The sequence below is a fragment of the Nonomuraea sp. NPDC048882 genome (genome assembly GCF_040649755.1).
GTDB lineage: Bacteria > Actinomycetota > Actinomycetes > Streptosporangiales > Streptosporangiaceae > Nonomuraea > Nonomuraea maheshkhaliensis.
The window spans coordinates 1-43,181 of the sequence record NZ_JBEZGB010000039.1 but is presented as its reverse complement, the minus strand read 5'-3'; the positions used below and the strand labels follow the sequence as shown (position 1 = coordinate 43,181).

Sequence of the window (43,181 nt, the reverse complement as noted above, 5' to 3'; positions counted from 1 at the left end):
TGGAATCAGTTGGGTGGGTTGTTCGCGGGTCATGAGTTGCATGTGGTGGATGGTGAGTCGTGGGTGGATGCGGGCCGGTTCGTGGAGTGGGTGGCAGACAGGGGTCTGGACTTTGTGGAGGTGACGCCCTCGTATCTGGAGGTGCTGGTAGGGGAAGGGCTGCTGGAGCGGGGCGGGCTCCAGTTGGTAGGCGTGGGCGGTGAAGCAGTACCGCAGGGGCTGTGGGACAGGCTGTCTGTTGCTCAAGTGCAGGGGTTCAACTTTTACGGTCCGAGTGAGTGCACCGTGGATACGGCGGTGGCCCGCGTGGGCGGGGCGAGTCCGGTGGTGGGTGGGCCGGTGGCGAACATGCGTGCGTTCGTGCTGGATGAGTTCTTGCGTCCGGTGCCGGTGGGTGTGGCGGGGGAGTTGTATGTGGCGGGTCGTGGGGTGGCGCGGGGGTATGTGGGCCGGGCGGGGTTGACGGGTGAGCGGTTTGTGGCGTGTCCGTTCGTGGTGGGTGAGCGGATGTATCGGACCGGGGATCGGGTGCGGTGGACGTCCGAGGGTGAGTTGGCGTTCCTGGGCCGGGTGGATGACCAGGTGAAGATCCGCGGCTTCCGGATCGAACCCGGCGAAGTACGCGCGGTGCTGGCGGACTGTCCTGGAGTGCGGCAGGTCGCGGTGATCGCGCGGGAGGACACGCCGGGAGACAAACGGCTGGTGGCCTATGTGGTGCCCGGCGACGAGCCGCCCGGTGCCGAGGCCGTGCGCGGGTACGCGGCGGAGCGGCTGCCCGAGTACATGGTCCCGTCGGCCGTGGTGCTGCTGGACGCGCTGCCGCGAACGGCCAACGGGAAACTCGACCGCGCCGCCCTGCCCGCCCCCGAGTACACGACCGGCATCGGCCGGGGACCGGCCGACGCCCGCGAGGAGATGGTGTGCGCGGCGTTCGCCGAGGTGCTGGGCGTCGAGAGCGTGGGCGTGGACGACGACTTCTTCGCCCTCGGCGGCCAGTCGCTGCTGGCCATCCGCGCGGTCGCGGCGCTGCGGGCACGTGGCGTGTCGGTGTCGGTGCGCTCGTTCTTCCAGACGCCGACCCCCGCCGGGGTGGCCCGGTCGGCCGGCGAGACAGGCGTGGCGGTGCCGGACAACGCGATCCCGGCCGGCGCCACCGCGATCACCCCGGAGATGTTGCCGCTGGTCGAACTGACAGCGGAGGAGATCGACCGGATCGCCGCCACGGTCGAGGGCGGCGCGGCCAACATCGCGGACGTCTATCCCCTCGCGCCGTTGCAGGAGGGGCTGCTGTTCCACCACCTGCTCGCCGAGGACGGCCAGGACGCCTACGTGCAGCTCACCGTGGTCGAGTTCGACTCGCGGGCCCGGCTGGACGCCTTCGCCGGCGCTCTCCAGCAGGTCGTGAACCGGCACGACATCTACCGCACCTCGATCGTCTGGCAGGGGCTGCGCGAACCCGTCCAGGCGGTGTGGCGGCGGGCGGTGCTCCCCGTGCGCGAGGTGACGCCCGGCCCAGGCACGGGCGACCTCGCCGAACGCCTGGTCGCGCACGTCGGCCGGACCATGGAACTCGGTCGAGCGCCGCTGATGGACATCCACGTCACGCCCGTCCCCGGCACCTCCCGATGGCTGGGGCTGGTGCGGGTGCATCACCTGGCGCAGGACCACACCGCGCTCGAAGTGGTGATCGACGAGGTGCGGGCCTTCCTCTCCGGACGCGGGGACGAACTGCCCGAGCCGCTGCCGTTCCGTACGTTCGTGGCCCAGGCTCGCGGCGCCGTCGAGCGGGCCGAGCACGAGCGCTACTTCGCCGATCTGCTCGGCGACGTCACCGAGCCGACCGCGCCGTACGGCGTGCTGGACGTGCGCGGCCACGGCACCGCCTCCGTACGCGAGATCGTGCCGTTCCCGCCGGAGCTGGAGCGGCGGGTGCGCGAGCTGTCCCGCCGGGCCGGCGCCAGCCCGGCGACGCTCCTGCACGTGGCCTGGGCCAGGCTGCTCTCCGTGCTGTCAGGTCGCGACGACGTGGTGTTCGGGTCGGTGCTGTTCGGCCGGATGAACGCGGGCACCGGCTCCGACCGGGTGCCGGGCCCGTACATGAACACCCTCCCGGTACGCGTCCGCACAGGCGGGACGGGCGTGCTCGAAGCGGTCGGCGCAATGCGCGGCCAGCTCGCCGCGCTCGTCCGGCACGAGCACGCACCGCTGGCCGTCGCGCAGCAGGCGAGCGGCGTCACCGGGGACACGCCGCTGTTCACCGCCCTGTTCAACTACCGTCACAACAGCGGCCCTTCGCGTGACTCGAACGACGCGATGACGGGCATCACGCTGCGTTACTCCGAGGACCGCGACAACTACCCGCTCACCGTCAACGCCGACGACAACGGCGACCGGCTCTCGCTGGCCGTGGACGCCGTCGCGCCGATCGACCCGCGCGCCGTCGGCACGCTGCTGCGCACCACCACCGGCAACCTGCTCTCCGCGCTCGAAGCGGCCCTGGACGGCGGCCATGACCTGCCGCTGAGCGCCGTGGACGTGCTGGACCAGGCCGAACGCGAGCGGGTGCTGGACGCCTGGAACGACACCGACGTCCCGGTCCGTCCCGCGACGGTGACGGAACTGTTCGAGGCACAGGTGGTACGCACACCGGACGCGGTCGCGGTGAGCTGCGGCGCGGACGCCGTCACCTACGCGGAGCTGAACGAACGGGCCAACCGGCTGGCCCGGCTGCTGGCGGGGCGAGGCGTGGGGCCGGAGTCGGTGGTCGCGCTGGTGCTGGAGCGCGGCGTGGAGCTGATGACCGCGGTGCTCGGCGTGCTGAAGGCCGGGGGCGCGTACCTGCCGGTGGATCCCGAGTATCCGGCGGGGCGGATCGCGTACATGATCGAGGACGCGGCGCCGGCCCTGGTGCTCGCCTCGACCACCACGGCCCGCACGCTGCCCGGCGCGGTCGTGGACTCAAGCGGGAGGGCACGCACGGCGCCCGGCCTGGTCGTCCTCGACTCGGACGCGACCGTCGCGGAGCTGCGTGGGCTGTCCGGTGGGGATCCGGGGACGCCGGTGCTGCCCCGGCACCCGGCGTACGTGATCTACACCTCCGGCTCGACCGGCCGCCCCAAGGGCGTGGTCCTCACCCACGAGGGGTTCGCCAACACGGCGCACGCGCTCGCCCGCCGCTACCCGACCGAGGTCGGCCCGGGGTCGCGGATGTTGCAGTTCGCGTCCGTCAGTTTCGACATGTTCTGCTCCGAATGGGCGCTGGCCCTGCCCGCCGGTGCCACCCTCGTCGTCGTGCCGCCGCACCGGCGGCTCGGCGCGGAGCTGGCGGCGTTCATCGCCGGCGAGGGCATCACGCACGCCGCCTTCCCGCCCGCCGTGCTCGCGGGCCTGGATGAGAGGGACGTCCCCGCCGGCGTCGTCATCGACGTGGGCGGTGAGGCGCTGGAGGCCGAGCTGGTCGAGCGGTGGGCGCCGGGCCGGGAGCTGTTCAACTCCTACGGCCCCACCGAGACCACCGTGGACGCCGCGGTGTGGCGGTGCCGGGCGGGCGCGAGCGACGTGCCGATCGGCACGCCCATCGCCAACACGCAGGTGTACGTCGTGGACGAGCGCTTGGCGCCGGTGCCGGTGGGTGTGGCGGGCGAGCTGTACGTGGCGGGGGCCGGGCTGGCACGCGGTTACCTGGGACGGCCGGGGCTGAGCGCGGAACGCTTCGTGGCCGATCCGTTCGGGCCCGCCGGGACGCGGATGTACCGGACCGGCGACCGGGTGCGCTGGAACGCCGAGGGCGAGCTGGTGTTCGCCGGGCGGGTGGACGACCAGGTGAAGATCCGCGGCTTCCGGATCGAGCCGGGCGAGGTACGGGCCGTGCTCGCCGCTCATCCGCTGGTCGAGCAGGCCGCGGTGGTGGCCCGCGAGGACACGCCCGGTGACGTACGCCTGGTCGCCTACGTCGTCCCCGCCCCCGCGCGCGGCGATACGGACGCACCCGCGAACCCCGATGCGTCAGACCCCGCGAACGCCGCCACGACCGACCCCGCAAGTCCCGGTGTGGGCGCGTCCCGGCAGGCCGGTGCGGGCGGGCTCGGCGCCGTGCTGCGGGAGTACGCGGCCGAGCGGCTGCCCGGGCACATGGTGCCGTCGGCGGTCGTGACCATGGACGAGCTGCCGCTGACCGTCAACGGCAAGCTCGACCGCCGCGCTCTGCCCGTCCCCGACCACGCGGCCGACCACGCGACCGGGCCCGCCACCCGGGCGGCCACCCCGCAGGAGGAGATCCTGTGCGGCCTGTTCGCCCAGGTGCTCGGCCTCGGCGGCGTCGGCGTGGACGACGACTTCTTCGCCCTCGGCGGTCACTCGCTGCTGGCGGTGCGGCTGATCAGCCGGGTCCGCACGATCATGGGCATGGAGGTGCCGCTGCGCGCGTTGTTCGAGGCGCCGACCGCGGCCCTGCTCGCCGCCCACCTCGACGCGGCCCGCCGGGCCGGCGCCGCCGCCGCGCAGACGGCGCTCACGCGCAGGGAGCGCCCTGACCGGGTGCCGCTGTCGTTCGCGCAACGCCGCGTGTGGTTCATCGGCCAGCTCGAAGGGTCGAGCGCCGCCTACAACGTGCCGGTCGCGCTGCGGCTGCGCGGCGAGCTCGACGTCGGCGCGCTCCGCCTGGCGTTGCGCGACGTCGTGGAGCGGCACGAGGTGCTGCGCACCCGGTTCCCCGCCGCCGACGGGGAGCCGTACCAGGAGATCGTTCCGACGGCGGAGGCGGCGCTTGAGCTGCCGGTCACCGACCTCGCGCGAGGGGAGCTGGACGAGGCGGTCGCCGCCGCCGCCCGGTACGTGTTCGACCTGGCCCGCGAGGTGCCCCTGCGGGCCTGGCTGTTCCGCCTCGCCCCCGACGAGCACGTCCTGGCCGTGACGATTCACCACATCGCCAGCGACGGCGCCTCCACCGGCCCGCTGGCCCGCGACCTGTCCGCCGCCTACGCCGCGCGCCGCGCCGGCCGGCCGCCGGCCTGGGCGCCGCTGCCGCTCCAGTACGCCGACTACACCCTGTGGCAGCGGGAGCTGCTCGGCGACGAACGGGACCCGGGCAGTGTCCTGTCCGGGCAGGTCGCCTACTGGCGGCAGGCGCTGGCCGGCGCGCCGGAGGAGCTGACGCTGCCCTTCGACCATCCGCGCCCGCTCGTGGCCACACACCGCGGCCACCCGGTGCCCATGGAGGTGCCGGCCGAGGTGCACGCCCGGCTGCGCGAGGTGGCGCGGGCGGAGGGCGTCACCATGTTCATGGTGCTCCAGGCCGCGCTCGCCATGCTGCTGTCGCGGCTCGGCGCGGGCACCGACGTCCCGATCGGGTCGCCGAACGCGGGACGCACCGACGAGGCGCTGGACGACCTGGTCGGCTCCTTCGTCAACACCCTCGTCCTGCGTACGGACCTGTCCGGCGACCCCGCCTTCACCGAGGTCCTGGCCCGGGTCCGGGAGACCAGCCTGTCGGTCTTCGCCAACCAGGACGTGCCCTTCGAGCGCCTGGTCGAGGAGCTGTCCCCGAGCCGCTCGATGGGCCGGCACGCCCTGTTCCAGGTCATGCTGACGCTGCAGAACACCCTCGACGAGGAGATCGACCTGCCCGGCCTGCGGGCCGAGACCGTGCACACCAGCGCCTCCGCCGCCAAGTTCGACCTCGACGTCATCATGGCCGAGGTGTTCGACGACGGCGGCGTCCCGGCCGGCGTGCGCGCGCTGATCACCGCCGCCGCCGACCTGTTCGAGCCCGGCACCGTCACCGCGCTGGCGGGGCGGCTGGCGCGGGTGCTGGAGACCGTCTCCGGCGATCCGCGGGTCCGGCTCAGCAGCCTGGACGTGCTCGGCGCCGGCGAGCGCCACGACGTCCTGACCCGCTGGAACGACACCGAGGCCCCCGAGGTGACGCCCGCGACCGTGGCGGAGCTGTTCGAGGCCCAGGTGGCGCGCACCCCTGACGCGGTCGCCCTCATGGCGGGTGACGCCGAGCTGACCTACGCCGAGCTGGACGCGCGCGCGGAACGGCTGGCCGGGCGGCTGGCCTGGCATGGCGTCGGCCCCGAGTCGGTCGTCGGCGTGTGCCTCGAACGCGGAGCCGACCTGATCGTCGCGCTGCTGGGCGTGCTCAAGGCCGGTGGCGCGTACCTGCCGATAGACCCCGAGTACCCGGCCGACCGGGTGGCGTTCATGGTGGCGGACGCCGCGCCCGCGATCGTCGTCACCTCCTCGGCCACGGCCGGCGTCCCGGCGGCGGGCGCGACGACCCTGCTGATCGACGCCGAGAGCCCGGCCGCGCCGGTGGACAGAGGCGGCAGGTCGGTGGCGCAGCCCGCGTACGTGATCTACACCTCCGGCTCGACCGGCCGCCCCAAGGGCGTGCTGGTCACCCACGCCGGCGTGGCCGCGCTGGTCGCGGGCCAGGTCCGCGCCCTCGGGGCCGGTCCTGGCAGCCGCGTGGGGCAGTTCGCGTCGGCGAGTTTCGACACGTTCGGCTGGGAGTGGATGATGGCGCTGCTGTCCGGGGCGGCGCTGGTGGTGATCCCGCCGGAGCGGCGGCTGGGCGAGGGCCTGCCGCGGTTCCTCACCGAGCGGGGCGTGACGCACGTGACGCTGCCGCCCGCGGTGCTGGCCACGCTGCCGGAGCAGGCGCTCGATCCCGGCGTCGCCGTGGTGGTCGCGGGGGAGGCGTGCCCGCCGGACGTCATGGCGCGGTGGGCGCGTGACCGGCGCATGTTCAACTCGTACGGGCCGACCGAGACCACCGTGGACGCCACGCTGTGGCGCTGCGACCCCGACGCCGGCCAGGTGCTGATCGGCTCGCCCGTGCTGAACACGCGGGTCTACGTGCTGGACGAGTACCTGACGCCCGTGCCGGTCGGGGCCGTCGGGGAGATCTACGTCGCCGGGGCCGGGTTGGCGCGCGGCTACCTCGGCCGTCCTGGGCTGAGCGCCGAGCGGTTCGTGGCCGACCCGTTCGCCGCCGACGGCGGCAGGCTCTACCGCACCGGCGACCTCGCCCGCTGGACGCCGCACGGCGAGCTGGCCTTCGCCGGCCGGAGCGACGACCAGGTGAAGATCCGCGGCTTCCGGATCGAGCCGGGCGAGATCGAGAACGTGCTCCGTACGCACCCGGCGGTCGCGCAGGCCGCGGTCGTCCCGCGCGAGGACGAGCCGGGCGACAGGCGCCTGGCCGCCTACGTCGTCCTGACCGGCGGCGCGGACGACGCCATCCCCTCGATCCTCGAACACGCCGCGGAACGCCTCCCCGGCTACATGGTCCCCGCGGCCGTGGTGGCGCTGGAGACGCTGCCGCTGACGGTCAACGGCAAGCTCGACCGCGAGGCGCTGCCCCGTCCCGGCCACGCGGGCCCGGCGGCCGGGCCGGGCGACCGCCGGCCGCAGGACGCCAGGGAGGAGATCCTGTGCGCCGTGTTCGCCCAGGTGCTCGGCCTCGACAGCGTCGGCGTGGACGACGACTTCTTCGCCCTCGGCGGCCACTCGCTGCTGGCGGTGCGGCTGGCCAGCCGGATCCGCGCGGTGCTCGGGGCCGACCTGGACATCCGGGTGCTCTTCGAGGCGCCGACCGTGGCCGGGCTGGCCGCCCGGCTGGCCTCAGACGGCACCGTCCAGACGCCGCTGACGCCGATGGAACGCCCGGAACGGGTGCCGCTGTCGTTCGCGCAGCAGCGGTTGTGGTTCATCAGCCAGCTTGAGGGGCCGAGCGGCACCTACAACGACCCGATCGTGCTGCGCCTGACCGGCGACGTCGACCGGGATGCCCTCTGCCGCGCCCTGCGCGACGTGATCGAGCGGCACGAGGTGCTGCGGACCGTCTTCCCCGTCGCCGACGGCGAGCCCTACCAGCGGGTCCTGACCCCGGACGAGCTGGCATGGGAGCCGGTCAGGGAGACGCCGGCCGATCTCGACGCCGCGGTGGCGGAGGCGGCGGGTTACGCCTTCGACCTGTCGTCGGAGGTGCCGATCCGGGCCTGGCTGTTCGCGGCCGGGCCGGGCGAGCTGGTGCTGGTGGTGGTGATCCATCACATCGCGGGCGACGGCTGGTCGATCGGGCCGCTGGCCCGGGACGTGTCGGTGGCGTACGCGGCGCGGCGCGGCGGCCGGGCTCCGGTGTGGGAGCCGCTGCCGGTGCAGTACGCCGACTACACCCTGTGGCAGCGTGAGCTTTTGGGCGACGAGAACGATCCGGACAGCCTGATCGCCACGCAGATGGCCTACTGGCGGGACACCCTTTCCGGTGCGCCGGAGGAGCTGGCGCTGCCGTTCGACCGGCCGCGCCCGGCGGTGGCCTCGCACCGGGGGCACAGTGTGCCGGTGCGCATCCCGGCCGAGGTGCACGCGCGGCTGGCCGAGGTGGCCAGGGCCGAGGGCGTCACCATGTTCATGGTGCTGCAGGCCGCGCTGGCGGTGCTGCTGTCGCGGCTGGGTGCCGGGACCGACATCCCGATCGGGTCGGCGAACGCCGGTCGTACGGACGTGGCGCTCGACGATCTGGTGGGCTGCTTCGTCAACACGCTGGTCGTACGGGCTGACCTGACCGGCGACCCGGCCTTCCGCGACCTGCTGGGCCGGGTACGGGAGCGCAGCCTGGCGGCGCTCGCACACCAGGACGTGCCCTTCGAGCGGCTGGTGGAGGAGCTGGCCCCGGCGCGGTCGATGGCCCGGCACCCGCTCTTCCAGGTCGTGTTCACCATGCAGAACAACGCCGCGGCCGTGCTCGACCTGCCCGGCGTCAGAGCCGAGGGCAGGTCGGCGGGGACGTCGGCGGCGAAGTTCGACCTCGACGTGCTCGTGGGCGAGACGTTCGACGCCGACGGGGCTCCGGCCGGGGTGCGCGGCTCCGTGACGGTCGCGGCGGACCTGTTCGACGAGGAGTGGGCCGGGCGGATCGCGGGCTACTGGGCGCGGGTGCTGGAGCAGCTGGCCGCCGATCCTCGGGGTCGGCTGAGCGAGGTCGACCTGCTCGGGGAGGACGAGCACCGGGCCCTTTCGGAGTGGAATCGCACGACGACCGGCGAACCGGCGACTCCGGTGGTGGAGCTGTTCGAGGCGCAGGTCGCCGGTCGGCCGGACGCGGTCGCGGTGGTGGCTCCCGACGGAGAGGAGGTCACCTTCGCCGATCTGGACGAGCGGGCCAACCGGCTGGCGAATGTCCTGGTCGGCGAGGGGGTGGGCGCCGAGTCCGTGGTCGGGGTGTGCCTGGATCGCGGTGTCGAGCTGGTGGTGGCGTTGTTGGCGGTGTGGAAGGCGGGTGCGGCGTATGTGCCGATCGACCCACGTCAACCGGTGGAGCGGATCGCCTACCTGCTCGCCGACAGCCGGGCCGTGCTGACCGTCACCAGCGAGGAGATCGCGGACGAGCTCCCGGCCGGGCGGGTGCGGATGCTGACGCTGGACGACACGCTCACGAAGCTGCGGCTGTCGATGGCTCCCGCTACCCGGCCCGAGCGGGTCGTGCACGGCGGCCAGACGGCCTACGTCATCTACACCTCCGGTTCGACCGGTCGGCCGAAGGGTGTGCTGGTCAGTCAGGGGGCTTTGGCGAACTATGTGGCTTCGGTGCCGGGGCGGCTCGGGATGGACGACGGCCGGTATGCCCTGGTTCAGGGGCAGGCGACCGACTTGGGTAACACGATTGTTTTCGCCGCGCTGACCCTGGGTGGTGAGTTGCACATCATGGCGGAGGAGGCCGCTACGGACCCGGATGCTTTCGGCAGTCTGCTGGCCGAGCGCGAGATCGATTTCGTGAAGATGGTGCCGTCCCATCTGGCGGCGATGGGTCCCGGTCTCCTGCCTGCTCGTGCGCTGGTCTTGGGTGGTGAGGCGGCTGCTCCTGATTGGCTGGCGCGGTTGCTGGAGGAGGCCGACGAGCGCGGTTGCGCGGTGTTCAACCACTACGGCCCGACGGAGACGACGATCGGTGTGGCCACCACCCGCCTGAGCAGCGGTGGCATGGCACCGGTCGGCACACCCGTGGCCAACACCGCCTTCCACGTCCTGGACGAGCATCTGTCGCCCGTCCCGCCGGGGGTTACAGGCGAGCTGTATGTCGCGGGCGCCCAGTTGGCCCGCGGCTACCTCGGCCGCCCGGGTCTGACGGCGGAGCGCTTCGTTGCGTGCCCGTCCGAGCCAGGCACCCGCATGTACCGCACCGGCGACCGCGCCCGCTGGACCACCGACGGCCAGTTGTTGTTCGCCGGCCGAGCGGACGACCAGGTCAAGATCCGCGGATTCCGCGTCGAACCAGGCGAGGTCACAGCAGTGTTGGCCGGCTGCCCCGGAGTGGAACAGGTGGCCGTGGTGCCGCACGAGACCGCGCCCGGTGAAGTCCGGCTGGTCGGCTACCTGACGGCCGGCGACGCGGAAGGCGCGGCCGCGCTGCCCGCCGTCGCCCGCAGGTTCGCGGCCGAGCGGCTGCCCGAGCACCTGGTGCCGTCCGCCTGGGTGGTGCTGGACGCGCTGCCGCTGACCGGGAACGGCAAGCTCGACCGCCGCGCCCTGCCCGCGCCTGACCTCACCCCCACGGCCGGTGCGGGACGCGGCCCGTCCGACGCGCGCGAGGAGGCGCTGTGCGCCGCGTTCGCCGAGGTCCTGGGGGTCGAGGGCGTCGGCGTGGACGACGACTTCTTCGACCTCGGCGGCCACTCGCTGCTCGCCGTGCGCCTGGTCAGCCGCATCCGCGCCCAGCTCGGGGCGGACATCCAGGTCCGCACCCTGTTCGACGCCCCGACGGTGGCGAGTCTCGCGCGGCAGCTCGGCGAGGAGCGGAGCACCCGTCCCGCCCTGCGCCCCATGCGCGAGCGCTGACGGCGACGTCGCGCGCGAGCGTTCGACTGCGGCCTCGGCGCAGTTGAACGCTCGCCCCGCCCTGCCCCGGGAAGGCCCCGCCCGGCGCCGAATTCGGGCAATTGTTCAGGCAGCGGCGGGTACGCCATAGTGGAGCCCGGCATAAAGGCGCGGCCCGCGCCGGTGATTCCCGCTTTCACCGCCGTTCTCTCTTCTTCGACGTGCTGAATTCTGTTTCAGTGGCTTTCCGTCCGCCCCCGAAAATGTCACCGGACGACGTGAGAAAAAAGGGGTCTTGATGATTCCGTTGTCATTCGCACACGGGTCGGCGACCAGGCCGGCCCGAATGCCCCTCGGGGTGGAGAACGCCTATCCCATGTCCGCGCTGCAACTCGGCATCGTCTACCACGCGCTGTCCGGCGGGGGCGAGACGCTCTACCTCAACGCCTGCAGTCTGCGCCTGCGCGGTGCCCGGCTCGACCTGGAGCTGTTCGACCGGGCCGTCCAGGACGTGGTGAACCGGCACGCCGTGCTGCGCACCTCGTTCGACCTGAGCAGCTTCGGCGAGGCGACGCAGCTCGTGCACGCGGTGGCGACGGTGCGGCGCGAGGTCCACGACCTGTGCGGCGTCCCCGAGGAGGAGCGGGAGCGGCATCTGCGGGCCGCGCTCGGCGTCGAGCGGCGCCGCCCGTTCGACCTCGCGCAGGCGCCCCTCCTGCGCAGCGTGCTGCACCGCTGGGCGGAGGACGATTTCCACTGGACCGTCGTCTACCACCAGGCGATCCTCGACAGGCAGAGCCTGACGCTCGTGCTCGGCGAGGTCCTGCGCCGATACGCGGACCTGCTCGCCGACCCGGCGGCCGTGCTCCCCGCCCCGCCCGCTGAGGCGTTCCCCGAGTTCGTCGCGGCGGAGCAGGCGGCCGTCGGCGCGGAGCACGGCGAGCGCTGGCGGGACCACCTTCTCGGCTACACGCTGACGCCCCTGCCGGCCGCGTCGGGGGCGGCGGTGGCGACCGGCGTCTGCGGCGCGACCGCGTACCGGTCGATCGAGTCGCCGGTGCCGGACGACCTCGCCGGCGCGCTGCGTGCGCTGAGCGGCGCGGCGGGCGTGCCGATCGAGGACGTGCTGCTCACGGCGCACCTGAAGGTGATCAGCCTGCTGACCGGCGCCGGCGACGTCGCCACCGGAGTGACCATGCGCCCGCCCGCGCCAAGCCCCTCGGCCGGTCTCTTCCTGAACGTGCTGCCGCTCCGGGTGGACGTGTCGGGCGGGCGGTGGCGGGACCTGGTGCGGCGCGTGTACGGCCGGGCCAAGGCGATGCTCCCGTACAGCCGTTATCCGCTGGCCAGGATCGCCGCTGACCTGGGCGGCGCCGAGATGTTCGACTCCATGTTCGAGTACAGCGACGTGGGGCTCCCCGACGCCTGGCCCGGCCAGGACGGCGTCTCGATCACCCACCGCGTCGAGCCGAACAACTTCACCCTTTCGACCCGGTTCATCCGCGACTCCCGCTCGGGCCGCCTGACGCTGGCCCTCGACTACCGTTCCGGCAAGCTGGACGACGCGCAGGCGCTGACGATCCGCGACTACTACCTCGCCACGCTGACCGCGATGGCCGGGCCGGACGGGCCGCACGACACGTTCTCCCCGCTGAGCGCCGCGGAGAGACGGCGCATGCTGGTGGACTGGAACGGGCCCGTGCGCGACTACCCGCGCGAGGAGTGCGTGCAGCAGCTCATCGAACGGCAGGCGGCCAAAACCCCCGACGCGCTCGCGGTGCTCAGCGACGCGGCCGAACTCACCTACGCCGAGCTCAACGCCAGGGCGAACCGGCTGGCCAGAGAGCTGCGCGAGCTCGGGGCAGGACCCGAGACCGTGGTCGGCGTGCACGCCGAGCGGGACGCGGACATGATCGTCACCCTGCTCGGCGTGCTCAAGTCCGGCGCCGCCTACCTGCCGCTGGACCCCGGCTACCCGGCGGAACGGCTCCGCTTCCTGCTCGACGACGCCCAGGCCCAGCTCGTCGTCACCAAGGCGCACCTCGCCTCCCGGCTCCCCGAGGGGAACTGGCAGGTCTTCTGCACCGACACGCGGGCCGCGGACATCCAGCGCCATCCCGCGCACGACCTCGGCCCGCTGGCCACTCCTGCCAACCTGGCCTACGTCATCTACACCTCCGGCTCGACCGGCCGGCCCAAAGGCGTCCAGGTGCCGCACTCCGGCCTGGCCAACTACCTGCACTGGTGCGTCGAGGGATACGCGAGCCGGGGCCGCGGCGGGGCGCCGGTGTTCTCCTCCTTCGCCTTCGACATGATCGTGCCCAACATCTACACCCCGCTGATCATGGGCGAACGGGTCTGCATGCTGCCGGAGAAGCTGCCGGTGCACGACCTCGGGGCCCGCCTGGAGCGGCTGGCGCCGTTCACCTTCATCAAGCTGACCCCCGGGCACCTGGACCTGCTCTCCGAGACCCTCGGCAGGACCGCGGCCAGGAACCTGGCCGGCACCCTCGTCGTCGGCGCGGACGCCTTCCCCAGCCGCAACCTCGCCCACTGGCGGCGGCTGGACCCCGGCACGGTCGTGCTCAACGAGTACGGCCCGACGGAGGCGTCGGTGGGCAACGCCGTCTTCCACACGCAGGGCCCCGTCGAGCGCGACCTGCTCCCCATCGGGCGGGCCATCCCGAACACCACCATGTACGTGCTGGACGCGGCGCTGAACCCCGCCCCGGTGGGCGTCGCGGGCGAGCTCTACATCGGCGGCGCCTGCGTGGTGCGCGGCTACGCCGGCCGGCCCGCGCTGACGGCGAGCCGCTTCGTGCCCGACCCCTACCTCGGCGACGTCGCCCGCATGTACCGCACCGGCGACCTGGGCCGATGGCTGCCGGACGGCAACCTCGAATTCCTCGGCCGGGTTGACGACCAGGTCAAGCTGAACGGCTATCGGGTCGAGCTGGGCGAGGTCGAGTCCGTGCTGGCCGGGCACCCGGCCGTGGCCAGGTCCGTGGCCGCCATCCTCGGCGAGGGCTCCCGGCGCCGGCTGGTCGGCTACTACGTGCCCCGCGCGGAGGTGACCGAGGAGGAGCTCATGACCCACCTCGCCGAGCGGGTGCCCGCCTACCTGATGCCGTCGGCACTGCACGCCATCGACGCCGTGCCGCTCAACGCGAACGGCAAGGTCGACCGCAAGGCCCTGCCCGACCCCAGGGAACCACGCGGACCGGCGGCGGACGCGTTCATCTCCCCCCGCACCCCCATCGAGTCGGCGCTGGCCGTCATCTGGGAGGACCTGCTCGGCGTGGAGCCGATAGGCGTACGCGACAACTTCGCCGACCTGGGCGGCGACTCCATCCTGGCCACCAGGATGGCCTTCAGGATCAGCGCGGACCTCGACCTCGACGTGGCGGTGGCCGACATCCAGCACGGCCGCGACCTGGCCGAGCTGGCCGAGCGCCTGGCCTCACCGGCGGCGAGCCGGCGAACAGGCCAGGGGTCGTCGTCATGAGGGACAGCGTGACGAGGCGGCCAGGCCGCACGCTGCGGATCGCCGGCGACCGGCTGCTGGCCGCCATCCGCGACCTCGGCGCCATCGGCGCCACCGCCGACGGCGGCGTCACCAGGCTCGCCTTCACCGACGAGGACCTGCGCGGGCGCAAGCTCGTGCACGACCTCATGGTCGGGGCCGGGCTCCAGACCCGGATCGACAGCGCGGCCAACATCATCGGATACCGGCCGGGACAGCGCCAGGACCTGCCCGTTCTCATGCTCGGCTCGCACATCGACACGGTGCCGAACGGCGGCGCCCTGGACGGCGCGTACGGCGTCCTCGCGGCCGTCGAGGTCGCCCGCGCGCTCGACGAGCACGGCACCCTCCTGTCGCACCCGCTGGCCGTGGTGGCGTTCAACAACGAGGAGGGCGCGTTCGGCACCAGGGGGATGTGGGGCGCGCACGCGATGGTGGGCGCCCTCGACGAAACCGACCTGGCCGCTGCCGACGACCGCGGCAGGCCGGTCGCCGACCTGCTTACCGAGATGGGCGGCGACCCCGGCCGGCTCGACCAGGCCGTCTGGGCCGCGGACGAGGTGGCCGCCTACTTCGAACTGCACATCGAGCAGGGGCCGGTGCTGGAGAGCAGGAACGTCCGCATCGGGGTGGTCGAGGCCATCACCGGCCGCTCCACCCTCGACGTCACCGTACGCGGAAAAGCCTCCCACGCCGGGACCACGCCGATGGAGCTGCGCCAGGACGCGCTCGTGGCGGCGGCCCAGGTGATCCTCGCGGTGCGCGACCTGGCCGGCCGCAACGGGCCCGTGCGGGTGGCCACCGTCGGCTCGCTCTCGCTGGCCCCCAACGCGTGGAACGTCGTGCCCGGAATCGTCACGATGCAGGTGGACCTGCGCGACGTGTCCGAGTCCGCCATGCGGCAGGCCGCCGCGCGGCTGCGAGGCGAGATCCTGGAGATCGCCATGAGGACCGGCACCGCCATCGACGTGGCCGGCCAGAACAGCGTGCCGGCCGTCTCCTGCGACCTCGGCCTGCGCGACGTCATCGCGGCCGCGAGCGAGAGCCTGAACCTGAGCCACCTCACCCTGCCCAGCGGCGCCGGCCACGACGCGCAGGTCATCGGACGCATCGCACCCATCGGCATGATCTTCGTGCCCAGCAGGGGCGGCATCAGCCACGCACCCGAGGAGCACAGCGCAGGGGACGACCTGATCGCGGGCGCGAACGTGCTGCTGCAGTCGGTCCTCGGCTACGACGAGAGATACGCGAACTGACGCTTGGAGACGAACATGGCAGGCAGAGCATCATCTCAGGGCAGGTCCATCGCCGTCTTCTGCGGCGCCCGCGCGGGCGCCCACGCACGGTATCTCCAGGTGGCCGGCCAGTTCGGCGAGGCCCTGGCGCGCCGCGGCGCGGGACTGGTCTACGGCGCCTGCGGGCTCGGCGTCATGGGCGCGGTCGCCGGCGCCGTCACCGCCGCCGGCGGATCCGTGACCGGCGTGATCCCGCACCACCTGTACGAACGGGAGCAGCCGGACCTCGCCGGCGGCGACATCTACGTGGTCAGGTCCATGCACGAGCGCAAAGCCCTCATGTACCGCCTGTCCAGCGGGTTCGCGGTCCTGCCCGGCGGACTCGGCACACTGGACGAGCTGATGGAGGTGGCCACCTGGAACCAGCTGCGCCTCCATGAGAAACCCGTCGTGCTGATCAATCAAGGCGGCTTCTTCGACCCGCTGATCGCCATGCTCGACCACGTGGTGGCCGAGGGCTTCCTCACGCACGAGGAACGCGCGGCCATCCGCGCCACGGGCGACCTCGACGACGCCTTGGACTGGCTCGGCCTGCGGGACCCCAAGGACACACCGGACGCGCCCCTCGCGCCCGGCACGCCCGCTGTGTCTGAGACGCCCGCCGCGGCCGTCATGACGGCCGCCGGCGGCGACTGAGCCTCCCCTGTCCTCCCCGGCCTCCCGGGCTCCCCGGGCCTTTCGCGGGCGTTCAACCGCGGCTCCGGCGCAGTTGAACGCCTCGGGCGGGCGGGAGGAATGCGCGGCATTGTTCATCCGCCGAGGCGTAGGCCATAGTGGGCCGTGGCGAAAACGGCACTGCTCGGGCCGGTGATGCGCACTTTCGCCACCCCGCCCGTTTTTCCGCGCCGATTCGCCGACTCACAGATTCACCGATCTACCGATTCACTGATCCGCTGAATTTCGTTTCGGCGGCATTTCCGCCCGCCCCGAGAACGTCACTGGGCAACGTGAGCAAAAGGGGTCTTGATGATTCCGTTGTCATTCGCACAGCGCCGGTTGTGGTTCATCGAGCGCCTTGAGGGCCCGAGCGCGACCTACAACATCCCGGTGGCGCTGCGGCTGACGGGCCGGGTGGACAAGCAGGCGCTGGCCGCCGCGCTGCGCGACGTCCTGGAACGGCACGAGGTGCTGCGCACGGTGATCGGCGTGGCCGACGGCGAGCCGTACCAGCGCATCCTCGGCATGGACGACCTCGACTGGGACCTCACCCTCGTCGAGGTGCCCCCGTCCGCCGACCTGGCCGGACCGGCCGGCGAGGTGCTGGAGCACGCCTTCGACCTGGGCGCCGAGGTGCCGATCAGGGCCTGGCTGTTCTCGGCGGGCGAGGACGATCACGTGCTGGCCGTGGTGCTGCACCACATCGCGGGCGACGGCTGGTCGAAGGGCCCGCTGGCCCGCGACGTCTCCGTGGCCTACGCCGCCCGGTGCGCGGGGCGGGCGCCGGACTGGAAGCCGCTGCCCGTCCAGTACGCCGACTACACCCTCTGGCAGCGCGAGCTGCTCGGCGACGAGAACGACCCGGGCAGTGTCATGGCGCGCCAGCTCGCCTACTGGCGGGAGACGCTGGCCGGCGCGCCGGAGGGGCTGGCGCTGCCGTTCGACCGGTCGCGCCCGCCGGTCGCCACGCACCAGGGGCACAGTGCCCCGTTCGAGCTGCCGCCTGACACGCACGCACGGCTGGCGGAGGTGGCGCGCGGCGCGGGCGTCACCACGTACATGGTGATGCAGGCGGCACTCGCGGTGCTGCTGTCGCGGCTGGGCGCCGGCACCGACATCCCGATCGGCCAGGTGGTGGCCGGGCGCACCGACGTCGCGCTGGAGGACCTGGTCGGCTTCTTCGTCAACACGCTCGTCCTGCGCACCGACGTGTCCGGCGACCCCGCCTTCCGCGAGGTGCTCGCGCGGGTGCGGGAGACGGACCTGTCGGCCTTCTCCCACCAGGACCTGCCGTTCGAGAAGCTGGTCGAGGAGCTGACGCCGAACCGCTCGCTGGCCCGTCACCCGCTGTTCCAGGTACTGCTCACCGTGCAGAACGTGGCGCAGGCGGCCGTCGACCTGCCGGGCGTGCGCGCCGGCGGCGTCGCCGAGGCTCCGAGCGCCAGTGGCGGTGACGGCGACGGCAGTGGTGGCGGCGGTGGCGGCGCGGTGTCGCGGTTCGACGTCGAGGTCAGCGCCGGCGAGCTGTTCGACGCCGACGGCGCGCCCGCCGGGCTGCGCGGCTCGGTGATCGTGGCCGCCGACGTGTTCACGGCGGAGTCGGCCGCGCTGCTCGCCGAGCGGCTGCGGCGCGTGATCGAGACGGTCGTCGCCGAGCCGGAGACCCGGCTGAGCGAGACGGTCGTGCTCAGCCAGGACGAGCGCCGCAAGCTGCTCGTCGACTGGAACGCCACGGACGGGGAGATCCCGCCCGCGACGGTGCCGGAGCTGTTCGCGGCCCAGGCGGCGCGCACCCCCGGCGCGGCCGCGGTCGTGCACGAGGGCGAGACGACGACGTACGCCGAGCTCGACGCGCGGGCCGACCGGCTCGCCCACCACCTCGCCGCCCTCGGCGTCGGCCCGGAATCCGTCGTCGGGCTCTGCCTGCCGCGCGGCGCCGGCATCGTGACCGCGATCCTCGCCGTGTGGAAGGCGGGCGCCGCCTACGTGCCGCTCGACCCCGCCCACCCCGCCGACCGGCTGGCCTTCGCCGTCGCCGACAGCGGCGTGCGCGTGCTGGTCAGCGACGGGGCGGAGGTGGCCGATCGGCTCGGCGCCGCCCACGTCGTACGCCTCGACGATCCGCGCCTGGACGCCCGCCCCGCCACCGAACTCCCGCAGCGGACCCTGCCCGGCGAGCTGGCGTACGTCATCTACACCTCAGGCTCGACCGGGCGGCCCAAGGGCGTGGCGGTCGAGCACGCGTCCCTCGCGAACCTCGTCTCGGTGTTCGGGCCGCTGATGGACGTCGGCCCGGGCGTGCCGGTGCTGCAGTTCGCGTCGTTCACGTTCGACGCGTCGGTGCTGGACGTGGCGGTGACCCTGGCCCGCGGCGGCACGCTGGTCGTGGCCGGCGCGGCGGAACGTGCGGAGCCGGCCCTGCTGCGCGCGCTCGTCGAGACGGCCGGGGTGCGCTCGGCCAGCGTCGTGCCCTCGCTGCTCGCGGTCCTGGAGACGGGCGACCTGGCCGGCGTCGAGTCGATGGTCGTAGGCTCCGAGCACATGCCGCCCGGCCTGGCGCGGACCTGGGCGCGGGAGCGCCGGCTCGTCCACGCGTACGGGCCGACCGAGGCCACCGTGATCACCGCGGCCGGCCGGGTGGACCCCGACGGGAACGGCGTGCTGCCGTTCGGCGGGCCGCTGGCCAACACCCGCATGTTCGTGCTGGACGACTACCTGGAGCCGGTGGCTCCCGGCGTGGCGGGCGAGCTCTACATCGCCGGCGCGCAGGTCGCCCGCGGCTACGTGGGCCGCTCGGCGCTGACCGCGGAGCGGTTCGTGGCCTCGCCGTTCGCGACCGGCGAGCGGCTCTACCGCACCGGTGACCTGGTGCGGTGGACCGGGGACGGGGAGCTGGTGTTCGCCGGGCGCGCCGACGAGCAGGTCAAGGTGCGCGGCTTCCGGATCGAGCCGGGCGAGGTGCAGGCCGCCGTCGCCGCCCACCCGGCGGTGGCGCGGGCGGCGGTGGTCGCCCGCGAGGACACGCCCGGCGAGACCCGCCTGGTCGCCTACGTGGTGCCCGCCGCCGGCGAGCCCTGCCTGCCCGAGGACGTGCGCGGCTTCACGGCCGGGCGGCTGCCCGAGTACATGGTCCCGTCGGCCGTGGTCGTCCTGGACGACCTGCCGCTGACCCCGAACGGCAAGCTCGACCGCAAGGCGCTGCCCGCCCCCGAGTACGCCACCGGCGCCGGCCGCCGCCCCGCGAACGCCCGCGAGGAGCTCGTCTGCGCCGCGTTCGCCGAGGTGCTCGGCCTCGACAGCGTCGGCGTGGACGACGACTTCTTCACCCTCGGCGGCCACTCCCTGCTGGCCATCCGCCTGGTCGAACGGCTGCGCGAGCGGGGCGTCGAGGTGTCGGTGCGGGCGCTGTTCCAGTCACCGACCCCGGCCGGGATCGCCTGGTCGTCGGGCGCTGCGCCGGTCGCGGTGCCGGACAACCTCATCCCACCCGGCGCGACCGAGATCACCCCGGACATGCTGCCCCTGGTGGATCTGACGACCGACGAGATCGACCGGATCACGGCCACCGTCGAGGGCGGCGCGGCCAACGTCGCCGACGTCTACCCGCTGGCCCCGCTCCAGGAAGGGCTGCTCTTCCACCACCTGCTCGCCGGCGGGGGCGACGACGCGTACGCGCTGCCGACGGTCGCCGAATTCGACACCCGGGACCGGCTCGACGCCTTCCTCGACGCGTTGCAGCGCGTGGTGGACCGCCACGACATCCTCAGAACCGGGATCGTCTGGGACGGGCTACGCGAACCCGTACAGGTCGTGTGGCGGCGCGCCGCCCTTCCCGTCGAGCAGGTGACCCTCGACCCGGCCGGCCCGGACCCGGTGGCCGAGCTGGTGGCGGCCGGCGGGCCGTCGATGGACCTGGGCCGCGCGCCGCTGATCAGGGTGCACACGGCCGCCGCGCCCGGCACCGGCAAGTGGCTGGCGCTGCTCCGCATCCACCACATGGTGCAGGACCACACGGCCAAGGAGGTCCTGCTCGACGAGGTCCGCGCCTTCCTGACCGGGCACGGCGACACCCTGCCCGAGCCGCTCCCGTTCCGCACCTTCGTCGCCCAGGCCCGGGGCGGCGACGACGAGGACGGGCACGCGCGCTACTTCGCCGCGCTGCTCGGCGACGTCACCGAGCCGACCGCGCCCTACGGGGTGACCGACGCCCGCGGCGACGGCGCCGGCGTCGTACGGGCGGAGCTCGGCCTGGCCCCCGACCTGACCGCCCGGCTGCGCGCCGCCGCGCTCCGCATGGGCGTCAGCCCGGCCCCCGTCATGCACGTGGCCTGGGCCAGGGCACTCGCCGCCGTCAGCGGCCGCACCGACGTCGTCTTCGGCACCGTGCTGTTCGGCCGGATGAACGCCGGCGTGGGCTCCGACCGCGTGCCCGGCCCCTTCATGAACACCCTTCCGGTACGGGTGCGCACCGGCGAGCCCGGCGTCCTGGCCGCCGTGTCGGCCATGCGCGACCAGCTCGGCGAGCTGCTGGAGCACGAGCACGCCTCCCTGTCCGTCGCCCAGCGGGCCGGCGGCGTCGCCGGCGACACGCCCCTGTTCACCTCGTTCTTCAACTACCGGCGCGACCCCGGCTCCGCCGGCGACCCGTCCGCGCACCGCATCGAGGGCATCCGCACCGTCTACACGCACGACCGCACCAACTACCCGCTGGCCGTGGCCGTCAACGACGACGGCGACACGCTGACGCTGACCGTGGACGCCGTCGCCCCCATCGACCCCGGCGCGGTGACGCGGCTGGTCCGCACGGCCACGGCCAACCTGGTGTCCGCCCTGGAGACGGCGTTGGACGGCGGGGCCGAGCCGGCGCTGGGCGATGTGGACGTGCTTGATGTGGGTGAGTGGCGGCGGGTGGTGGAGGAGTGGAACGACACCGCTGTTGATCTTGGTGGGTTGTCGGTGGTGGAGTTGTTCGAGGCGCAGGATCCGGGTGCGGTGGCGGTTTCTGTGGGTGGTGTGGAGGTTTCGTATGGGGAGGTGGAGGAGCGGGCGAATCGGTTGGCGCATGTGCTGATCGGTGAGGGGGTGGGGCCGGAGTCGGTGGTGGGGGTGTGTCTGGATCGCGGAGTGGATCTGGTCGTGACGCTGCTCGCGGTGTGGAAGGCGGGTGCGGCGTTTGTGCCGGTTGATCCAGGTCAGCCGGTGGAGCGGGTGGCGTTCGTGCTGGCGGATTGTGGTGCGGCGTTGACGGTGACCAGTGGTGAGGTCGCGGATGAGCTGCCGGCCGGTCGTGGGCGAATGTTGGTGGTGGATGACGTCCTGATGGGGTTGCGGCTGGCTGGGGTGCCGGCCATGCGGCCCGCCCGCGAGTTGCGTGGTGATCAGGTCGCCTACGTGATCTACACCTCCGGGTCCACGGGCCGGCCGAAGGGTGTGGCGGTCACGCAGGCGGGCTTGGCGAACTACGTGAAGTGGGCCTCAGGCGCTTATGGGGTGGGTGATGGCGCACCGTTGCATTCGTCGGTGGCGTTCGACTTGTCGGTGACGAGTTTGTGGGTGCCGTTGGTGTCGGGCGCCGCGGTGATGGTCAGCGCTCAGGGCGGCGTCGAAGGGCTGTCGGAGGTGCTGTCGCCGGGGTTGGGCCTAGTCAAGGTCGTCCCCGCGCATCTAAGTCTGCTGGCCGAGACGGTGCCGGTGGATGTGGCGCGGACCTGGGTGGTGGGCGGAGAAGCCCTGTCAGGCGCTGTAGTGCGGTCGTGGCTGGAGCGGTCTCCGGGGTCGGTGATCGTGAACGAGTACGGCCCCACGGAGACGGTTGTCGGGTGCTGTGTCTACGAGGCCGGGGTTGACGTTGGAGAGTCGGTGCCGATCGGGCGGCCGATCGCCAACTGCCGGTTGTTCGTGCTGGATGAGTGGTTGCGTCCGGTGCCTGCGGGTGTGGCGGGTGAGTTGTATATCGCGGGTGCTCAGGTGGCGCGCGGTTATGTGGGACGTGCGGGTCTGACGGCGGAGCGGTTCGTGGCCTGCCCGTTCGAGCCCGGCGCCCGCATGTACCGCAGCGGCGACCTCGCCCGCTGGAACGCCGATGGAAACCTGGAGTACCTCGGCCGGACCGACGAACAGGTGAAGATCCGCGGTTACCGGGTCGAGCCGGGCGAGGTGGCGGCGGTGCTGTCGGCGCATCCGCTGGTGGCCCAGGTGGCGGTGATCGCCCGCGAGGACGTTCCCGGTGACGTCCGGCTGGTGGCGTACGCGGTGGGCGCGGAAGGACTGCCGGACGTCCTGCGCGGCTACGCGGCAGAACGGCTGCCGGAGTACATGGTGCCGGCGGCGGTGGTGGCGCTGGAGGCGCTGCCGCTGACGGCGAACGGCAAGCTCGACCGCAAGGCCCTGCCCGCTCCCGAGCACGGTGCGGGCGGCGGGCGGGCCCCGGCGACGGTGCGGGAGGAACTGCTGTGCCGGGCGTTCGCGGAGGTGCTCGGCCTGGAGAGCGTCGGGGTGGACGACGACTTCTTCGCGCTCGGAGGCCACTCGTTGCTGGCGGTGCGGCTGGTCAGCCGGGTGCGAGCGCTGGTGGGGGTGGAGCTGGCGCTGTCGGAGCTGTTCGAGGCCCCGACCGTGGCCGCGCTGGCCGCTCGGCTGGATGCGGCCGGCTCGGCCCGCGTTCCGCTCACCCCCGCAGTACGGCCGGAGCGGGTGCCGCTGTCGTACGCGCAGCGGCGGTTGTGGTTCATCAGGGAGCTTGAGGGGCCGAGCGCCACCTACAACATCCCGATCGTGCTCCGGCTGCACGGCGACGTGGACGCCGAGGCGCTGGGTGCGGCGTTGCGGGACGTGGTCGAGCGGCACGAGGTGCTGCGGACGATCTTCCCGATCGCCGACGGCGAGCCCTACCAGCGCATTCTCGGGACCGACGAGCTGGCGTGGGAACTGGGCCGGGGAACGGTCGAGGACCTGGACGAGGCGGTGGGACACGCCTTCGACCTGTCGTCCGAGGTGCCGATCCGAGCCTGGCTGTTGTCAGGGGCGGAGGACGAGCGGGTGCTGGTGGTGGTGATCCACCACATCGCCAGTGACGGTTGGTCGCGGGCGCCGCTGGCTCGCGACGTTTCGGTGGCTTATGCGGCGCGATGTGCCGGGCGGGCTCCTGAGTGGGACGCTCTGCCGGTCCAGTACGCCGACTACGCGCTCTGGCAGCGGGAACTTCTCGGCGACGAGAGCGACCCCGGCAGCGTGATCTCCCAGCAGGTCGCGTACTGGCGCGAAACTTTGGCCGGCGCGCCGGAAGAGCTGGAACTGCCGGTCGACCGGCCGCGTCCGGCGGTGACCTCCTATCGCGGGCACACGGTGCCGATCGAGGTGCCGGCCGACGTGCACGCCCGCCTGACCCAGGTGGCCAGGGACGAGGGCGTGACCACGTTCATGGTCGTCCAGGCCGCACTGGCCGTCCTGCTGTCCCGGCTCGGTGCCGGCACCGACATCCCGATCGGAACGGCCAACGCCGGACGCACCGACGAAGCCCTAGACAGCCTGGTCGGCTTCTTCATCAACACCCTTGTCCTGCGCACCGACCTGTCCGGCAACCCGGCCTTCCGCGACCTGCTGGGCCGGGTGCGCGAGCGTAGCCTGGCCGCGTTCGCGCACCAGGACGTGCCGTTCGAGCGGCTGGTCGAGGAGCTGGCCCCGGCCAGGTCGATGGCCCGGCACCCGCTGTTCCAGGTGATGCTGACCCTGGAGAACACCGGCGAGGCCCGGCTCGACCTGCCCGGCGTGCGGGCCGGGCGGATGGCGGCCGGCGCTCCGGTGGCCAAGTTCGACCTGGAGGTGCTGCTCGGTGAGGCGTTCGACGCCCAGGGCGGGCCCGCGGGCGTGCGGGGGTCGCTGGTGGCCTCCGCCGACCTCTTCGACCGGGCCTCGGCCGAGCGGCTGAGCGAACGCCTGACGCGCGTGCTCGCCCTGCTGGTCGCTGAGCCGCGCACCCGCCTGAGCGCCGTGGACGTCGTCGACGCCGGGGAACGCCGGCAGGTGCTGGAGACGTGGAACGACACGGTGGGCCAGGCGGCCGGCTCGTCCCTGGTGGAGCTCTTCGAGGCGCAGGCCAGGCGCACGCCCGGCGCCCTGGCGGTCGTCGGGGACGGCGTCGAGCTCTCGTACGCCGAGCTGGACGAACGGGCGAACCGGCTGGCCCGCTCCCTGGTGGCGCGGGGTGTGCGGGCGGAGTCCGTGGTGGGCGTCTGCCTGGACCGGGGCGCGGCCTGGGTGGTCGCGGTGCTCGGCGTGCTCAAGGCCGGCGGCGCGTTCCTGCCGGTGGACCCGGCGTACCCGGCCGAGCGGATCGCGTACGCGCTGGCGGACGCGGGAGCGGCGCACGTCGTGACCTCCCGCGAGCTGACGGATCGGCTGCAGGACGGGCCGGCGCGGGTGGTCGTGGACGACTCGGCCGTGGTCGCGGAGCTGGCCGGCCTGCCGGGCGGCCCGCTGGACGAGGCCGAGCGGGGCCGGCTCGGGCCGGGCTCCGCGGCGTACGTCATCTACACCTCGGGCTCGACCGGGCGGCCCAAGGGCGTGGTGGTCACCCACGGCGGCGCGGTGAACCTGCTCGCGGCCGGCGGCTGGGAGAGCGGGCCGGGCGACCGGGTGCTGCAGTTCGCGTCGCCCGGGTTCGACGCGGCCTGCTGGGAACTGCTGGCGGCGCTCTGGTCGGGCGGCTGCCTGGTGGTGGCCGACGCCGCGAACCTGCTGCCGGGGGCCGGGCTGGCCGATGTGGTTCGCCGGTTCGGGGTGTCGCACCTGCTGGTGCCGCCCTCACTCCTGGGCGTGATGGGCACGGCGGAGCTGGCCGGAGTGCGCACGCTGGTGGCCGGCGGCGAGGCCCTGGGCGCCGACCTCGTGGCGCGCTGGGGCGAGGGGCGGCGGCTGGTCAACGCGTACGGGCCGACCGAGGTCACGGTGTGCGCGACGCTGACCGACGACCTGGCCCCCGGGCACGCGGTGACGATCGGCGGGCCGCGGCTCAACGTGCGCGCCTACGTGCTGGACGAGTGGCTGTCGCCGGTGCCGCCCGGCGTGCCGGGCGAGCTCTACCTGGCCGGGCCGCAGGTGGCGCGCGGCTACGCCGGACGCCCGGGACTGACCGGGGAACGGTTCGTGGCCGACCGGTTCGGCCCGGCCGGCGGCCGGATGTACCGGACCGGCGACCGGGTGCGCTGGGACGAGGCGGGCCGCCTGGTGTTCGCCGGCCGCTCCGACGACCAGGTGAAGATCCGCGGCTTCCGCATCGAGCCGGGCGAGGTGCGGGCGGTGCTGGCCGCCCATCCGCTGGTGGCGCAGGCGGCGGTCGTGGTCCGCGAGGACGTTCCGGGAGACCGGCGGCTGGTCGGCTACGTCGTCCCGAGGGAGGCGGGCACGGACCCGGCCGAGCCGGTACGGGCCATGGCGGCCGAGCGGCTGCCCGCATACATGGTGCCGGCCGCGATCGTGACCCTGTCCGCGCTGCCCGTGACCACCAGCGGCAAGCTGGACCGCGCGGCGCTGCCCGCGCCCGAGTACGGTGCCGCCAGGGGACGAGGGCCGGCCGACGCCCGCGAGGAGCTGCTGTGCGGCGTGTTCGCGCAGGTGCTCGGGCTGCCGCAGGTGGCGGCCGACGACGACTTCTTCGCCCTCGGCGGGCATTCGCTGCTGGCGGTGCGGCTGGTCAGCCGGGTCCGGTCGGTGCTGGGCGTGGAGCTGCCGTTGCGGGCCCTGTTCGAGGCGCCGACGGTGGCCGCGCTGGCGGCCCGGCTCGACGACGCCGGCACCGCTCGCCTGCCGCTCACCCCCGGGCGGCGTCCCGAACGGGTGCCGCTGTCGTTCGCGCAGCGCCGGCTGTGGTTCCTCAACCGGCTCGAAGGCCCGAGCGCCACCTACAACGTGCCGATCGTGCTGCGGCTCGGCGGCGACGTGGACCTCGACGCGCTGGGCGCGGCGCTGCGCGACGTGATCGAGCGGCACGAGGTGCTGCGCACGGTCTTCCCCGTCGCGGACGGCGAGCCGTACCAGCGGGTCCTGACCCCGGACGAGCTGACCTGGGAGCCGGTCAGGGGAACGATCGAGGACCTGGACGCCGCGGTCGGGCACGCCTTCGACCTGGGCTCCGAGGTGCCGATCCGAGCCTGGCTGCTCGACGCCGGCGGGGACGAGCACGTGCTGGTGGTCGTCGTGCACCACATCGCCGGTGACGGCTGGTCCATGGCTCCGCTGGCCGGGGACGCCTCCGTGGCGTACGCGGCGCGCCGGGAAGGGCGGGCACCCGAGTGGGACGCGCTGCCCGTTCAGTACGCCGACTATGCGCTCTGGCAGCGGGAGCTTTTGGGCGACGAGGACGATCCGGACAGCCTCATCGCCACTCAGATGGCCTACTGGCGGGACACCCTGGCTGGTGCGCCGGAGGAGCTTGGGTTGCCGTTCGACCGGCCGCGTCCGGCGCTGGCCTCGCATCGGGGGCACAGTGTGCCGCTGGCGGTCCCGGCTGAGATGCACGCGCGGCTGGTGGAGGTGGCGCGGGCCGAGGGCGTGACCGTGTTCATGGTGTTGCAGGCGGCCTTGGCGGTGTTGCTGTCGCGGCTCGGTGCGGGGACGGACATTCCGATCGGGTCGGCGAACGCCGGTCGTACGGACGTGGCGCTCGATGATCTGGTGGGGTGTTTCGTCAACACACTGGTCGTACGGGCTGACCTGACCGGCGATCCGGCGTTCCGCGAGCTGCTCGGGCGGGTGCGGGAGCGCAGTCTGGCGGCGTTCGCGCATCAGGACGTGCCGTTCGAGCGCTTGGTGGAGGAGCTGGCCCCGTCGCGGTCGATGGCGCGGCACCCACTCTTCCAGGTGGTGCTGACCAAGCAGGACACCATCGAAGCGGTGCTGGACCTGCCCGGCGTGCGGACGGGACCGGCTCCGGCGGCGGGGAGCGGGCGTACCGCGGCCAAGTTCGACCTCGACGTGATGGTGAGCGAGGCGTTCGACGCCGACGGGGCTCCGGCCGGGGTGCGGGGGTCGGTGACGGTGGCGGCGGATCTGTTCGATCCGGTGTGGGCCGAGCGGATCATGCGTTACTGGGTGCGGGTGCTGGACATGGTGAGCGGAGATCCCGGCACCCGGGTGAGCGGCGTCGACCTGCTGGGGCCGGACGAGCACCGGGCCCTTTCGGAGTGGAACCGTACGGCGGCCGACGGGCTTGCGACGCCGGCGGTGGAGCTGTTCGAGGCGCAGGTCGCGCGCAGGCCCGGGGCAGTCGCGGTGGTGGCTCCTGACGGTGAGGGGGTCACGTACGCCGAGCTGGATGAGCGGGCCAATCGGCTGGCGAATGTCCTGGTCGGTGAGGGGGTGGGGGCCGAGTCGGTGGTGGGGGTGTGCCTGGATCGGGGCGTCGAGCTGGTGGTGGCGTTGCTGGCGGTGTGGAAGGCCGGTGGCGCTTATGTGCCGATCGATCCGCGTCAGCCGGTGGAGCGGATCGCGTACCTGCTCGCTGACAGTCGTGCGGTGCTGACCGTCACCAGTGAGGAGATCGCGGACGAGCTGCCGGCGGGTCATGCCCGGATGCTGGTGCTGGACGACACCTTCACCGCGTTGCGCCTGTCGATGGCTTCTCCGGCCCGGCCCGAGCGGGTCGTGCACGGCGGTCAGACGGCCTACGTCATCTACACGTCGGGTTCGACCGGGCGGCCGAAGGGTGTGCAGGTCAGTCAGGCGGCTTTGGCGAACTATGTGGCTTCTGTGCCGGAGCGGCTGGAGCTGGACGGTGGCCGGTTCGCCCTGGTGCAGGGGCAGGCGACCGACCTGGGCAACACGATCGTCTTCGCCGCGCTCACGTTGGGCGGAGAGCTGCACGTCATGGCCGAGGAGGCGGCCACCGACCCGGACGCGCTGCGGGCGTTGCTGGTCGAGCGGGAGATCGACTTCGTGAAGATGGTGCCCTCCCACCTGGCGGCGATGGGCCCTGGTCTGCTGCCTGCTCGCGCGCTGGTCCTGGGTGGTGAGGCGGCTGCTCCTGACTGGCTGGCGCGGTTGCTGGAGGAGGCCGGCGAGCGTGGTTGCGCGGTGTTCAACCACTACGGCCCGACCGAGACCACGATCGGCGTCGCCACCACCCGGTTGAGCGGTGGTGGAGTCGCGCCGGTCGGCACGCCGGTGGCCAACACCGCCTTCCACGTGCTGGACGAATACCTGGCTCCGGTGCCACCGGGTGTCACGGGCGAGCTGTACGTCGCGGGTGCGCAGGTGGCTCGCGGGTATCTGGGGCGTCCTGGGCTGACGGCCGAACGGTTCGTGGCCTGCCCGTTCGGCGGCGGACGCATGTACCGCACCGGCGACCGCGCCCGCTGGAGCGCCGGTGGCGAGTTGTTGTTCGCCGGCCGGGTGGACGACCAGGTGAAGATCCGTGGTTTCCGGGTGGAGCCGGGTGAGGTCACCGCGGCCCTGGCCGCCTGTCCGGGGGTGAGCCAGGCGGCCGTGATCGCACGGGAGGAAGCCCCCGGCGACGTCCGTCTTGTGGGCTATCTCGTGCCCGACGATTCGGAGAACGCCTCGGATCTCCCGCCGGTGGCGCGCCGGTTCGCCGCCGATCGCCTGCCCGACCATCTGGTCCCCTCGGCCTGGGTGGTGCTGGACGCGCTGCCGCTGACCGCCAACGGCAAGCTCGACCGCCACGCCCTGCCCGCCCCCGACCACGCCGCCGCGGCCGGTGCCGGTCGTGGCCCGGCGGACGCGCGGGAGGAGGCGCTGTGCGCGGCGTTCGCCGAGGTGCTGGGCGTGCCCGCGGTCGGCGTTGACGACGACTTCTTCGAGCTCGGCGGGCACTCGCTGCTCGCCGTCCGCCTGGTCAGCCGCATCCGCGCGCTGCTCGGCGTCGAGATCGAGATCCGGGCCCTGTTCGAGACCCCGACGGTGGCCGGGCTGGCCGCCGGCCTGGGCGACGTGGGGGCGGCCCGCCTTGCGCTGACGGCGGTCGAGCGGCCGGAGCGGGTGCCGCTGTCGTACGCGCAGCGGCGGTTGTGGTTCATCAGGGAGCTTGAGGGGCCGAGCGCCACCTACAACGTGCCGATCGTGTTGCGGCTGTCGGGGGAGGTGGACGCCGAGGCGCTGGGGGCGGCGTTGCGGGACGTGGTCGTACGGCATGAGGTGCTGCGGACGGTGTTCCCGGTCGCCGACGGGGAGCCGTACCAGTGGGTGTTGGCGGCTGACGAGCTGGTGTGGGAGCTGGGCCGGGCGGCGCGCGAGGACCTGGACTCCCTGGTCGGATACGCCTTCGACCTGGCCTCGGAGGCGCCGATCCGGGCCTGGTTGATCGAGGACGGGCCTGAGGAGCGGATCCTGGTGGTGGTGATCCACCACATCGCCAGTGACGGGTGGTCGCGGGCGCCGCTGGCTCGGGACGTTTCGGTGGCTTATGCGGCGCGGTGTGCCGGGCGGGCTCCTGAGTGGGACGCTCTGCCGGTCCAGTACGCGGACTACGCCTTGTGGCAGCGGGAACTGCTCGGTGACGAGGACGATCCGGACAGTCTCGTCGCCCGGCAGATGGCGTACTGGCGGGAGGCCCTGGCCGGCATCCCGGAGGAGCTGGAACTGCCCGCCGACCGGTCACGCCCGGCGGCGGCCTCGCACCAGGGGCACAGCGTGCCGATCGAGATCCCGGCCCACGTCCACGCCCGGCTGGCCGAGGTGGCGAAGGCGGAGCGGGTGACCACGTTCATGGTGGTCCAGGCGGCGTTGGCGGTGCTGCTGTCGCGGCTCGGGGCGGGCACCGACATTCCGATCGGAACGGCCAACGCGGGACGTACCGACGAGGCCCTCGACGATCTGGTGGGCTTCTTCATCAACACGCTGGTGCTGCGGACCGACCTGTCCGGCGACCCGACCTTCCAGGACGTGCTCGCCCGGGTGCGCCGGACGAGCCTCCAGGCCCTCGCCCACCAGGACGTGCCGTTCGAACGACTCGTGGAAGAACTCGCCCCGAGCCGGTCACGCGCCCGGCATCCGCTGTTCCAGGTGCAGCTCGACCTGCAGAACCTGGCGGAGGCCGTGCTGGAACTGCCCGGCGTGCGGGCGGGCGGGCTGCCGGGTGGGACGTCCGTGGCCAAGTTCGACCTGGAGGTACGGCTCGGTGAGGTCTTCGACGCGCAGGGGGCGCCTGCTGGAGTGCGTGGATCCGTGATCGGGGCGGCCGACCTGTTCGATCCGGGGTCGGTCAGCGGGATCGCGGGGCGGCTCGTTCGGGTGCTGGAACTGCTCGTCGCCGATCCGCAGGCTCGGGTCGAAGCGGTTGACGTGCTTGATGTGGGTGAGTGGCGGCGGGTGGTGGAGGAGTGGAACGACACCGCTGTTGATCTTGGTGGGTTGTCGGTGGTGGAGTTGTTCGAGGCGCAGGATCCGGGTGCGGTGGCGGTTTCTGTGGGTGGTGTGGAGGTTTCGTATGGGGAGGTGGAGGAGCGGGCGAATCGGCTGGCGCATGTGCTGATCGGTGAGGGGGTGGGGGCGGAGTCTTTGGTGGGGGTGTGTCTCGATCGTGGGGTGGATTTGGTGGTGGCGTTGTTGGCGGTGTGGAAGGCGGGGGCGGGGTTTGTGCCGGTTGATCCGGGTCAGCCGGTGGAGCGGGTGGCGTTCGTGCTGGCGGATTGTGGTGCGGTGTTGACGGTGACCAGTGGTGAGGTCGCGGATGAGTTGCCGGCGGGGCGTGGGCGGGTGCTGGTGGTGGATGACGTCCTGATGGGGCTGCGACTGTCGGGTGCACCGGCGGTGCGGCCCGCCCGGGAGTTGCGTGGTGATCAGGTCGCCTATGTCATCTACACGTCCGGGTCCACGGGCCGGCCGAAGGGTGTGGCGGTGACGCAGGCGGGTTTGGCGAACTACGTGAAGTGGGCTTCGGGCGCTTATGGGGTGGGTGGGGGTGCGCCGTTGCATTCGTCGGTGGCGTTCGACTTGTCGGTGACGAGTTTGTGGGTGCCGTTGGTGTCGGGCGCCGCGGTGATGGTCAGCGCTCAGGGCGGCGTCGAAGGGCTGTCGGAGGTGCTGTCGCCGGGGTTGGGCCTAGTCAAGGTCGTCCCCGCGCATCTAAGTCTGCTGGCCGAGACGGTGCCGGTGGATGTGGCGCGGACGTGGGTGGTGGGTGGCGAGGCCCTGTCAGGTGCGGTGGTGCGGTCGTGGCTGGAGCGGTCTCCGGGGTCGGTGATCGTGAACGAGTACGGCCCCACGGAGACGGTTGTCGGGTGCTGTGTCTACGAGGCGGGGGTTGACGTTGGAGAGTCGGTGCCGATTGGGCGGCCGATCGCGAATTGCCGGTTGTTCGTGCTGGATGAGTGGTTGCGTCCGGTGCCTGCGGGCGTGGCGGGTGAGTTGTATATCGCGGGTGCTCAGGTGGCGCGCGGTTATGTGGGACGTGCGGGTCTGACGGCGGAGCGGTTCGTGGCCTGCCCGTTCGAGGTGGGTGAGCGGATGTATCGCTCTGGGGACCGGGTGCGGTGGTCGGCTGACGGCCAGTTGATGTTCCTCGGGCGAGTGGACGATCAGGTGAAGATCCGTGGATACCGGGTCGAGCCGGGCGAGGTGGCGGCGGTGCTGTCGGCGCATCCGCTGGTGGCCCAGGTGGCGGTGATCGCCCGCGAGGACGTTCCCGGTGACGCTCGGCTGGTCGCTTACGTGGTTCCGGCTGGGGATGGGGCCGAGGAGGCGGTGCTGGGGTATGCGGCGGGGCGGTTGCCGGAGTACATGGTGCCGGCGGCGGTGGTGGCGCTGGAGGCGCTGCCGCTGACGGCGAACGGCAAGCTCGACCGCAAGGCGCTGCCCGCTCCCCAGTACGCGGCCGGATCGGGGCGTGGCCCGGCCGATGCTCGCGAGGAGGCGTTGTGCGCGGCCTTCGCCGAAGTGCTCGGCCTCGACAGCGTCGGGGTGGACGACGACTTCTTCGCCCTCGGAGGCCACTCGTTGCTGGCGGTGCGGCTGGTCAGCCGGGTCAGGGCGTTGGTGGGGGTGGAGCTGGCGCTGTCGGAGCTGTTCGAGGCCCCGACGGTGGCCGCGCTGGCCGCTCGGCTGGATGCGGCCGGCACCGCCCGCCTCCCGCTCACCCCCGTACCACGGCCGGAGCGAGTGCCCCTGTCCTATGCCCAGCGGCGGTTGTGGTTCATCGGCCAGCTCGACGGCCCCAGCGCCACCTACAACATCCCGATCGTGCTCCGGCTGCACGGCGACGTGGACGCCGCAGCGCTCGGGGCGGCGTTGCGGGACGTGGTCGAGCGGCACGAGGTGCTGCGGACGGTGTACCCGGTCGCCGACGGCGAGCCCTACCAGCGCATTCTCGGAACCGACGAGCTGGCGTGGGAACTGGGCCCGGCGGCCCGCGAGGACCTGGACTCTTTGGTCGGATACGCCTTCGATCTTGCCTCGGAGGCGCCGATCCGGGCTTGGCTGATCGAGGACGGGCCTGAGGAGCGGATCCTGGTGGTGGTGATCCACCACATCGCCAGTGACGGCTGGTCACGGGCACCTCTGGCTCGGGACGTTTCGGTGGCGTACGCGGCGCGCCGCGAAGGGCGAGCTCCGGAGTGGGACGCGCTCCCGGTCCAGTACGCCGACTACGCGCTGTGGCAGCGGGAACTCCTCGGCGACGAGAGCGACCCAGGCAGCGTGATCTCCCAGCAGGTCGCATACTGGCGCGAAACCCTGGCCGGCGCACCGGAAGAGCTGGAACTGCCGGCCGACCGCCCCCGCCCGCTCCTGGCCTCGCACCGGGGCCACGGCGTCCCGGTCGAGATCCCCGCCCACCTGCACGCCCGCCTGACCCAGGTGGCCAGGGACGAGGGCGTGACCACGTTCATGGTCGTCCAGGCCGCACTGGCCGTCCTGCTGTCACGACTCGGTGCCGGCACCGACATCCCGATCGGAACGGCCAACGCCGGACGCACCGACGAAGCCCTCGACGACCTGGTCGGCTTCTTCATCAACACCCTCGTGCTCCGCACCGACCTGTCCGGCGACCCGACCTTCCAGGACCTGCTCGCCCGCGTACGCCGGACGAGCCTCCAGGCCCTCGCCCACCAGGACGTGCCGTTCGAACGACTCGTGGAAGAGCTCGCCCCGGCCCGGTCCCGCGCCCGGCACCCCCTCGTCCAGGTGATGCTGACGCTGCAGAACACCGCAGAAGCCACCCTGGAACTGCCCGGCACCCGCACCGGCGAGCTGTCCGCCGGCGCGCCCGCCGCGAAGTTCGACCTGGACCTGCGCCTCGTCGAGACCTTCGGCTCCGAGGGCGAGCCCGTGGGCGTGCGCGGAACGCTCATCGGGGCCGCCGACCTGTTCGAGCCGGCCTCGGTCGCCCGCCTGGCGGCTCGCCTGATCGGCCTGCTGGACCTGCTCCTCGCCGACACCCGGGCCCGGCTCGCATCGGTCGACCTGCTCGAACCGGACGAACGCCACCGCCTGCTCACCGAGTGGAACACCGCCCCGGCCCCGGCGGAACCCGCCACGCTGCCGGAACTGTTCGAGGCGCAGGCCGCCCGCACCCCGGACGCGGTCGCCCTCGTGTCCGGCGGCGTCACGGTGACGTACGCGGAGCTCGACACGCGCGCCAACCGGCTGGCCAGGCGGCTGATCCGGCAGGGCGCCGGGCCGGAGTCGGTGATCGGCATCTGCCTGGAGCGCGGGATCGACCTGGTCGTGGCCGCGCTCGGCGTGCTCAAGGCCGGGGCCGCGTACCTGCCGGTGGACCCGGCGTACCCGGCCGAGCGGATCGCGTACGCGCTGGCCGACGGCGGGGCCGCGTACGTCATCAGCGCCGACGCCCTCGGCGACCGGCTCCCTGACGACGTGCCGCGCCTGCCCGTGACCGACCCCGCCGACCCCGCCGACTCCGGCGCGCCCGTCGCCACGGAACGACGGACGCTCGCCCCTGACCATCCCGCGTACGTCATCTACACCTCAGGCTCGACCGGCCGCCCCAAGGGGGTGACGGTCACCCACGCCAACGTCACCGGCCTGTTCGCGCAGACCCGCCCGCTGTTCGGCTTCGGGCCCGGCGACGTGTGGAGCTGGTTCCACTCGGCCGCGTTCGACTTCTCGGTGTGGGAGCTGTGGGGCGCGCTCCTGCACGGCGGGCGCGTCGTGACGGTGCCGTACGCGGTGTCGCGGTCGCCGGAGAAGTTCCTCGCCCTCCTCGAACGCGAACGCGTCACCGTGCTGAGTCAGACGCCGTCGGCGTTCTACCAGCTCATGGCCGTCGAGGAGCGCCGTCCGGAAGCGGTCGCCGCGCTGCGTGCGGTGGTGTTCGGCGGCGAGGCGCTGGACCCGGGCCGGCTGACCGGCTGGTGGGAACGCCACGGCACCGCCGATGGTCTGCGCCTGGTGAACATGTACGGCATCACCGAGACCACCGTCCACGTCACCTGCCACGAGCTCAGCCCGGACGACGGTGGTCGGGGCAGCGTGGTCGGCCGCGGCCTCCCCGGGCTGAGCGTGTACGTCCTGGACGAACGGCTGCGCCCGGTGCCCCCGGGCACTGTCGGCGAGGTGTACGTGGCCGGCGGCCAGCTCGCCCGCGGCTACCTCGGACAGCCGGCGCTGACCGCGGGCCGGTTCGTGGCCTGCCCGTTCGGGAGGCCCGGCACGCGCATGTACCGGACCGGCGACCGCGCCCGCTGGACCGCCGACGGCCACCTCGTCTTCCTCGGCCGCGCCGACGACCAGGTGCAGCTCCGCGGCTTCCGCATCGAACCCGACGAGGTACGGGCCGTGGTGGCCAGCTGCCCGCAGGTCGGGCAGGCGGCGGTGATCGCCCGCGAGGACACACCGGGCGATCTCCGCCTGGTGGCCTACGTCACGAGCGCCACTCCCAGCGGCGCACCCACCGGGGGCGCGACCGCCGGAGACGCGTTGCCGGACACCGTCAGGCGGTTTGTGGCCGAGCGGTTGCCGGCGCACATGGTGCCCGCCGCGGTGGTCGTACTCGATGCGCTGCCGCTGACCGTCAACGGCAAGCTCGACCGCCGTGCGCTCCCCGCTCCCCAATACACGTCCGGCGCGGGGCGGGCGCCGGCCGACGCTCGGGAAGAGCGGTTGTGCGAGGCGTTCGCCCAGGTCCTCGGGCTGGAGAGGGTCGGCGTTGACGACGACTTCTTCGCGCTCGGCGGACACTCGCTGCTCGCCGTGCGGCTGATGAGCCGGATCAGGACCGTGCTGGGCGTGGAAGCCGACCTCGCGGCGCTGTTCGACGCCCCCACCCCGGCCGGCCTCGCCCGCCGCCTCCCCGACGAGACCGACAGGACGGACGAGAAGGGCACGACCTTCGGGACCGGCCCGAACGGCGGGATCGACAGGACCGGAGCAGACAGCGGGGCCGACAGGACCGGAGCAGACGGAGGGACCGGCACGAACGACGGCGGGCAGGTGGGTCGGCGGCCCCGGCCGGCGTTGCGGCCCATGAGCGCGGGAGAGGAGTCCTGATGATCCCGTTGTCGTTCGCGCAGCGCCGCCTGTGGTTCATCGGCCAGTTGGAGGGTCCGAGCGCCACCTACAACATCCCGATCATCCGCCCCCTGCCGGGCCGGACCGACCACGCCGCGCTCGAAGCCGCCCTCCTCGACGTGATCGGCCGGCACGAGGCCCTGCGCACGGTGGTCACGACCGTGGACGGCGAGCCGTACCAGCGGGTGATCCCGTCCGCCGAGCTGACCTGGACGCTGCCGGCCGTGGACGTGGCCGAGGCGGACCTGGACGACGCGCTGGCCGCGGCCTCCGCCCACATCTTCGACCTGGCCCGCGAGATCCCGATCCGCGCCTGGCTCTTCCGCTGCGGCGAGAACCGGCACGTGCTCGCCGTGGTGCTGCACCACATCGCCGGCGACGCCTGGTCGATGGGCCCGCTGACCAGGGACGTCTCGGTGGCCTACGCCGCCCGGTCGGCGGGCCGGGCGCCGGAGTGGCAGCCGCTGCCGGTCCAGTACGCCGACTACACGATGTGGCAGCGCGAACTGCTCGGCGACGAGACGGACCCGGACAGCGTCATGTCCCACCAGCTCGCCTACTGGCGCGAGACCCTGGCCGGCGCGCCGGTGGAACTGACGCTGCCCTTCAACCGCCCCCGCCCTCCGGTGGCGTCCTACCAGGGCATCAGCGAACGCCTGGAGCTCCCCGCCGACGTCCACCGGCGGCTGGTCCAGGTGGCCAGGGCCGAGGGCGTGACCGTGTTCATGCTGCTGCAGGCCGCGCTGGCCGTCCTGCTGTCCCGGCTCGGCGCGGGCACCGACCTGCCGATCGGCACGGACGTCGCGGGCCGCACCGACGAAGCCCTGGACGACCTGGTCGGCTTCTTCGTCAACACCCTGGTCCTGCGTACGGACCTGTCGGGGGACCCCACGTTCACCGAGGTCCTGACCCGGGTGCGGGCGACGGACCTGGCCGCGTTCAAACACCAGGACGTGCCGTTCGAGAAGGTCGTCGAGGAGCTGGCACCGGCGCGCTCGCTGTCCCGGCACCCGCTGTTCCAGGTGATGCTCACCGTGCAGAACGTCACCAAAACCGTCATGGACGAACCCACCACCCCGAACCCCGCCACCCAGGACGGCGGGGTGACAGGTGGATCGCCCGGGGCCCAGGGGGCTTTGGGGGCGAAGTTCGATCTGGAGGTGTCGTTCGGTGAGCTGTTCGACGCCGCCGGCGCGCCCGCCGGGATGCGTGGTGTCGTCACCGCCGCCGCCGACGTCTTCGACCGCGGCGGCGTCGCCGCGCTCGCCGCCCGGCTGGCCCGGGTGCTGCACCAGGTGAGCGCCGACCCCGGTGTCCGGACGAGCGCGGTGGACGTGCTCGACCCCGTCGAACGGCGCCGCGTCCTCACGGAGTGGAACAAGGTCGCCTCGGCCACCGTCCCCGTCCCCGACGACATGCGCCCCCTGGCCACCCGCGCGTACGTGCTGGACGAGCACCTCACCCCCACCCCGATCGGCGTGACCGGCGACCTGTACGTGGCCGCGTCCGGGCAGCGGCCGGAACGATTCGTGGCGAACCCGTTCACCTCCGACGGAACCGTCCTCTACGTCACAGGCCACCGTGCCCGCTGGACGCCGGCCGGCGAGCTCGTCATCGTCTCCCGTACCGGCGACAAGCCAGCCCCCGACCGCCGGCTCGTCGCGTACGTGGTGCCGGCGCCCGGAGCCGTCGTCGACGCGGCCGAGCTGAAGGAGTTCGTCCGCCGGCACCTGCCCGAGTCGATGGTTCCGGCCGCGCTGGTGACCCTCGACGAGCTGCCGCTGACCCCGAACGGCAAGATAGACACCAAGAGCCTGCCGATGCCGGACCTCACCGCGCTCGCCGCCACCGGACGCGGCCCCGCCGACCCGCGCGAGGAGCTGGTGTGCGCCGCGTTCGCCGACGTCCTCGGCCTGGCGAGCGTCGGCGCCGAGGATGACTTCTTCGCGCTCGGCGGCCACTCGCTGCTGGCCATCCGCCTGGCGGAACGGCTGCGCGCCCAGGGCATCGACGTCCCCGTACGCGCCCTCTTCGAGACCCCGACCCCCGCGGGCCTGGCCGCCACGACGGGCGCGGAACGGACCGCGGTGCCGCCCAACCTCATCCCGCCCGGCGCCACCGCGATCACCCCGGACATGCTGCCCCTGGTGGACCTGACCACCGACGAGATCGACCGGATCACGGCGACCGTCGAAGGCGGCGCGGCCGACATTGCCGACGTCTACCCGCTCGCGCCCCTCCAGGAGGGCCTGCTCTTCCACCACCTGCTGGCGGAGGACGGCGGCAGGGACGCGTACGTGATGCCGACGGTGCTGGAGTTCGACTCCCGCGACCGGCTCGACGCCTTCCTCGACGCGTTGCAGCGCGTGGTGGACCGGCACGACATCTACCGCACCTCCATCGTCTGGGCCGGGCTGCGCGAACCGGTGCAGGTCGTCCGGCGGCACGCCACCGTCCCGGTCGAACGGGTGACCTTGCCGGACGGGCCGGGCGACCCGGCCGAACGGCTCGTGGCGCAGGCCGGGCAGAGCATGGACCTCACCCGCGCCCCCATGATCACCGTGCACACCGCCCCCACACCAGAGGGCCGATGGCTGGCGCTGGCCAGGGTGCATCACATGGTGCAGGACCACATGGCGCTGGAAGTGCTGCTCGCCGAGATCCTCGCGTTCCTGTCCGGACGTGGTGACGAGCTGCCCGAGCCCCGGCCGTTCCGCGACTTCGTGGCACGGTCGCGCGACGCCGCGGACCGCGCGGCCCACGAACGCCACTTCGCCGGCCTGCTCGGCGACGTCACCGAGCCGACCGCGCCGTTCGGGCTGGTGGACGCGCGGGGCGACGGGAGCGACGTGGTACGCCGGGTCGTGGCGTTCCCCGACAAGGCACAGCGGCGGCTGCGCGCGGTCGCCAGGCGGCTCGGGGTCAGCACCGCGACGCTCCTGCACGTGGCCTGGGCCCGGGTGGTGGCCGCGGTGTCGGGCCGCGACGACGTCGTCTTCGGCACCGTCCTGTTCGGCCGCATGCACGCCGGCACCGGCGCCGGCCAGGTTCCCGGCCCGTACATCAACACTCTGCCGGTACGGGTGCGCACGCACGAGCTGACCGTGCTCGCGGCCGTGTCGGAACTGCGCGGGCAGCTCGCCCGGCTGATGGAGCACGAGCATGCGCCTCTCGCGCTCGCCCAGCAGGCCAGCGGCGTTTCCGCGGACACCCCGCTGTTCACGTCATTCCTCAACTACCGCCACAACACCGCCCGCGGTGAAACCGGCAGGGGCGGCGACACCGGGAACAGCGGTGGCGGGGGAGGGCTCGACGGCATTCGGTTGCTGCTTGCTCGCGAGCGCACCAACTACCCGCTCGGCGTCGCGGTCGAGGACGACGGAGACGGGCTCGCGCTGACCGTGGACGCGGTGGCGCCCATCGACCCGGAGGCCGTCGGAAGGCTGCTCCGCACCGCCACGGAGAACCTCGCCGCCGCCCTGGAGGACGCTCTGAACGGCGGCCCCGACGTGCCGCTCGGGGCCATCAACGCCCTCGGCGAGGACGACCTCCACCGAATCCTGCACGAATGGAACGCCACCGCCCCCGACACGGCCACCGATACCGTCGCCGGCACGCCCGGCACCCCCGGCACACCTGGCGTGGTCGGCACGTCCGGCACGCCCGGCTTTGTCGGCACCCCCGGCACCCCTGGCACGGCCGACGTCTCCGGCACGACCCTGCCGGAGTTGGTGGCGGCGCAGGCGGTCAGGACACCTACCCGGATCGCGGTCGTCTCCGACGGCATGGAGCTGACTTACGCCGAGCTGGACGCGCACGCAGACAGGCTCGCCCATGTGCTGCGTGAGCGGGGCGCCGGTCCGGAGTCGGTGGTCGCGGTCGCGATGGAACGGGACGCCGAACTGGTCGTGGCCCTGCTGGCGGTGCTGAAGTCCGGGGCCGCGTACCTGCCGGTGGACGTCGAGTACCCGGCCGAGCGGATCACCGCCATGCTGCGCGACGCCGCACCGATTCTCGTCCTGACCTCCCCCACGACCGCCCCCACCCTGCCCCCGTCGCCCGTCCCGACCCTCGTCGCAGGCGACCCACCCTCCACGCAGCGGCCCCACCTCACCGAGCCCGCCACTGCCATTCCTGCCCCTGCGACCGGTGGGCCGTTGCCGGAGCATCCGGCGTACGTCATCTACACCTCGGGCTCCACCGGCCGGCCCAAGGGGGTCGTGATCTCGCATCGGGCCCTGGTCAACCACCTGCGCGCCGCCGCCGAGCGGGTGCCGCTCGGCGTGGACGATCGGATGGTGGCGGTGACGACGGTGTCGTTCGACATCGCGGCGCTGGAGTTGTTCCTGCCGCTGGTGAGCGGGGCACGGGTGGTGCTGGCGGCCAGGGAGACCGTACGGGAACCGGGCGCTCTGCTGGAGCTGGTCAGGGAACGTGGCGCGACGGTCATGCAGGCGGTGCCGTCCCTGTGGCGGGCGCTGCTCGACGCCGGCGAGTGGCCGTGTGACGTGCGGATGCTCGTTGGCGGTGAGGCGCTGCCCGGCGAGCTGGCCGCGCGCATCACCGGCATGAAGGCATGGGCCGCGAACCTGTACGGGCCCACCGAGGCGACGGTCTGGGCGACGTCCGCCCGGGTGATGGACGGGCCGGTGACGATCGGGCGGCCGTTCGCCCACACGCGCGCCTATGTACTGGACCGACAGCTGCGCCCCGTCGCCGCCGGGGTCGCGGGGGAGCTCTACCTGGCGGGCGCCCAGCTCGCCCGCGGCTACCTGCGCCGGCCAGGTCTGACCGCGGAGCGGTTCGTGGCCGCCCCGTTCGGCCCGGACGGCGACCGCATGTACCGGACGGGCGACCTGGCACGATGGCGGCCCGACGGCACGCTCGAATGTCTGGGCCGGACCGACGACCAGGTCAAGGTGCGCGGGTTCCGGATCGAGCTGGGCGAGATCGAGGCCGTGCTCGAACGGCACGAGCTGGTGGCGCGCGCGTCGGTGGCCGTACGCGACGACGCGGCCGGCGGCCCATACCTGGTCGGGTACGTCGTCCCGGCCCCCGGCGGGCAGCCGGACGGCCTGGAGCTGCGTGAGCACGTCGCTCGCGAGCTGCCCGCGTACATGGTGCCGTCGATCATTATGGTCCTCGACACGCTGCCGCTGACCGCCAACGGGAAGGTGGACCGCAAGGCGCTGCCCGCCCCCGGCCGCACGGCCGGCTTGCGCCGCCGGGCCCCCGCCACGCCGCGCGAGGAACTGCTCTGCGGGATCTTCGCCCACGTGCTGGGGCTGCCCGAGGTGGGGGTGGACGACGACTTCTTCGCCCTCGGCGGGCACTCGCTGCTCGCGGTGCGGCTGATCAGCCGGGTGCGGACGGTGCTCGGGGTCGAGGTGCCGCTGCGGCTGCTGTTCCAGGAGCCGACGGTGGCGGGGCTGGCGAGTCGGCTCGGCAACGCAGGTGCGGCCCGGCGCGGCGTACGGGCGGCGGAACAGCGGCCGGAACGGGTGCCGCTGTCGTTCGCGCAGCGGCGGGTGTGGTTCCTCGGGCAGTTGGAGGGGCCGAGTCCCACGTACAACATTCCCGCCGTGCTGCGGCTCGGCGGCGAGGTCGATGGCGTGGCGCTGGGAGCGGCGTTGCGGGACGTGATCGCGCGGCATGAGGTGTTGCGGACGGTCTTTCCCGAGGTGGAGGGGGAGCCGTACCAGCGGGTGGTGCCGATGGCGGAGCTGGAATGGGAGCTGGCGGCGGTCGAGGTGGCGCCCGAGGAGCTGGACGCGGCGGTCGGTGCGGCTGTGGGGTACGCGTTCGATCTGTCGGCCGAGGTGCCGGTGCGGGCGTGGTTGTTCTCGGTGGGGGCGGATGAGCACGTGCTGGTGGTGGTCGTGCATCACATCGCCGGTGATGGGTGGTCGATGGGGCCGCTGGGGCGGGATGTCTCGGCGGCGTACGCGGCCCGTTGCGAGGGGCGCGCTCCTGGGTGGGAGCCGTTGCCGGTGCAGTACGCGGACTACGCGTTGTGGCAGCGCGAGCTGCTGGGGGACGAGCGGGACCCGGAGAGCGTGTTGTCCGGGCAGCTGGCCTACTGGCGGGAGGCGTTGGCGGGGGCGCCGGAGGAGCTGGCGTTGCCGGTGGATCGGCCGCGCCCGGCAGTGGCGTCCTACCGGGGGCACAGTGTGCCGGTCGAGGTCGCGGCCGGGGTGCACGCGCGGCTGGTGGAGCTGGCGCGGGCCGAGGGCGTGACCACGTTCATGGTGATTCAGGCCGCGCTGGCGGTGCTGCTGTCGCGGCTCGGCGCCGGCACAGACCTGCCGATCGGTGCCGCCCACGCGGGACGTGACGACGAGGCGTTGGAGGAACTGGTCGGGTTCTTCGTGAACACCCTGGTCCTGCGCACCGATCTGTCGGGGAACCCGACGTTCCGCGAGCTGCTGAGCCGGGTGCGGGAAACCGGGCTGGCGGCCTTCGAGCAGCACGGCGTGCCGTTCGAGCGGCTGGTCGAGGAGCTGGCGCCGGCGCGGTCGATGGCCCGGCACCCGCTGTTCCAGGTGATGCTGACGGTGCAGAACACCGGCACGGCGGCCCTGGACCTGCCCGGAGTGTCGGCCGCCGGGCAGCCCGTGGCGGCGGCCGCCAAGTTCGATCTGGAACTGGGGCTGGCTGAGGCCGTGGACGCCTCCGGGGCGCCGGCCGGCGTGCGTGGGTCGTTGGTGGCGGCGGCGGACCTGTTCGAGCGGGAGTCGGTGGAGGCGCTGGCGGATCGGCTGGTTCGGGTGCTGGAGACGGTCACCGGAGATCCGGAGCTGCCGTTGAGCGGGGTGGATGTGCTCGATGAGGCTGGGCGGCGGCTGGTGGTGGAGGAGTGGAACGACACGGGTGCGGAGGTGTCGGCGGGGTCGTTGGCAGGGTTGTTCGAGGCGCAGGTCTTTCGGTCGCCCGATGCGGTGGCGGTGGTGGGGGAGGGGGTGGAGGTGTCGTTCGCCGAGCTGGACGCGCGGGCGAATCGGGTGGCTCGGTTGTTGGTGGGGCGTGGTGTCGGGGTGGAGTCGGTGGTGGGGGTGTGTTTGGAGCGTGGGGTTGATCTGGTCGTCGCGTTGCTGGGGGTGTTGAAGGCGGGGGCTGCTTATCTGCCGGTGGATCCGGATTATCCGGATGAACGGAAGGCGTACCTGGTGGAGCAGGCCGGGGCGGGATGTGTGATCACTTCGTCGGCTGGGGGGTTGCGTGGGGAGGTCGTGCTGGATCCGGCGGAGCTGATGGCTCTGTCTGGTCAGAGGTTGACCGCTGAGGAGCGTGGCGGTGTGCTGACGGGCGCGAATGCGGCTTATGTGATGTTCACGTCGGGTTCGACGGGGCGGCCGAAGGGGGTGGTGGTGCCGCATGCGGGTGTGGTGAATCGGCTGGTCTGGATG

6 protein-coding genes are annotated in these 43,181 nt (G+C 73.1%); all 6 read left to right on the top strand.

All coding sequences use genetic code 11. The annotated features are described in order from the left end of the window. The first annotated feature begins 9 nt into the window (after positions 1–9). Positions 10–10,842, top strand: a complete 10,833-nt coding sequence (locus AB0C27_RS55475) for an amino acid adenylation domain-containing protein (protein ID WP_357863308.1) — start codon at positions 10–12, stop codon at positions 10,840–10,842. 325 nt (positions 10,843–11,167) lie between these two features. Beyond that, positions 11,168–14,326, top strand: a complete 3,159-nt coding sequence (locus tag AB0C27_RS55470; RefSeq protein ID WP_357863305.1) for an amino acid adenylation domain-containing protein — start codon at positions 11,168–11,170, stop codon at positions 14,324–14,326. Next, positions 14,323–15,600, top strand: coding sequence for a Zn-dependent hydrolase (locus AB0C27_RS55465; RefSeq protein ID WP_357863302.1), 1,278 nt, complete (start codon positions 14,323–14,325; stop codon positions 15,598–15,600). Before AB0C27_RS55470 ends, AB0C27_RS55465 begins: the two co-directional genes overlap by 4 nt. Before the next feature lie 15 nt (positions 15,601–15,615). Further along, positions 15,616–16,275, top strand: coding sequence for a TIGR00730 family Rossman fold protein (locus tag AB0C27_RS55460; protein ID WP_357863299.1), 660 nt, complete (start codon positions 15,616–15,618; stop codon positions 16,273–16,275). 330 nt (positions 16,276–16,605) lie between these two features. After that, complete coding sequence (locus AB0C27_RS55455; RefSeq protein WP_357863296.1) at positions 16,606–35,754, top strand: non-ribosomal peptide synthase/polyketide synthase; 19,149 nt, start codon at positions 16,606–16,608, stop codon at positions 35,752–35,754. Beyond that, positions 35,754–43,181: amino acid adenylation domain-containing protein (locus tag AB0C27_RS55450; RefSeq protein WP_357863293.1), on the top strand; the 7,428-nt coding region annotated here is incomplete at its 3' end. The genes AB0C27_RS55455 and AB0C27_RS55450, both read left to right, overlap by 1 nt.

Bases quoted from the DNA above. Each gene is read 5' to 3' on its own strand.
- AB0C27_RS55465 (WP_357863302.1), top strand. From the start codon at position 14,323: ATGAGGGACAGCGTGACGAGGCGGCCAGGCCGCACGCTGCGGATCGCC.
- AB0C27_RS55470 (WP_357863305.1), top strand. From the start codon at position 11,168: ATGCCCCTCGGGGTGGAGAACGCCTATCCCATGTCCGCGCTGCAACTC.
- AB0C27_RS55455 (WP_357863296.1), top strand. From the start codon at position 16,606: ATGATTCCGTTGTCATTCGCACAGCGCCGGTTGTGGTTCATCGAGCGC.
- AB0C27_RS55460 (WP_357863299.1), top strand. From the start codon at position 15,616: ATGGCAGGCAGAGCATCATCTCAGGGCAGGTCCATCGCCGTCTTCTGC.